49 protein-coding genes, 2 rRNA genes and 2 pseudogenes are annotated in these 56,982 nt (G+C 50.6%); 31 read left to right on the top strand and 22 right to left on the bottom strand.

The window, feature by feature from the left end; genetic code table 11:
- Positions 1-388 precede the first annotated feature (388 nt).
- The 14 genes from BLQ17_RS17335 to BLQ17_RS17265 all read left to right on the top strand — a co-directional run bounded on the left by BLQ17_RS17335 (position 389) and on the right by BLQ17_RS17265 (position 16,779).
- Complete coding sequence (locus tag BLQ17_RS17335) at positions 389-898, top strand: hypothetical protein (RefSeq protein WP_092225141.1); 510 nt, start codon at positions 389-391, stop codon at positions 896-898.
- Between the two features lie 554 nt (positions 899-1,452).
- Positions 1,453-2,661, top strand: a complete 1,209-nt coding sequence (locus BLQ17_RS17330; RefSeq protein ID WP_092225139.1) for an L-serine ammonia-lyase — start codon at positions 1,453-1,455, stop codon at positions 2,659-2,661.
- A 39-nt stretch (positions 2,662-2,700) separates the two neighbouring features.
- Positions 2,701-5,352, top strand: a complete 2,652-nt coding sequence (gene gcvT / locus BLQ17_RS17325; RefSeq protein WP_092225137.1) for a glycine cleavage system aminomethyltransferase GcvT — start codon at positions 2,701-2,703, stop codon at positions 5,350-5,352.
- A gap of 132 nt (positions 5,353-5,484) precedes the next feature.
- Entirely contained in the window at positions 5,485-6,093 is a 609-nt protein-coding gene (locus BLQ17_RS17320; RefSeq protein WP_092225135.1) for a class II aldolase/adducin family protein, read from the top strand.
- A gap of 216 nt (positions 6,094-6,309) precedes the next feature.
- Complete coding sequence (locus BLQ17_RS17315) at positions 6,310-6,513, top strand: hypothetical protein (RefSeq protein ID WP_092225133.1); 204 nt, start codon at positions 6,310-6,312, stop codon at positions 6,511-6,513.
- A 294-nt stretch (positions 6,514-6,807) separates the two neighbouring features.
- A complete protein-coding gene (locus tag BLQ17_RS17310) occupies positions 6,808-7,062 on the top strand; it encodes a hypothetical protein (RefSeq protein WP_092225131.1) in 255 nt (84 codons plus the stop codon).
- A gap of 316 nt (positions 7,063-7,378) precedes the next feature.
- A complete protein-coding gene (locus BLQ17_RS17300; protein WP_092225126.1) occupies positions 7,379-7,675 on the top strand; it encodes a hypothetical protein in 297 nt (98 codons plus the stop codon).
- A gap of 242 nt (positions 7,676-7,917) precedes the next feature.
- Positions 7,918-8,517, top strand: coding sequence for a flavodoxin family protein (locus BLQ17_RS17295; protein WP_092225124.1), 600 nt, complete (start codon positions 7,918-7,920; stop codon positions 8,515-8,517).
- Between the two features lie 37 nt (positions 8,518-8,554).
- Positions 8,555-9,274 (top strand): transglutaminase-like cysteine peptidase, encoded by a 720-nt coding sequence (locus tag BLQ17_RS17290; RefSeq protein ID WP_218121828.1) that lies wholly within the window; start codon positions 8,555-8,557, stop codon positions 9,272-9,274.
- A 246-nt stretch (positions 9,275-9,520) separates the two neighbouring features.
- Positions 9,521-12,592, top strand: coding sequence for an AsmA family protein (locus BLQ17_RS17285; protein WP_092225120.1), 3,072 nt, complete (start codon positions 9,521-9,523; stop codon positions 12,590-12,592).
- A 284-nt stretch (positions 12,593-12,876) separates the two neighbouring features.
- Positions 12,877-13,974, top strand: a complete 1,098-nt coding sequence (ychF, locus tag BLQ17_RS17280; protein ID WP_092225118.1) for a redox-regulated ATPase YchF — start codon at positions 12,877-12,879, stop codon at positions 13,972-13,974.
- Positions 13,975-14,073: 99 nt separating this feature from the next.
- Positions 14,074-15,546, top strand: coding sequence for an ATP-dependent DNA helicase (locus tag BLQ17_RS17275; RefSeq protein WP_092225116.1), 1,473 nt, complete (start codon positions 14,074-14,076; stop codon positions 15,544-15,546).
- A gap of 188 nt (positions 15,547-15,734) precedes the next feature.
- A complete protein-coding gene (locus tag BLQ17_RS17270) occupies positions 15,735-16,436 on the top strand; it encodes a flavodoxin family protein (RefSeq protein ID WP_092225114.1) in 702 nt (233 codons plus the stop codon).
- Positions 16,437-16,503: 67 nt separating this feature from the next.
- Positions 16,504-16,779 (top strand): hypothetical protein, encoded by a 276-nt coding sequence (locus BLQ17_RS17265; protein WP_092225113.1) that lies wholly within the window; start codon positions 16,504-16,506, stop codon positions 16,777-16,779.
- A 20-nt stretch (positions 16,780-16,799) separates the two neighbouring features.
- Here BLQ17_RS17265 and BLQ17_RS17260 read toward each other — a convergent pair whose 3' ends face one another.
- Positions 16,800-18,101 carry a peptidase U32 family protein gene (locus BLQ17_RS17260; protein ID WP_092225111.1) on the bottom strand — a complete coding sequence of 434 codons (1,302 nt, stop codon included), beginning with the start codon at positions 18,099-18,101 and terminating at the stop codon, positions 16,800-16,802.
- Positions 18,102-18,302: 201 nt separating this feature from the next.
- On the opposite strand from BLQ17_RS17260, the gene mnmA reads away from it, so the two are divergent.
- The 10 genes and pseudogenes from mnmA (at position 18,303) to BLQ17_RS17210 (ending at position 30,521) form a co-directional block, all read left to right on the top strand.
- Positions 18,303-19,328, top strand: coding sequence for a tRNA 2-thiouridine(34) synthase MnmA (gene mnmA, locus BLQ17_RS17255; RefSeq protein ID WP_092225109.1), 1,026 nt, complete (start codon positions 18,303-18,305; stop codon positions 19,326-19,328).
- Between the two features lie 17 nt (positions 19,329-19,345).
- Positions 19,346-20,653 carry a tRNA (N(6)-L-threonylcarbamoyladenosine(37)-C(2))-methylthiotransferase MtaB gene (gene mtaB, locus BLQ17_RS17250; RefSeq protein ID WP_092225107.1) on the top strand — a complete coding sequence of 436 codons (1,308 nt, stop codon included), beginning with the start codon at positions 19,346-19,348 and terminating at the stop codon, positions 20,651-20,653.
- A 4-nt stretch (positions 20,654-20,657) separates the two neighbouring features.
- On the top strand, positions 20,658-21,905 hold the full coding sequence (locus BLQ17_RS17245; protein ID WP_092225105.1) for a competence/damage-inducible protein A: 1,248 nt from the start codon (positions 20,658-20,660) through the stop codon (positions 21,903-21,905).
- Positions 21,906-22,037: 132 nt separating this feature from the next.
- Complete coding sequence (recA, locus tag BLQ17_RS17240; RefSeq protein WP_092225103.1) at positions 22,038-23,081, top strand: recombinase RecA; 1,044 nt, start codon at positions 22,038-22,040, stop codon at positions 23,079-23,081.
- 239 nt (positions 23,082-23,320) lie between these two features.
- On the top strand, positions 23,321-24,730 hold the full coding sequence (locus BLQ17_RS17235; protein ID WP_092225102.1) for an NAD(P)/FAD-dependent oxidoreductase: 1,410 nt from the start codon (positions 23,321-23,323) through the stop codon (positions 24,728-24,730).
- A 686-nt stretch (positions 24,731-25,416) separates the two neighbouring features.
- Entirely contained in the window at positions 25,417-26,439 is a 1,023-nt protein-coding gene (locus BLQ17_RS17230; RefSeq protein ID WP_092225100.1) for a molybdopterin-binding protein, read from the top strand.
- Between the two features lie 145 nt (positions 26,440-26,584).
- Positions 26,585-28,870, top strand: a pseudogene (locus tag BLQ17_RS23560) (molybdopterin-dependent oxidoreductase); the annotation flags it as partial.
- Positions 28,871-28,890: 20 nt separating this feature from the next.
- A complete protein-coding gene (locus tag BLQ17_RS17220) occupies positions 28,891-29,382 on the top strand; it encodes a histidine phosphatase family protein (protein WP_092225098.1) in 492 nt (163 codons plus the stop codon).
- A gap of 270 nt (positions 29,383-29,652) precedes the next feature.
- Entirely contained in the window at positions 29,653-29,811 is a 159-nt protein-coding gene (locus BLQ17_RS17215) for a rubredoxin (RefSeq protein ID WP_092225096.1), read from the top strand.
- A 113-nt stretch (positions 29,812-29,924) separates the two neighbouring features.
- Positions 29,925-30,521, top strand: coding sequence for a peroxiredoxin (locus BLQ17_RS17210; RefSeq protein ID WP_092225094.1), 597 nt, complete (start codon positions 29,925-29,927; stop codon positions 30,519-30,521).
- Between the two features lie 68 nt (positions 30,522-30,589).
- Here the strand turns inward: BLQ17_RS17210 and BLQ17_RS17205 are convergent.
- From BLQ17_RS17205 to BLQ17_RS17165, 9 genes and pseudogenes are all read right to left on the bottom strand, one after another.
- Positions 30,590-30,874, bottom strand: a pseudogene (locus BLQ17_RS17205) (ArsC family (seleno)protein); the annotation flags it as partial.
- 84 nt (positions 30,875-30,958) lie between these two features.
- Positions 30,959-31,465, bottom strand: coding sequence for a ferritin (locus BLQ17_RS17200; protein ID WP_092225090.1), 507 nt, complete (start codon positions 31,463-31,465; stop codon positions 30,959-30,961).
- A gap of 88 nt (positions 31,466-31,553) precedes the next feature.
- Positions 31,554-32,417, bottom strand: a complete 864-nt coding sequence (locus tag BLQ17_RS17195; protein WP_176761288.1) for a protoheme IX farnesyltransferase — start codon at positions 32,415-32,417, stop codon at positions 31,554-31,556.
- A gap of 95 nt (positions 32,418-32,512) precedes the next feature.
- Positions 32,513-33,103: a cytochrome c oxidase subunit II gene (coxB, locus tag BLQ17_RS17190; RefSeq protein ID WP_092225086.1), complete on the bottom strand. Its 591-nt coding sequence runs from the start codon at positions 33,101-33,103 to the stop codon at positions 32,513-32,515.
- A gap of 15 nt (positions 33,104-33,118) precedes the next feature.
- Positions 33,119-33,418 carry a cytochrome C oxidase subunit IV family protein gene (locus tag BLQ17_RS17185; protein ID WP_092225084.1) on the bottom strand — a complete coding sequence of 100 codons (300 nt, stop codon included), beginning with the start codon at positions 33,416-33,418 and terminating at the stop codon, positions 33,119-33,121.
- A gap of 59 nt (positions 33,419-33,477) precedes the next feature.
- Positions 33,478-34,077: a cytochrome c oxidase subunit 3 family protein gene (locus BLQ17_RS17180; protein WP_176761287.1), complete on the bottom strand. Its 600-nt coding sequence runs from the start codon at positions 34,075-34,077 to the stop codon at positions 33,478-33,480.
- Positions 34,074-35,717, bottom strand: a complete 1,644-nt coding sequence (locus BLQ17_RS17175) for a cytochrome c oxidase subunit I (RefSeq protein WP_092225081.1) — start codon at positions 35,715-35,717, stop codon at positions 34,074-34,076. The genes BLQ17_RS17180 and BLQ17_RS17175 overlap by 4 nt, the downstream gene beginning before the upstream one ends.
- Positions 35,718-35,778: 61 nt before the next feature.
- Complete coding sequence (locus BLQ17_RS17170; protein ID WP_092225079.1) at positions 35,779-36,633, bottom strand: SCO family protein; 855 nt, start codon at positions 36,631-36,633, stop codon at positions 35,779-35,781.
- 14 nt (positions 36,634-36,647) lie between these two features.
- The gene (locus BLQ17_RS17165) at positions 36,648-37,196 is read right to left on the bottom strand and encodes a DOMON domain-containing protein (RefSeq protein ID WP_092225077.1); all 549 of its coding nucleotides are present in this window, start codon (positions 37,194-37,196) and stop codon (positions 36,648-36,650) included.
- A gap of 341 nt (positions 37,197-37,537) precedes the next feature.
- On the opposite strand from BLQ17_RS17165, the gene BLQ17_RS17160 reads away from it, so the two are divergent.
- Together BLQ17_RS17160 and BLQ17_RS17155 are read left to right on the top strand one after the other, a co-directional pair.
- Positions 37,538-37,912 carry a desulfoferrodoxin gene (locus tag BLQ17_RS17160; protein WP_092225075.1) on the top strand — a complete coding sequence of 125 codons (375 nt, stop codon included), beginning with the start codon at positions 37,538-37,540 and terminating at the stop codon, positions 37,910-37,912.
- Positions 37,913-38,320: 408 nt separating this feature from the next.
- Positions 38,321-39,700, top strand: a complete 1,380-nt coding sequence (locus tag BLQ17_RS17155) for a class II fumarate hydratase (protein ID WP_092225073.1) — start codon at positions 38,321-38,323, stop codon at positions 39,698-39,700.
- On the opposite strand, the gene BLQ17_RS17150 is transcribed toward BLQ17_RS17155, so the two are convergent.
- A complete protein-coding gene (locus BLQ17_RS17150) occupies positions 39,701-40,402 on the bottom strand; it encodes a polyprenol monophosphomannose synthase (RefSeq protein WP_092225071.1) in 702 nt (233 codons plus the stop codon).
- 176 nt (positions 40,403-40,578) lie between these two features.
- The gene (locus BLQ17_RS17145; RefSeq protein WP_176761286.1) at positions 40,579-41,289 is read right to left on the bottom strand and encodes an N-acyl homoserine lactonase family protein; all 711 of its coding nucleotides are present in this window, start codon (positions 41,287-41,289) and stop codon (positions 40,579-40,581) included.
- Between the two features lie 354 nt (positions 41,290-41,643).
- Here BLQ17_RS17145 and BLQ17_RS17140 point away from each other — a divergent pair, with 354 nt between their 5' ends.
- From BLQ17_RS17140 to BLQ17_RS17125, 4 genes are all read left to right on the top strand, one after another.
- Positions 41,644-42,102, top strand: coding sequence for an Lrp/AsnC family transcriptional regulator (locus tag BLQ17_RS17140; protein WP_176761285.1), 459 nt, complete (start codon positions 41,644-41,646; stop codon positions 42,100-42,102).
- Between the two features lie 20 nt (positions 42,103-42,122).
- Positions 42,123-43,382 (top strand): diaminopimelate decarboxylase, encoded by a 1,260-nt coding sequence (lysA, locus tag BLQ17_RS17135; RefSeq protein WP_092225067.1) that lies wholly within the window; start codon positions 42,123-42,125, stop codon positions 43,380-43,382.
- A 162-nt stretch (positions 43,383-43,544) separates the two neighbouring features.
- Complete coding sequence (locus tag BLQ17_RS17130) at positions 43,545-44,984, top strand: exodeoxyribonuclease III (protein WP_092225065.1); 1,440 nt, start codon at positions 43,545-43,547, stop codon at positions 44,982-44,984.
- 94 nt (positions 44,985-45,078) lie between these two features.
- Positions 45,079-46,776, top strand: coding sequence for a bifunctional sulfate adenylyltransferase/adenylylsulfate kinase (locus BLQ17_RS17125; RefSeq protein ID WP_245695216.1), 1,698 nt, complete (start codon positions 45,079-45,081; stop codon positions 46,774-46,776).
- 20 nt (positions 46,777-46,796) lie between these two features.
- On the opposite strand, the gene mutY is transcribed toward BLQ17_RS17125, so the two are convergent.
- Genes mutY through BLQ17_RS17105 form a run of 4 tightly spaced genes read right to left on the bottom strand, consistent with a single transcriptional unit; the run spans position 46,797 to position 50,016 of the window.
- Positions 46,797-47,909: an A/G-specific adenine glycosylase gene (gene mutY, locus BLQ17_RS17120; protein WP_218121827.1), complete on the bottom strand. Its 1,113-nt coding sequence runs from the start codon at positions 47,907-47,909 to the stop codon at positions 46,797-46,799.
- Complete coding sequence (locus tag BLQ17_RS17115) at positions 47,906-48,238, bottom strand: AzlD domain-containing protein (protein WP_092225061.1); 333 nt, start codon at positions 48,236-48,238, stop codon at positions 47,906-47,908. The genes mutY and BLQ17_RS17115 overlap by 4 nt, the downstream gene beginning before the upstream one ends.
- On the bottom strand, positions 48,223-48,942 hold the full coding sequence (locus tag BLQ17_RS17110) for an AzlC family ABC transporter permease (RefSeq protein WP_092225059.1): 720 nt from the start codon (positions 48,940-48,942) through the stop codon (positions 48,223-48,225). Before BLQ17_RS17110 ends, BLQ17_RS17115 begins: the two co-directional genes overlap by 16 nt.
- Before the next feature lie 6 nt (positions 48,943-48,948).
- Entirely contained in the window at positions 48,949-50,016 is a 1,068-nt protein-coding gene (locus BLQ17_RS17105; protein WP_092225057.1) for an iron-containing alcohol dehydrogenase family protein, read from the bottom strand.
- 216 nt (positions 50,017-50,232) lie between these two features.
- Here BLQ17_RS17105 and BLQ17_RS17100 point away from each other — a divergent pair, with 216 nt between their 5' ends.
- Positions 50,233-51,543, top strand: coding sequence for a hypothetical protein (locus BLQ17_RS17100; protein WP_092225055.1), 1,311 nt, complete (start codon positions 50,233-50,235; stop codon positions 51,541-51,543).
- Between the two features lie 67 nt (positions 51,544-51,610).
- Here the strand turns inward: BLQ17_RS17100 and BLQ17_RS17095 are convergent, their stop codons facing one another.
- The 6 genes from BLQ17_RS17095 to BLQ17_RS17070 form a co-directional block, all read right to left on the bottom strand.
- On the bottom strand, positions 51,611-52,681 hold the full coding sequence (locus BLQ17_RS17095) for a GDP-L-fucose synthase family protein (protein WP_092225054.1): 1,071 nt from the start codon (positions 52,679-52,681) through the stop codon (positions 51,611-51,613).
- 9 nt (positions 52,682-52,690) lie between these two features.
- The gene (gene gmd / locus BLQ17_RS17090) at positions 52,691-53,812 is read right to left on the bottom strand and encodes a GDP-mannose 4,6-dehydratase (RefSeq protein WP_092225052.1); all 1,122 of its coding nucleotides are present in this window, start codon (positions 53,810-53,812) and stop codon (positions 52,691-52,693) included.
- An 81-nt stretch (positions 53,813-53,893) separates the two neighbouring features.
- Positions 53,894-55,240 carry a UDP-glucose dehydrogenase family protein gene (locus tag BLQ17_RS17085; RefSeq protein WP_092225051.1) on the bottom strand — a complete coding sequence of 449 codons (1,347 nt, stop codon included), beginning with the start codon at positions 55,238-55,240 and terminating at the stop codon, positions 53,894-53,896.
- Positions 55,241-55,367: 127 nt separating this feature from the next.
- A complete protein-coding gene (gene galU, locus BLQ17_RS17080) occupies positions 55,368-56,234 on the bottom strand; it encodes a UTP--glucose-1-phosphate uridylyltransferase GalU (protein ID WP_092225143.1) in 867 nt (288 codons plus the stop codon).
- Positions 56,235-56,672: 438 nt separating this feature from the next.
- Positions 56,673-56,789 (bottom strand): 5S ribosomal RNA (rrf, locus tag BLQ17_RS17075).
- A gap of 113 nt (positions 56,790-56,902) precedes the next feature.
- Positions 56,903-56,982: ribosomal RNA gene (locus tag BLQ17_RS17070) — 23S ribosomal RNA — on the bottom strand; the annotation flags it as partial.

Below are 56,982 nucleotides of genomic sequence, written 5' to 3'. Positions count from 1 at the left end.
TCACATTATTTCAATAGATTAAGTTCATACTTCATATTAAATGTTTACGAAAGATGATTTTGCTGAATGGCGCAATTTCAATGACTTATATTTACATCGGGAATAGCTGACACTGAAGTTTAGAGTTTCGTAAATCCGCCACCACCGTCATAGCGGTGGATTTACGAAACTCTAAACTTCAGTCACAAAAGCATAAGACATAAAATTACACATGTAATACCAGCACCCCAGACATAAAAAACCATATCATACCGCTATCATTGCTTTTTATTGATATACCTAACATTTTATGATATATCATCTGTGGCTCAAATTAAATGTAAAAACAATATCCTGAAAACAAGCCGACAATAATCCCATACAAACTTTTAACAACAAGGTATTTATTATGCTAGATGGCCAGAACAATCAAATCGACAACCTTAAAGCTGAAGACCACAACAGGCGTATCGTCCTCAAGACCATAGTTGGCTCATCCGCAGCCTTGGCTACATTTTGTGCTCTGCCGACCAGATGGACCACACCTGATGTCGACCATGTTATCCTGCCTGCCCATGCAGCGACAAGCGGAGAAGTAATCTTGATTGAACATACGCTTGATTCGTGCATCGTTGAACTCGCTACCACCACCGAAACTGAGAAGCACTTTTCAGTTACCACTGCGATTTCGCCTCCGGCAGCGGGAATCAATATCACAATTATTTTTGAAGCCAAGTCGCTCGGTCAGACTCACCCACCGCAAACTACTCATGTTGTTACCGATGCAGACGGCTCGATAAACGCCTCGATTATCGCTCCCTTGACAGTACAGGAGGCTTGGGTCACGGTTTCCATAGATGATACCGAGGAAACGACAAAATGCTTTTATTTCATCCAGGCCCCGGTCCCTATTCCTTGACAGCTGAAAATAATCTGTAGTTTTTATTCTTTTCCTGTATCCCGGTTTCTTCTTCTGCCGGGCTATAGGAAGTTAAAGAGGACCAACTGTTACAAAGAGTTGCCTTACACCCTGTCGTGCAAGATATAAAGACCGATATGGTGAAATAAAAAATTATTTTCCAAATCGGCGGGTTCAATTTAAGTTCACAGGCCCATATCACCCTGCGACCGTATCAAGACCAAATTTTTTCTCCCTTCCATTATCCATTCTTATCCGGATACGCAAAGAGTATTTCGACAATAACCGGCCCGGCAATGCACCCTACGACCAGCCTCTCTCGGCCCCGTTTTTTCCATTTTTTTTGATAAAGCTGCAATAACTTCAAAAACGACTAAAAACAGGCGGATTTTCCTCAATATGTTGAAACTTATTGCAGGAAAAGATCTTTTTGCGGTTTACTTTCATAAACAACGAGTAGAACAAACGCTGGAGTCAGGGGTAACGAAATAAGTGAATAGTTACACCTGCGACCTTATCGCATCTGATCAGTGGAAAAGAGGCAATACCCGTACATGGATACAATAAGAAAATTATATCGAGTGGGCACGGGGCCATCAAGCAGTCATACCATGGCGCCGTCCAGGGCGACCAGGATCTTTTTGGCCAGATGGCCGGACGGTTGTCATTACCGGATTACATTATTTGCAAGTCTCGCTGCAACGGGCAAAGGACACCTTACCGACAAGGCAATAGCAAAAGAGATGGGGGCACGCTCTTTTGAGATCTTATGGAAAGAAGAAGAAGTACTGCCCCTGCATCCAAACGGTATGCTCTTTGAGGCCGTCGATGACAAGGAAAGACTTCTTGGCAGCTGGGAAGTGTACAGTGTGGGAGGCGGGGCGTTGAGCGACAAGGACTCCAAGGATGACTCCAGCAGTATCTATCCCCTCACCACCATGGACACTATCCTTGATCACTGCCACCAAAGCGGTCAGTCATTCTGGTCCTACGTCGAATCCTGTGAAGGGGAGCAGCTGTATGATTTTCTCGAAGAGATCTGGCAAACCATGAAAACATCCCTTAAAAAAGGGATTGCTACCGAAGGCACTTTACCGGGCGGACTTGGCCTTGCGAGAAAAGCCAAATCGCTTTACAGCAAGACCAAGATGTTGAAAAAAGAATTCGGCCAGGATGGTTTTCTTGCCGCCTACGCATATGCGGTGGCGGAAGAAAACGCTACCGGCGGAACTATCGTCACCGCGCCGACCTGCGGTGCCTGCGGAGTCGTCCCGGCGGTCTTGTACTATCTGACCCAGACCATGCGGCTGTCTTCGTCCGATGTGGCAAGAGCGCTTGCCACCGCCGGACTTGTTGGAAACCTGGTCAAACACAACGGTTCCATCTCAGGTGCCGAGGTCGGCTGCCAGGGAGAGGTCGGAACCGCATGTGCCATGGCTGCCGCTGCGGCAACCCAGGTTATGGGAGGTTCAGTCCGGCAGATCGAATACGCGGCGGAAATGGGCCTTGAACATCACCTGGGGCTCACCTGCGATCCGGTGGACGGTCTTGTGCAGATTCCGTGCATTGAAAGAAACGCCCATGCCGCCACCCGGGCATTGAGTTGTTGTCACTTTGCCCTGCTGACCGACGGCAACCACAAAATCAGTTTTGACGATGTCACCAGAGTAATGAAGGAGACAGGACAGGCCATCCCATCGTTATACCGTGAAACTTCCGCTGCCGGCTTGGCAAAGGTATACAGGAAAGAGAAAAAGAGTTAACCGGAAGTAGACAACTTAAAGTGAGCAGGAGCAAAATCAATGGATTTACTGAAGACTTTCTTCAACGAAAAGCATCGCGGGCTAGGAGCTAAAATGGTCGATTTCGGCGGATGGGAGATGCCTGTCAATTACCCGGCGGGAGTATTGCAGGAACATCTCGCGACCCGAAGAAATGCTGGATTGTTTGACGTCTCCCACATGGGAAGGTTCGCCATTTCCGGCCCCGATGCACTGCCCTTTCTTCAATACGTTCTCACCAACAATGGTGCGGCACTCAACGTTGGCGAAAGTCAATACACGATCATCTCCGACAGTGACGGCCATGCTCTTGACGACGCGTATCTCTACAGGTTTGACGAAGACCGGTATATCCTGGTGGTGAATGCCTCCAACAGGGAAAAGGACTGGGATCATTTTCTTGAACAAAGCGGAAATTTTCCCGATCTGTCCCTTACCGACCGCACCTTCGAAAGCGCGATGCTCAGTTTGCAGGGCCCAAAAGCAAAAGAGATACTCTCGGACCTGATTACCTCCGGCCATCTTCCCATACCGGCGCGAAACAGTCTCAGCAGTGTTTGTCTCAAGGAAATACCGGTGAACCTTGCCAGAACAGGGTATACCGGTGAGCCTATCGGCTTTGAACTGTTTATCGAACAAACTGACGCGCTTGAGGTTTGGGACATGCTTCTGGCAAAAGGTGTCCAGCCTGTTGGTCTCGGAGCAAGGGACACCTTGCGGCTTGAGGCCTGCCTTCCCTTGTACGGCCACGAATTCGGAGTTGATGCCGAAAATCACCCAATTCCTATCTTCGCCTGCCCGCTGGCAAAATTTGCAGTCAGCTTTTCAAAAGAGAAAAAGGACTTCATCGGACGCGATTCCCTACTGGAACAGTTTTCTGCCTTCAAGAAAATTGTCGCTTTTGATTATTCTAAAAAATCAGCACTGCCACGAATCATCCTGCCCCTGGCGATCACGGACAAGGGTATCGCCAGGGCGGGAGATGAAGTTTACAAAAACAACAAACTTATCGGTCACGTCACCAGCGGGACCTCGGTACCCTACTGGAAAGTTACCGGGGAAGGCATCGCCTCGGGCTATAGTGAAGAAAACGACAGGAGATCAATCTGTCTGGTCCTGATCGACTCAGACACATCACGGGGCGAGGAACTTGAGATCAAGGTCAGGAAAAAATTTCTCAAAAGCGTCGTGGTCCCATATCATATGCGAACCGATGCGCCGCCCCACTCCCGTGCTGTTTTGTGGAACCAGCTGTCCCTGCCGGAAAAAAGCGACAACAAGGAACAGGAGACAATAAAAAAACTTACCTCGCTAATAGATAAAACCATTGCCAACACCAGATGGCGGCAACAGCAATGTATCAACCTTATCCCTTCTGAACAGTCAGTTTCCAGAATCGGGGCGATGCTGTCCATTGCTGATCCTGCCGGGAGGTACGCCGAGCATAAAAAAGTAAAAGCTTTTTTCGACAAGGAAGTTTTCTATTACCAGGGCACCGGTTTTATTCGGGAGGTAGAGAATCTACTGGCCGATGAGCTCAGCAAATACCTGCATTGCCGCAACGTCGAGACCCGCCTGATTTCCGGCCAGATGGCCAACACAGCCGTTTTCAGCGCGCTAGTGGATTATCTCAACAGAGCCGATCGAAAAAGTGAACAGAGAAGGATACGCAAGATCATCAACAACCATATCCTCAACGGCGGCCACCTGAGCGCACAACCCATGGGCGCCTTAAGAGACTTTGTCGCCAGGGATCCCCGGACAGACCGCCCCGCGGTTGTCAATTTTCCCGTATTAAAGAATAATCCCTACAAAATCGATATTGCTGCCTTAAAAGATATTATCGAAATCCACAGGCCGGAACTCATCATTTTCGGGAAAAGCATGACCATCTATCCCGAACCGGTGGCTCAGGTTCGCGAGATGGTCGACGCTCTGGAGATACCCTGCGTTATCATGTACGATATGGCCCACGTTCTCGGGTTGGCAGGCCCACACTTCCAACAGCCCTTTCAAGAGGGGGCGGATCTCGTTACCGGCTCTACCCACAAAACCTTTTTCGGTACCCAGCGAGGTATTGTCGCCGGCAACTTCGAGGAGCACGATCCTCAATACGCTTTCTGGGAGACTATTGAAAGACGAACTTTTCCGGGCAGCGTCAGCAATCATCACCTTGGCACCATGCTCGGCCTTCTGGCCGCCGCCTATGAGATGAACCATTTCAAGGATGAATATCAGCAACAGGTTCTCAGCAACGCCAAAGCCTTTGCCAGGGCCCTTAGCGATGCGGGTTTCAGCGTGGCCGGAGACCCGGAAGACTCATTTACCCACACCCACCAGGTTATCGTGCATGTCGGCTACACCAAAGGTCCCGAAATCGCAACCCGCCTTGAGAAAAACAACATCATCGTCAACTATCAGGCAACTCCTGAGGAAGAAGGTTTTACCGCGTCAGGCGCCTTGCGTATAGGTGTAAGCGAAATGACCCGGTTCGGCATGAAAGAAACCGATTTCCAGGAACTCGCCCAGCTTTTTGTAGACGTTATACGCCATAACAATACCGTGAAGACAGAAGTTGCACAGTTCAGGCAGAAATTTCTTGAAATGCAATTCTGCTTCAAAAACGATGAACTGGATGGATTGACAGAGCAATTGTCACAGCTTATGGGATAATATTTCTGGCGCGTGAATCCGGGCGATGCAGTACGCTCCCCTGCATCGCCCGAACAATCGCCCCCGTACCGTTGACCGCTCTCTACCCGACTCCATGGCCCAACGCCGCCATTTTCAACAAAACGCACACCCATGACAACAGAACAGTACCAAGGAGTAAAATTTACCTATCGCTCCCGGAAAAAAACCTATCAGTACGATACCAGGCTTAACCGACTCAACTACTGGGCATACCTCTTCGCCGAACTCGGCCTTGCTCCCGCTCATACGGGCGGCACATACGGAAACTCTTCATACCGAACCGGTGAAACCAGCTTCATCATCACACGCTCCGGCATGACTCCTTCAGCCACGCTCGACGTAAACGCGTACAGCCATATAGTAGGCTATGCTGAAGAATCCGGAACTTTTCTTACAGAAGGGGTTGCAACACCTTCCTCCGAGAGTTTTCTACACCAGTATCTCTATCAATCGCTGCCACGGGTCAATGCAATCCTGCACGGCCACTGTTTTCTGCTCAACATGAGGGCTGAGCAACTCGGCATTCCGGTTACCCGGAATTTTTTTGACTACGGCACCAGAGAACTCGCCCGGTCCGGTCTGGAACTAGCGCTTGAGGGGTACAGTTTTTTTCTGCTCAAAGATCACGGATTCGTGGCTCTTGGCACAGATATCGACTCCGCAGGAAAATTAACGCTGCACTATTACGGTCAACTTGTGGCACTGCTCCGGTCAGCCTGAAACAGGACATCGCCCGGTTGTCAGGAAAAAAAATATTCACCTTGATTTTCTTTTTTTATTTTTTCACCAACATGCAACACTTTGAAACTGCATATTATTTTGACACATTATAGGTAAATATACCTATAATACCTTGTTATTCTCCTCAATTTACTCTTTCAATTGTCTCCCGTAGTATGAGTGGTGTGTAAAAATACTTCATCTGAGGAGAACGCCATGTCAGATAACCCGTTGTTGTCAGAAATCAGCACCGCCGTCCCCAACCACTCCCAGAGCTGCGCCATAAGCACAAGTGGAGGAACCAGGATTAAAACGCCGGATCACAACTACGTCATAATAACCCGGAACAGGAACAACTCCTGGGTCGATGATCTCGACACTTTTCATAAACTAAACCAGCTTCACCGGGTTTTCAACTGAACCATCAAGCGGCCGGGATACCAAAGACCTCCCTCCCTTCCCTGACCTATTGCCAAGGGTCAAGGACAATCCCGGTACAGATTGGTTGCAGTAGTACCGAAAAAGCTGCAGCCACAACGAAACGGCGGCCGGATACAATCCGGCGCTGTTTCAGATGACACACCCCGATACACGTTGCATCAAGGCAACAGCCGTATAGACATTTTTTTTTACCGCATTTTATGGTAAGATCCGGTTCTGGTAAGCAATTTCTGCACCGTAAAATAGTCCAATCCTCCCTTAAAAAAATACGCCATGGCCCTCGAACAACTCTATCTGCATGTGTCTGCTTTTGTGGTGAGAAACCAGTTTGTTTTTCTTCTTCTGCTGCTGACGGTCGCCGTATTTATCTGGAAAAAGCCGTCATTGATGCTGAAATTGACGGTGGTTACTGTTGTCTTGGCCGCAGGCCTCTATTCAATATCCCTGCTGACCGACTCCGTCAATCTTCAGCCTGGCCACCGGTATGAAAGCACCACCAAATCCCTTGGGGATATCCCACAGGATTAACCGGTTTCTCCACCGGCAAAGGCTGTCTTGAAAAAAGCAGCTGGTGCCCGCGACAGGACCATAGCCGTTGTCGCCCTCCCAGTTGCCGCTGTCAACCGCCGCCTTCTTCCTGCAAACCGTTCAGGCCCCTGATCCGGACCGGCTCCAACCGGATTTATTAACGCTTGTTGGCTTACCCGTGAAAATTCCTGGCAATTCTTTTTGACCTGCAGCTCCATCAAGATTTATAATACAAGCAGCAGAACAAGAGATTTTGTTGCGCTGGGGAGATCACCCGAAGTGAAACAGTTCTATAAACCCAGAACGGAGAATCCATATGCAATCACAAACCTATCGCGATATTATCGACGAAAAAATAGAGGAATGGCAGAAGGGTCTTAAAAAAATCGAAGAGATTGCCGTCAGAGCTCCCTCAACCGACCGGACAGACCTGATTGCCCAGAAAGATAAGCTCAAGGCCGCCATAGAAGCCGCCACGGCCCAGCTCCGCGAACTGGACGAACAGGAAACAGTACAAAACACCATTGAAACAAAAGATAAGATCCTGAAAATATTCAGCGCCATCGATAGAGATTTATCCAAATATGACGACAGCACCCCGTTTATGCTCTGAGCGGTCACAGGTGAGTTGTCGTAGAACTTCACTAAAAGAAGCGGTCTGCTGATACTTTTGATCGCTTTATCAGTTGACGTTCCCATTTTTTCGCTTATGGGCGGCAAGAAATAACCGCAACGCACAAGTGCGCGATTTCTTGCCAAACTGGCCATTGACACCAAACAAAAAAATGTCATAATGTTTTTGTTCAGACCAGTCGATTTTCAGGCGCTTTTACACAACTATTACAGAGGAGAGATATGGTCCGCATTTCGGCTATTTACGGAAGTCCTCGACGTGACGGAAACAGCGCCGGCCTGCTCAGGCAAGCGGTGGCCGGAGCCCGGGAAAACGGCGCAGAGGTGGAAGAAATCATTCTGCGCGACTACAAGATCTCACCCTGTCTTGAAATATACAACTGCATCCAGACCGGCAAATGCGCAATCAAGGACGATTTCCCTAAAATTGAGAAAAAACTGGAAGCCAGTTCAGGGATAATGCTGGCCTCACCCATATTTTTCTACAGCGTCAGTGCCCATACCAAAATTTTCATGGATCGGTGCCAGTCTCTATGGGTAAGAAAATACTGGATCAACAAGAAATCCCTGGGCCAGGAGCCACATAGTCGCAAGGGACTGTTTATCTCGGTCGGAGCTACCGAAGGGAAAAAACTATTCGACGGGGCTATTCTCACGACAAAATACTTTTTTGACGTCCTGGATGCTGAGTTGTGGAGAACAGTTCTTTGCCGCGGCGTCGATCGCAAGGGAGAGATTGAGCACAGACAGGATTATCTGCAGCAGGCGTATGAGGCGGGAAAAGATCTAGCGCAAACTCTCAGCCAAAAGGAATGCAGGTAATTTCTGCCAGCAGCAGCTATCAAGATGACGCCAACAAATGGTGAAGTTATTGCGTAGTTTCCATAAGACAAGAAGATACACCGTTGCGACCGTATTTTTCATGCTGGTTTTTCCTTTATTGTTCAACGGCTGCGGCAAAAAACCAGTTGACCATCCTCTGCCTCCGGTTATTGAGCCCAAACCAGCTGTAAAGAAAAGCAGTGATGACAACACCCCAGCGGCCCGTATCAACCGCTGGCTTGCGCTGATGAAGAACAAATACACTGTTTCGGTGCGGGAAAAGCTGGAACTGGTCAACCTGTTCTTCAATCAACTCGAATTCATCGATGACATATATCTCTGGGGCACAGAGGATTACTGGGCGACACCCCAGGAGATGCTGATCAATAATGGCGGCGACTGCGAAGACTTCGCCATAGCAAAATATTTTACCCTCAGCAGGATGAACGTTCCCCAGGAGAAAATGCGTCTTGCCTATGTAAAATCCCTGCGGCAACAACAACCGCATATGGTGCTGAATTATTTTTCGGCAACAGATGGTGACCCGCTGGTTTTGGATAATGTCGAACGTGAAATTTTATCTGCTTCACAGCGTCCTGACCTGATTCCTGTCTACAGCTTCAACAACCGCGGACTCTGGATAGGAGAGAACCCAACCCCAAAAACCTCACCCCATGGTTTGAGCCGCTGGCAACAGCTCCAGGACCGTTTTTACCAAAACACAGTAACCCATCTCCGGGACGAACTGGTGGATTAAGATCTTTCCCACATCTGGTGTGCATCAGCCTGGATCCTGGCAAAACAGGAAAACCGCTTTTTACGTATCAGTGACATGGTTATTTTCAGGTAAATTTTGCACCAAACCGCATTCCTTGCCCTTTTCTTTTGCTGCACCAGACAAATCTTATAGATTATTACCACTTTTTTATCCGCAGCAGTGGGTGCCGACAGTGAAAGGTTGCCTGTGATGCTGTGATCTTACGCCAAAAGGAGGCACATATTCATGAAAAAAAATACCTCGTCCGGTAAGAGAAAATTCCTGTTGTTAGTGGTTACCGGTGTGCTGCTGTTGGCTGCATGTCTGGTGTTTTTCCTGCCCAGCATCATCTCCTCTCCATGGGGGGTCAAAACGGTTCAACAATCTCTTAGCGACAGATTACCCGGCCTGATAAAATTTGACAGACTCTCCCTCGGATGGACGATGCCGGTACACATAGAAGGATTTGTCTATGAAGACCAGGCGGCGAAACTGGCTGTCACCGCAGCCGATATCCAGACGTCAAAGGGACTCCTTGGGTTTCTCAGTGATCATCAGGACCTTGGAGAGATAACAATCGATTCTCCGGTGGTAACTGCAAGCCGGACCGCAGGACCTGAAAAAAACGCGACCACACAGGCTGGTGGCGACAAAACCGGGGAGCAGGGCACGACTACCCCGCCAGACCCGGTCCAGCCCCGGCAAGCTTCAGCTAAAAGCGGGAAAACCCAATTTAGTCTGCCCGCTATTACCGCCACCATTGTGGTGAAAGACGGCGCGGCAGTAATGGTATCGGATAAAGGGAATAAGACCCCCCTCCTGCAACGGCTCAACCTCACGTCAACTGTTTCCGGTCCGCAAAACTTTCTCAGTTTTTCAGCTGACTGCTATGATGGTGACAACAGCGGGAGCTTCAGGGGCGACGGACAAATATTATTTCCCGGTTCAACCGCCGCTGCAGCGGACGCTTCCCATTCCATGGCTTCCGTTGTCATAGATAATTTTCAGATTGCAAAAATACTTGACCTGGTGTCGCAGATAAACTCTTTTCCCCAGGGGAGCGGGCTTCTTAACGCCGATTTTATCCTGACGGGTCAAGACATAGACATAGCCCAGGTCAAGGGTAATTTTTCCGTTGACCAGCTCAATTTCCACGGTGGAGCTATCGCCCCTGACACTCCCTCTCTGGGCACCATAACCCTTGATGTCGACGCGGAAAAAAAAGGTGCCAGCTATGGTCTTAACCGCGTTTTACTGAAATCCTCGCTTGGGCAAGCTGTAATCAAGGGATCATTCGGTACGGCGACCGACTCCCAGATCGAAGCCGCTCTCTCCCTCGATCTGGCCCAGATTTTCCGGCAATTCCCGGCCACCCTGAAACTCAGACCGGGGGTAATAATCGACACCGGCAAAATCGACACTACCGCCCATGTGACGAGTTCAGGACCGGCAACCATGTTCGATCTCAAAACAACCCTCCAGCATCTCAAAGGCGTTGCCGACAACAGGGCCGTTTCCTGGAACGAGCCGATAACCGTTGTTGCCAAGGGCATAAAGGATCAGACCGGAATAGGGTTGGACCTATTCAGTATAGACTCCCCTTTCCTGCAGGGTAAAGGTCACGGCAATAACGATGGGATGGAACTGCAGCTGGCAGGCGATATCGGTAAAGGCCTGACCCGGATCGCCAGGTTCATAGATCTCGGCGGATACAGTGGTTACGGCAGCGTAAACGTAGCAATGAAGCTCACTGCAAAGGAAAAGGAGCTTCGAACCATAACCGGAGATCTCGCCATCGCTGACTTCACTTTAAAGCGGGGCGACACCATTCTGATACCCGCTGAAGAATTTGGTGCTTCCGTCAAGGCAGATATCCGGTTGGACCACTCCATGAGGTTCAGGAGTGCAGACAACCTTGCACTTGATATGACCAGCTGGCTTGGGAAGACAACTGTCACGGCCGACCGTATCGAAAGTGGCTCCGAACAGAAAATAGACAGTATCACCGGTTTGCAGCTCCAAGCCGGCCTGTCGCCATTTCATCTGACCAAACTACTGCACACCTTTAACAAATTGCCGGAAAACATGAAATTGGTCGGTGATAAAGCGATTGGTGTGAAACTGAGCGTTGCTGAGATGGGAAATCAAAAAGTTGTCGGCGCTGGACTCATAGACGGGATCAAGCTCGCAACGGCTGACGGTCAACCGGTCGATCAGCGACTGAGCCTCAAGCTTGACCTGGACCAGGCCGGCGACAGCGGTAACCTCACCGTCAACAGCTTTGAAATATCCTCACTCCCCGCAACCGTAAGCGGCAGCGGCACCTTCAAAGAAGGCAAAGGCGCTCAAGCGGTGGGGGGTGAAGGTATCCTGTCGCTTGACTGGAACCAGATAAGCCGGTTGATGCAAAATTTATACAATATCGACCTTACCATAAAGGACATATCCACCGAGCCGTTTGTCGTACGAACCAGTTCGCCAAACGGCAAGTGGAACGATGCGATCGCCAACACTGAAATCGCAACCTCTTTTGGAGTGGAATCGGCTGACGGCTACGGAGTCAGCATAAAACAGCTCACGGCTCCTGTACAGTTGAAAAATTCTCTTGCAACATTCGATATCCAGGGCGATCTCAACCGCGGCAGGCTCACCCTCACCCCATCGATAGACTTCACCCACAGTCCGCCACTGCTCAGTTTTCCGGAAAACAGCCAGATAGTTTCCGGTGCCGGCCTGACCGCGGCAATGTCCAACGATCTGCTGGCAAAAATTCACCCGCTGTTTAAGGGGGCGGCGATCTCCAGCGGCACCGTTGATCTGAATCTTTCCTATTTCCACTGGCCCTTGGACCATCCCGCGGGAAAAGATGCCGATTTTAAGGGAAACCTTTTCTTCCACGACACCAAGCTGCAGGCCGGAGGCATTTTACTGCCTCTGCTGGATGCGATGAAGGCCAGAGAACAACAGATCACTCTTGGCGAACAGGCGATCGAGTTTAAGGGGAAAGAGCAGCGAATCCACTGCTCGCCGCTTGAGATTAAGCTGGATGAACATACAATCCGTCTTTCCGGCTCGGTCGGATTTGACAAGAGCCTGGATTACCAGGCTCTTATTCCTGTTACCAGAAAGATGGTGGGGGGTGACCTGTATAAGTATCTCGAAGGATCTTTTATCACCGTCCCGATCAGCGGCACGGTCACCAAACCTTCCATCAACAAAAACTTTATCGACACAGCTCTCAAGGATTTGATTTTACAGGCTGGCAAAAAGCGGATATCAGACCAGGCCGGCTCAATTTTACAAAAACTTTTCGAGTAACAGTGAGTCGCTTACCCGGTTTTTGCGCCGATATTTTTTTACCGATCGGCGCAAAAACCGGTAACTGCTAGATGAACTGCGCCAACCGGCTGACAATTCTGCATCTGCTGGAAATTGAGACTATATGTCAACAATTGCTTGATATTTATTTTCAATCACGTATATTGTCGAACCTTTTATTTTGTATAAACCAGTACCGGCGTAAAAGACTGTTTTGTCTTTTACGCCAATTTCATATGTAGTGCGTGTTCGCGACGATACACAATGTTAGCAGGAGCCAGCCAATGAAAATCGGTATAGTCGGGTTGCCAAATGTCGGCAAATCCACCCTTTTTAACGCCTTGACCAAGGGGGGCGCCGAAGCCGCCAACTACCCCTTCTGCACAATAGAACCCAATGTCGGCATCGTCGCGGTGCCCGACGACAGGCTCGGGGCTCTTGCCGATATCAGCGGGTCGAAGAAAATCATTCCCACCACCATTGAATTCGTCGATATAGCCGGTCTGGTTGCGGGAGCTTCCCGCGGAGAAGGTCTTGGTAACCTGTTTCTCAGCCATATCCGGTCGGTGGACGCCATAGCGCACGTGGTAAGGTGCTTTGCCGACGACAACATTACCCACGTTCACGGTGGACTGGACCCCGTATCCGATGCCCGGACAATCAACCTGGAACTTATCCTCGCCGACCTGGAGCTGGTGGAGAAAAAACTTGAAACCGAAGGCCGAAAAGCCAAAAGCGGCGACAAACAGGCCAAGGTCAGATTAAGCGGTCTGCAGAAGCTGCAGCAGAGCCTGGAACAGGAACAACCCGCCCGGCACTGCAAGCTAACCCCGGAAGAGAAAACACTGCTCAGGCGTGACTGCCAGTTTCTTACCGACAAAAAAGTCATCTATGTCGCAAACGTCGACGAGGCCGACCTACCGGACGGCGATGACAACAGTTACGTCAGCAGTCTCAGGAGTTACGCCCTGAGCCAGGGGGATCAGCTGGTCTGCGTCTCAGCCAGGGTTGAAGCCGAGCTGGCCGAGCTTGACGAGGACGAATCGGCGATATTCCTCCAGGAGCTGGGCATCGAGCAATCAGGGTTTAAAAGACTGATCAATGCCGCCTACAGCCTTCTTGACCTGATCTCTTTCCTCACGACCGGGAAAATAGAGACCCGAGCGTGGACCATTCGACGCGGAACCCTGGCCCCCCAGGCCGCGGCAGTCATCCATACCGATTTTGAAAAGCATTTCATCCGTGCCGAGGTGGTTCCCTTCGATGACCTGATTTCGGCCGGATCGTGGAATGGGGCGAGACAACAGGGAAAACTGCGCACCGAAGGGAAAAACTATGTGCTTGGTGACGGAGAAGTCACCCACTTCTTGACCAGCGCCTGAGGTGGCAGAACAAAATCCACATCCTCGCTTGACATCCAGTCCTGAATAGGAAAATATAAGGTTTCTTGCAATAAGTTCCACTTGATTCCGGGAAACCTTATGGACCCTTTCACCCTCATAGCGGTGGCGACTGCGGCCGGCTTTGTTTTCAATAAGATGAGCGGCTCCTCTGTCAGGGAAGAACGCCGTGAATTCACGTACAGCAGAGACCTTGTCGCCCGCCTCAAACCCGATAACCGGTCCGAATTCGATCTGGCGGCAATCGATGTCCTGAAAGAGTACCGCCTGGTGAAGAAACTGGTTGACAATCAGTTTCCTCTCGTTTTTATCACCGGCGGGGCCGGCACCGGAAAGAGTACCTTTGTCAGATGGGCAATGAAGGAATTTGCAGGGTCGGTGCTGCTTGGGGCTCCAACAGCCAACGCCGCGATAACAGCAGGTGGCAAAACCCTCCACTCCCTCTTTCAGCTTCCCACCGGATGGATAGTGAAATCCCATATAAAAAAGGCGCCCCAGAAAAGAGAGTTCAGGGAAGCCAAACTTCTCATCATCGATGAAGTATCGATGGTCACAGCCAACCTGCTGGACGGCATAAGTGCTTTTTTGCGGGTTAACCGTGGAGTCAACGCCCCATTCGGAGGTCTTCCGGTGATCATGGTCGGCGATATGTTCCAGCTCCCGCCGGTCGTCACAAAAGATATTGTCCCCCTCTATAAAAAGATTTACGGAAGCCCCAAATTCTATAACGCCAGATGTTTGCAGCAGGCCACCTATTATGGTGTGGAACTCACCAGGACCTACCGTCAGTCGGACCAGGAGTTTGTCGATATCCTGACCAGGCTGCGGGAAGGTGTAGATCTGAAAAACAGCGTGGCTCATCTCAACAGCCGCTGCACCATTACCGACAGAGTTGGCCCCGGAACCGTCTGGCTTTCTCCCCGCAACAGGGAGGTTGATTTTCGCAACAGTGAGGAGATGACAAGGCTTTCCGGTACAGCGAGATCCTACCGCGGCCTGTTGAGCGGACAATTTTCCGGAGACAGGCTGCCGGCGCCGACGGACCTGACAGTGAAGGTCGGCGCCCAGATAATGTTTACCCGCAACGATGTCAACAAAAGGTGGATCAACGGCTCTATCGGCGTTGTCAGAAGGCTTCTCAACGACAAGATCTTCATCGAGCTTGCCGAGACCGGGAAGATCGTCGATGTCGGCAGAGTCAAGTGGACCGATTACCACTATTTCTATAACAAAAAAAGCAACCGGATAGACAGAACCCGCACAGGGTCGTACCAGCAATTCCCACTGGTTCCGGCCTGGGCGTCAACCATCCATAAAAGCCAGGGAAAAACCATAGAGAACGTGCACCTTGACCTTGGAGCCGGATCGTTTGAAACCGGTCAGACCTATGTCGCACTCAGCAGGTGCCGTTCACTGTCGGGGCTCACCCTTTCCAGGCCGCTGACCGTCGCCGATATCATCGTCGACTACGAATCGAAACAATTTTACGACGGATTGCGTCAGATAATAAAGAAACTCCCCCCGAAAAAAATGATGCAGACCCTCGCCGGGTAACTGTTTTTTTTACTTGAAGACCAGCTTTTATACCCATTTACCTGCAACCAGTGGTTGGCCATGTCCCGGGTGCAGAAAACCGGTATGCACAGCACCGCCCCTGCAAAGTTTCTTTTGAATTTTACCGGCGCTTACCGTAAGATTTAACAACAAATTGTTTTGTTGCGTACCGACTACAAGGAGAGAAAATGAAGATATTAGGCATATCAGGCAGCCCGCGTCCAAAAGAGCAATCCGCTGTTTACAGGCTGGTTGAGACGGTTCTTGAAAACACCGGGATGGAGTACGAGCTGATCTCTCTTCGCAACAAATCGATCTCCGGCTGCATTGCCTGCCTGGGATGCGTAAAAGACAACGTATGCAAAGTCGAAGATGATTTCACGCCCATCAGGGAGAAAATAGTCAAGGCGGACGCTTATGTGGTCGGTGCGCCAAACTATTATTCGACGATAAACGCCGCCTCCCATGCTTTTTTCGAACGATGGTTCCAGTTCCGCCATCAGGCGGGCAACCATCTCTGGGGCAAGCTCGCTGTAACGGTTGGCGCGGGAGGTACAAGCGGAAGGATTCCGGCCGACTGCCTGGAAACCTTTCTTCTCTATAATTTTATAGAGACAGTAGCCAAAGTCCATGGCCAGGGAGCCGCTTCATGCTACAGCTGCGGCTATGGCGAATCCTGTCAGGTGGGCATACCAAACATGCTTCACGGACCGGGAGTGAAAATTACCGAGGATATGATTCCGGACGTAAAAAAACAGCCGGACGTCATGGCGGCTGCGGTAAATGCCGGCAGACTGCTTGCTTCAAGACTCCAGTCTGACCATGACAGATTGGCAGTTACCGACACCATGCAGGCCAAGATGATGTCAATGTTCGAATCGGCTGTCTGATTTTACATTACCAAAAGGTTTGCCGGTTCCTGGCAGCCGACCCGGATCGCCGGCATAAGAGGGAGACATGCTCGCCGAAAAATGGAACACCCTTATTGTCGTTGCTTTTGCCATCGCAGCCCTGATCAATGCCCTGCTGGCCAGCTGCTTCTCGTTTTACTACCGGAAAATTCCTTCGGGGCGACTTTCTCACGGCCAGCTGCGGATCAAGCAGGGCAACGCCACCTTCGAACACAGGACAAACGTATTTGCAACAGCCCTGGTTTTGAGCCTTTTTAATTTTCGCATTTATCTGGGCGCAGCGCTTATATGGCTGGTGCTGAATTTTTTGCTGCTGCGGTGAGAAAATCTTCCCCTACTTTGTTATGCGTCAATCTTTGTTCTTCTGAAGATCCCATTAACCGCAGCCGTCTCAACCGACGAGTCGAGCTCAAGCCACACTCTGTTTCCGGGATTTGCCTTTTCCACCGTCTCGTCCTGTTCATCTGTCATGGAAAGAATTTTCACCCTCTGATCGGCCATGCCCCGGTCCATATATTCAACCGTTTCCCCGGGAAAGACCGTATTCCGCATCTCCACCAGAAGCCTCGGACCACTGTTTTCCCGGACCACCGCTACCGGTTCGCTGGCCTGGCCCATTCGCGAGGAAGAGTAGATCATCTCTGAACTACCGGGCCGGTCGATGATAAAATTCTCACTGGTTCCCCTGGTGCCCAGACGATGGATTTCGGCAACGAATTCCTGCGGCATCACGATTTTTTCCGGATTTTGCCATGCTGTGGCCGGAAGAGTTGCGAGATAATCCAGCGCCCTTCGGTATACCCGGACCACCCCACCGACATAAAAGATTGACTTCATCCTCCCTTCTATCTTCAGCGAATCGACTCCGGAAGCGACCAGCAGCGGGAGTTTTTCAAGCAAACAGAGGTCCTTGGAATTAAATATATATGTTCCCCGTTCGTCCTCATCGACCGGGAAATACTCCCCTGGCCTCTTCTCCTCCATCAGGGCATAGCTGAAGCGGCATGGATGGGCGCAACTGCCCTGGTTGGCATCCCTTCCGGTCAGGTAGTTTGACAACATGCACCTGCCAGAATAGGAAATACACAGCGCCCCGTGGACGAATATTTCCAGCTCCCCTTCAACATGGTTTCTGATCGCTGCAATTTCCTCAAGGTTCAACTCTCTTGCAAGGTTCAACCGCGAAGCCCCCTGGCCAAGCCAGAACTCTGCTGACAGTTTATTGGTGACATTTGCCTGGGTAGACAGATGCACGGAAAGAGCGGGAACAACTTTTTTTACCGTCTCGAGGATTCCCGGGTCGGACAGTATAAGTCCGTCCACCCCTGTTTTTTCCAGCTGAACCAGATACTGAGGCAAATCCGCCAGATCCCGGTTGTGGGCGAATATATTTACCGTTACATACACCTTCACCCCATGCTCGTGGGCAAAAACGACACCCTGACGCATAGCTTCGAGGCTGAAATTGCCCGCCTTGGCACGAAGGCTGTATTTTTTGCCCCCAAGGTAGACAGCGTCAGCACCGTAGTGAACCGCGGTTACCAGTTTCTCATAATTACCGGCCGGCGCCAGAAGCTCGGGTAACTGCAGAGGTTTTCCCCGGGATATTATTCCGGGCGCAATGTCGCTTTTATTTTTATCCATGGTGAGGTAAGGTATTCTTCTGTTTTTTTTCCGACAATCTTTGCAACTGTGTCTTATGTTTATTTTTTAAAGAGTGGACCAAGGGTAGTGAAAAACAGTCTTGTCCCTTATATGCGCATACCGATATGTATGCATGAAAATCACGATTTTCAAGTCGTAATACGCCGCACACTTTTTACTCGATAATACAGGCAAAACAAAATGAAAGTTGGCATTGCTATGAGCGGAGGGGTCGATTCCACCGCCTGTGCACTTCTGTTGCGCGAAAAATATGAAGTCGAAGGATTTTTCATGAGGCTGGCGCAACCCGCTTATGACGACCAGAAAAAAGGAGTCGAAGAGCTTGCGTCAGCCTTGGGCATCAACCTCCATATCATCGATCTGCATCACCAATTTTCGCAAAAAGTTCTTGACTACTTTACCGCCACCTACTTCCGGGGACACACCCCCAACCCATGCGTAATCTGCAACAGGGAAATAAAATTCGGGCTTTTTCTTGAGACCATACTTGATCACGGCATGGACCGGATGGCCACCGGTCACTACGCCCGCATTGAGTGCAACGAAAACAGGTGCCGACTTTTTGCCGGCGACGATTGCGAAAAGGACCAATCGTACTTTCTGTCACGGCTTGACCAGAGACAATTGAACAGCATTCTTTTCCCCTTGGGGTCGATGACCAAGGAATCGATCTATCGCTATGTGGAACAGCAGGGCTTCCACGGGTTCAGGGGAAAAGAGAGCCAGGACGTCTGCTTTCTTGAAAACAACCGCATAACCGATTTTCTCGAAAGCCGTAATCCTGCCCAGACCGGCAGCGGCCCCATCGTCACCGGTTCCGGGGAAGAACTCGGCGTGCACCGCGGGCTGCACTGCTACACCATAGGCCAGCGAAGGGGGCTGGGCATTTCCAGCGACAGCCCGCTCTACGTCATACGGCTTGACACCGCCACCAACAGTGTCGTAGTAGGGAAAAACGACGAGCTGTTTAAAACATCGGTTACGGTAAAAGAGGTGCACTGGCTGGCCGGGTCCGCACCTTCTGCCAACAAGAAGTACAAGGTGCGAATCCGCTACTCCCACCGCGGCTCTTTGGCTCAACTGAGCCTGCTTGACAACAACCGGGCACGTTTTGTATTTGACCAGCAACAGCGGGCCGTAACCCCTGGCCAATTTGCCGTTGTCTACGACGGCAGTGAACTGCTGGGCTCGGGCATCATCGAATAAAAACAGAGTATATCTGCATGAAAAAAGTTCTTATCACCACCCTCGGCTGCAAGGTCAACCAGTTTGAATCGGCATCGTTTCAAACTGGATTTGAAGAAAGGGGTTTTACGGTCGTCCGTTCCGGCAGCGATGCAGACCTCGTTGTGATCAACACCTGTGCGGTCACCGCGAGCGCAGGAGCCCAATCCAGGCAGTCGATCCGGCAGGCCCTGAGAAAAAACCCAGACGCCGACATCATTATAACAGGGTGCTACGCGGAAATCGGGGCTCGGGAACTGGAAAACGAAAAAGAGCTTTTGGGGCGGCGTTACACAATCATCGGCAACAGTGAAAAAGACAGGCTGGTCAACAGCGCCTTTACCCGGTCAAACATCGAGCCGCCAGCCCCGGGGGCAATCCTGCAGGCAAAAGATATCTGCCGTCTGCCGGTAAGACGATTCGGCGACCGCAGTCGTGCCTATCTGAGAGTCCAGGATGGATGCGACAGCTTTTGCACCTACTGCATCGTACCGTTCACCCGCGGTCCCAGCAGAAGCCTGCCGCTTGCAGAAGTAATCGAACAGGCGAAAATTTTTCATGAACAGGGTCATAAGGAGATTGTCCTGACAGGCATCCATCTGGGCTATTATGGACACGATCTCGAACCGAAACAGGACATAACCTCCCTGCTCGACCTTCTGACCAGGGCAACCCCGGAGGTTTACTACCGAATAAGTTCCCTTGAGCCGATAGAGATCTCGCGGCAACTGCTGCAGCTCATGGCCGAAAGGTCCAATATCCAGCCGCACCTGCATATTCCGCTGCAGAGCGGCGATGATTCCATTTTAAAAAAAATGAACCGACGGTATACCACGGACCAGTTTGGCGATATTATCAACCTGTGCGGCGAGTATCTTCCGGACATGGCCATCGGCATAGACATACTCGCCGGATTTCCGGGGGAAACCGAAGAACATTTCAACAACGGTGTACGATTTCTGCAATCTCTTGATTTCACCTATCTGCACGTTTTCCCCTACTCCATCCGGCCAGGAACAGAAGCTGCACGGATGAAGGGCCAAATCTCCCAGAAAGAAAAAGAGGTCCGCGTGGCCCAGCTGCGGTTGCTCAGCGACCGGAAGAAAAAGCTGTTCTACCAGAACCAGCTGGGCACCATCAGGACGGTGCTGGTTGAAGGCAAAAAGGACCGCCAGGGAATGCTCAAGGGGATTACCGACAATTACGTGGCCGTACGGTTCAAGGGTCCGGACAGCCTTCTCAACACCCTGACCAAAGTACGGCTGGATACATTACAAAACGACCATGTCAGCGCAACCCAGGTTTAACAGCATGAAAATTGAAATTATTGCAATTGGCGACGAACTCACCTCGGGAAGAATCCAGAACACGACAAGCAGTTTTGCCGCAAGGCACCTCTACGATGCCGGATATGACATTTACGCCATGAACACCATCGGCGACACCCCGGCGGTGATCGGCGATGCGCTCAAACAGGCTCTGACCCGTGCCGACGCGATAGTGGTGACCGGCGGCCTGGGAACCACTGACGACGACCTGACCAACGAGGCGGTGTCCAAGGCTTTGAACCGCCCGACCATGCCCAACCTTGAAATTCTCGCAAATATCCGCACCCACCTCGACGAGATTACCACCAGCCCGGTATCAAGCCTTGAAAAGCTTGCCTGGCTCCCCTCCGGTGCCGAAGCGCTCAATCCTCAGTCGCGCATGGCCGGATACCAGCTGATCCACGATGACAAGCCGATCTTTTTCCTGCCGGGAATCCCCAGCCAGATGCAGCGGCTTCTCATCGAAGAGGTGCTGCCCAAACTCTCCACCTGGCACGAACACCATCAGTTGACAACCTACCACCGCATCTTCAGAATTTTCAATCTGCCGGAGACAGAGGTGAACCGCAGGATAGCGACCCTGGACCTTAACCATGACGTGCACATAGGCTACTATCCGGTGTTCCCCGAAGTCCACCTGAGCCTTACCGTGCGCAACCAGAAGAACAACAATGCCAAGCGTCTGTTCAAGTCTTCCTGCAAGGCCATCAACACCGTCCTGGGCGACTCCATCTACGGTTGCGACCGGGAAAGCATGGAGAAAATCGTCGGCAAACTGCTCAAAAAAAGCAAACTGCAGCTGGCAGTTGCCGAATCGTGTACCGGAGGGCTTATCTGCAGAAGGATAACCAACACTCCGGGAAGCTCAGACTATCTCCTGGGCGGAGTCGTCTCGTATGCCAACTCAATGAAATCGGAATTTCTCGGGGTAGACCGGGAGCTGATAGAGGGAAAAGGCGCCGTCAGCCGTGAGGTTGCCGAGGAAATGGCCGTAGGTATACGAACCAAAAGCGGTGCCGACATAGGCCTTGCCGTAACCGGTATTGCCGGCCCAGGTGGAGGCACCAAGCTAAAGCCGGTCGGCACGGTCTATATCGCCATTGCCACCAGAGAGGAGAACTGGGTCACCAAGTTTCATTTTGATGGCGACCGCGGGCAGATCAGGGAAATTTCCGCCCAGAGCGGACTTGACCTCGTCCGCAAATATCTGCTGCAGCGAGCCATCAGCTGAAGGCGATCGCTGGTGCCAAAATTTTGACGAGATCCCCGTAGCCGGTTTTAAGTTTTTTAATTATTTTCAAAAGTATGGTACATAGTATCCATTCCTATTTCTTTGACATTCATATCTTCATCGGAGACAATTATGGCCGGAAGTGCTAATAAACGAGATAAAAACAGCAGTGTAGACAACGCAATCAGCCAGATCCAGAGGCAGTTCGGCAAAGGTTCGATCATGCGGCTGGGGACCCGGGAGACGGAAAATATTCCGGTGATACCCACCGGAGCGCTGAGCCTTGATATCGCCCTGGGAGTTGGCGGACTGCCCAAAGGACGCATCACCGAGGTGTACGGACCGGAATCCTCGGGAAAAACCACCCTGGCTCTCCACGTCGTGGCCGAAGCTCAAAAAGCCGGCGGAACAGCAGCATTTATCGATGCCGAGCACGCCCTCGACACCGGCTACGCTGAAAGACTTGGCGTGGATGTCGATAATCTCCTGGTGTCCCAGCCCGACTTCGGTGAGCAGGCCCTGGAGATAGCCGAAATCCTGATTCGTTCCGGAGGAGTCGACGTCATCGTCATCGACTCGGTAGCGGCCCTTGTCCCCCGTGCGGAGATAGACGGAAATGTCGGCGACTCCCACGTAGGTCTTCAGGCCAGGCTGATGTCCCAGGCAATGCGTAAATTTACCGGGGTCCTCAACAGGTCGAACACTATCCTCATATTTATCAACCAGATAAGAATGAAGATCGGCGTAATGTTCGGCAACCCTGAGACGACAACGGGGGGGAACGCGCTCAAGTTCTACTCCTCCCTCCGTCTTGATATCAGGCGGATAGGCCAGATCAAAGACGGCCAGGAAGTCATTGGCAACCGGACCAGGGTTAAAGTGGTCAAAAACAAGGTAGCTCCACCGTTCAAGGAAGCTGAGTTCGATATCGTCTACGGCGAGGGGGTATCAAAAATCGGGGACCTGCTCGACCTGGCGGTTAATCTGGAAATTGTCGACAAGAGCGGGGCCTGGTACTCCTACCAGGACGAACGAATCGGCCAGGGCCGCGAAAACGCGAAACGATTTCTCAAAGACCAGCCTGAAATGTGTACCGACATCGAAAACAAGGTCCGCATGGCGTACGGGTTAAGCGTCGCCAAACAAGCTCCGGAAGAACCAAACCCGGCCAACTAGCAGCAACCTCTTTGATAGTGCAACCGGCTCCGGATTCTCCAGCCTGGCAACAATCCGGAGCCTGGTTTTATCGCCTGCCGAGCAAACTCCGCTCCTATTTTTCTCGTTTATTATTATCTTGACCTCCGTGGCCGTGGTTGTTACCCCTTTGCTATCGGTATGTTTTATCCGGTAGTGCAAGAAACGGATGAGCGCAGCCGAGAATAAACAGGAACCAGCCACACCACGGGAGAGATGTGATGACAAAAAGCCGAAAGAAACAACAGCCGTCTTCTCAATTTGACGTGATTATTGTCGGAGGCGGGCCGGCAGGTCTTTTTGCGGCCTATTACCTTGCACAACATTCATCTCTTAAAGTTCTCCTTATTGAAAAAGGTCTCCCGCCCCTCAAACGCAAATGTCCCATCAAGGATATCGGCTGCATCAAGTGTAAACCCTGCAATATCCTGTGCGGCATAGGCGGTGCCGGCCTGTTTTCCGACGGCAAGCTCAACTTCATCCACAAACTGGGCAAAACCGACCTGACCCAGTTTCTCGATACATCTTCCGCTATTGCCCTGATTGACGAGACAGAATCGATCTTCAACCGCTTCAATATGGACGGCAAGGTATTCCCGACCGACATGGCCCGGGCCCGGGACATTCGCAAGGAAGCACGAAAACAGGGGATCGACCTGCTGATCATCAAACAGAAACACCTGGGAAGCGACAACCTCCCCGAGTACATCGCCAAGATGGCCGATTATGTGGCGGAGCGAGGTGTGGTTTTTCATCATAGTGAAGAAGTATTGACAATCACGGCCGAAAACGGCTCCGTTACCGGGGTGACAACCAACAAAAGAGACTATTATGCGCCAAACGTGATTCTCGCTCCCGGCCGGGCGGGGGCGGAATGGGTTGCCAAGACGGTTAAAAACCACGGCATAAATGTATCCCAGCGGGGCATAGAGGTCGGAGTACGGGTTGAGGTCCACAACGAGATCATGCAGGACCTCTGTTCGACCATATATGACCCTACCTTCTTTGTGCGCACATCGAAATACGATGACCAGACCAGGACATTCTGCACCAACTACGGCGGGTTTGTGGCGCTTGAAAACTACCAGGATTTTGTCTGCGTGAACGGTCACGCCTACATGGACCAGAAATCTGACAATACCAATTTCGCCTTTCTCTCCAAAGTTGTTCTCACCGACCCTGTTGAAGACAACCAGGCATATGGCGAGTCCATCGGCAAGATCGCCACCCTTATCGGCGGGGGGAAACCGATACTCCAACGCTACGGCGATCTGCGCAGGGGCCGGCGCTCCACCTGGAACCGGGTTAAAAACAGCTATATTGAACCGACCCTGAAGAATGTAACCTGCGGCGATATCGCCATGGCGCTGCCGGAAAGAATTCTCACCAATCTGGTGGATGGTCTTGAACAGCTCAACCAGGTCATCCCCGGAGTCTCCAACGACGAGACACTTCTGTATGCGCCTGAGATCAAGTTTTTTGCTACCCAAGTGGCCACTGACAACAACCTGGAAACCAAGGTCAGGGGGCTCTTTGTCGCGGGCGACGGTCCCGGGGTCGCAGGGAATATAGTTTCCGCAACCGCAACGGCACTTATTCCCTGCAAAGAGATTTCAAGAAGAAACAGGTAGGACAAAAAGACCCGTATGGCTTTTACTGTGGGTCATTTTGTAAACACCGGCCGCTGCTGCTTCGTTTTACATGTACTCTTTACCCCTCTGCCCATTTTCCTTTACCGCAGTGTCTTTTCTGTTATCCGATGCCTGAGTCAAAATGATACAGCACTGTTCCTGCCGTCATATCCTATCTCACTGTTTTTACGTACATTAAAAACCGGCATGATTATTGCAATGTTATTTTATGCAAATACACCCCTCCAACAATGGTTTTCAGAAAACCCATCAGCATAAAATTTTAATGGTTTCACTGAAACGACACCTTTAAAACAAAGAAAATCCACATTTTCAGCTGGCAGAAAATATCATTATTAAAGTTATCTTAAATATCATCCTAACTCCTCTATAGCGCTTAATTCATTTTTGTTTTTTACAAGTCTATCTTCAAATTCGCCCCCACCACTTCCAGAAAAATATTTTAAATGCGCTATTTTAGTTAGTTACAAGCACCAAACCCATCACAATCCGACCCTGTGTCGGTAATGGTTATAATTTGTCATTTTTTATAAATGATTTGTTGTAACGAAATTTATTGAGTTTAATCCTGCGCATATCAAATTTATTTACCACCGAAACACTTTTAAATTTAGTTTATTTTTTCACTAGACATAGATCTGTTTCCAAATAGCAACCTGACAACAATGAAAACCATTCCAGTCGAAAATGCTGCAGGGACGATTCTCTGTCACGATGTAACCAAGATCGTTCCGGGAGAATTTAAAGGACCGGCGTTCAAACGCGGACACAAGGTGACTCCGGAGGATATCCCTGTTCTCCTCGATATCGGCAAAGCAAATCTCTACGTCTATGACCAGCAGGATGGCTACGTTCATGAAGACGAGGCCGCCCTGTCAATAGCCCGCAGCACCGCCGGACAGCACATTGAAATCACCGGTCCAGAAGAAGGGAAAGCAACCCTCAGAGCCTCAACGGACGGACTCCTCTATATAAACCCGGCCGCCTTAAATAGTCTGAATACTTTTCAGGACGTAACCATGGCGACACTGCACAGTTACCGCTATGTAAAAAAAAATGAAGCCGTCGGTGCAACCAGGGTAATTCCTCTTGCGGTACCCTCAGGACTCCTCGACAACGTCGACCGGCTGTGCAGCACCGCATTTCCGGTAGTTGAGGTAAAGCCACTGAGAAAAGCCGCGGTCGGAATTGTGACCACCGGCAGCGAGGTCTATTCGGGACGAATCAAAGACCGTTTCGGCCCGATATTAAAGAAAAAATTCAATGATCTCGGCTCTGAGATAATAGAGCAGATTTTTGTATCTGACGAAGTTGATTTCACTGCTCGCGCAATAACCACCCTTATTGAATGCAAGGCCGACCTGATTGCCGTAACCGGAGGTATGAGCGTAGACCCCGACGACCAGACCCCCAACGCCATAAAACAAACCGGCGCTGAAATCGTCAGCTATGGGGCACCGACCTATCCGGGAGCCATATTTCTTTTGGCCTATCTGAACGATGTCCCCATCGTCGGCCTGCCCGGCTGTGTTATGTACCACAAAGCGAGCATCTTCGACTTGACGATCCCGAGGATTCTAGCCGGAGAAAAACTCCAGCGCAAAGATATCGTGGCCTTTGGATACGGAGGTTTTTGCAAAGGTTGTGATCACTGTAGGTTTCCTACGTGCGATTTCGGCACGATCTAGTCTGAACACAGGATAAAGAGATCCAGGCACGGCCGGCTGCTGCTTGTCCGCCTGTCATTTTTTTTCGGGAATGTACCCGAAAATGCTTTTACCAGAACCATCGCTAGATGGATAACGGAGGACGCGTATGATTTAAAAAGAGCTTATTGTTAACGGTATTTCAAGGCAACTTGTGGTCGAGGCAGACACTACCCTGGCCCAGGTGCTGAGATCAAACCTCATGCTCACCGGCACCAAGATCGGCTGTAACGAAGGACAGTGCGGAGCATGCAGCGTACTGATCGACGGCAAAGTGGTTCGCTCCTGTGCCATGAAAATGAGGCGTATCAAGGACGGAGCCACGATAACCACCATTGAAGGGATAGGCACGCCGGAAGACCTCCACCCGCTGCAGGTTGCATGGATAGTGCACGGCGGCGCCCAGTGCGGATTCTGCACCCCGGGATTTATCGTATCGGCAAAAGGACTTCTCGACAGCAACCCGAGTCCCAGCAGAGAGGACGTGCGCAACTGGTTCAGTAGGCACAGAAATGCCTGCCGTTGCACTGGCTACAAGCAGCTGGTCGATGCCACTCTGGACGCGGCCAAAGTCCTCCGTGGCGAAATGAGTATTGAGCAACTGCAGTTCATGATCCCCGAAGACGGGAGAATATGGGGCACCAAATATCCACGGCCGAGCGCTTTGGCCAAAGTCACCGGCACCTGTGATTACGGTGCGGACCTTGGTCTGCAACTCCCTGAAGACACGCTTCAACTCGCCCTGGTACAGGCAGAAGTGTCCCACGCCCATATCAAATCAATCGATACCGCAGAAGCCGGCCTCATGCCAGGAGTATACAAGATACTCGCCCACAAGGACATCAAGGGGAAAAACCGTATTACCGGCCTTATAACGTTTCCCACCAACAAGGGAGACGGGTGGGATCGCCCCATTCTATGCGATGAGAAGGTGTTCCAATTCGGCGACGCCATCGAGATTCATCCCGGCCCCCCTAACGTCTATTTTAAACAGCGGGTGGCAAAAGGCGAAGAGACCGAACCACTATTTGCAGCCGCCGGGTAGGTAGTCGAAAACGATTTCTATGTAGGCCGCCAACCCCATATGCCGATAGAGCCCGACGTCGGATTCGCCTATATCAACGATGAAGGCAAGCTGGTTATCCATTCCAAATCGATCGGCCTTCATCTGCATATGTTTATGATAGCTCCGGGTCTTGGGGTTGTCCCTGAAAACATGATCATGGTCCAGAATCCTGCCAGTGGAATCTTTGGTTATAAATTCAGTCCGACCATGGAAGCCCTGATCGGTGCCGCGGCCCTGGCCACAGGACGCCCCGTATATCTCGGCTACGATTATTTCCAGCAGCAGACCTATACCGGCACACGATCACCGTTCTTCATGAACGTCCGTCTCGCCGCTGACAAAAACGGAAAAATACTCGGCCTTGAATCGGACTGGTCGGTGGATCACGGCCCCTACTCTGAATTTGGCGATCTCCTGACCCTGCGCGGCGCTCAGTTTATCGGCGCAGGCTACGATATAGCCAACATCCGCGGCATTGGCAGGACTGTCTGCACCAACCATGCGTGGGGATCGGCATTTCGCGGGTACGGCTCGCCGCAATCCGAGTTTGCCTCTGAGGTGCTTATCGACCAGCTGGCGGAAAAAGCAGGTATCGATCCACTGGAATTTCGCTACCTGAACGTCTACCGCGAGGGCGCCACCACTCCAACAGGACAACGCCCTGAGGCCTGGAGCCTTCCGGAACTCCTCGACACTTTACGGCCCAGGTATAACCAGGCTGTGGAAGCAGCCGCCCTGAAATCCACCGCAGATGTCAAAAGAGGTGTCGGCATTTCCCTTGGTGTCTACGGCAGTGGGCTTGACGGTCCGGACAGTGCCGAGGCGGATGCGGAACTCAACAGCGATAACACGGTAACCGTCTACACCACCTGGCATGAGCACGGCCAGGGCGCCGACATGGGTACACTTGGGGTGGCCCACGAAGCCCTCAGACCGCTCGGCCTCGCCCCGGAACAGATACTCATCGTGCTCAACGACACCTCCCGCTGCCCCAACGGCGGGCCTGCCGGCGGAAGCCGTTCACAGGTGGTGATCGGCCGAGCCATCAAGGCCGCCTGTGAGTTATTGCTTGAAGGTATGGCAAATAATGGCGGCTATCACACCTTTGACGAGATGGTTAAAAATAACATCCCGACCAAATACAGTGGAAAATGGACGGCACCGGCAGATGAGTGTGACGAAAACGGCCAGGGGAACCCGTTCGCCTGTTACATGTACGGGGTGTTCATGGCGGAAGTTGCCGTGGAGACAGCGACCGGCAAGGCCACGGTTGAGAAAATGACTCTTGTGGCCGACGTGGGTAGGATTGGTAAGATCCCTCCCTCGGATGGCACGTGCCGTTCGGGGGAAACCTGGTGGGAAAGACCATGGACCAGAAAAAACTTCGTCCCGCCACTGTGGGCGGGGGGGAAGGAGCGTGGAGAGCTGCACAATTCTCGCCGAAAATAACAAAAAAACCTGTCGAAGTCATAGACGATTTCAAGGAAATCTGTCTCGGAGACTGGGAAGGTCTGACAACCCGGGAAGTCAACAATCGATACCCCGGCTGCTATGAGGCACGGGGCAAGAACCTTGATACCTATCGTCCTCCTGGCGGCGAGAGTTTTATCGATTTGCAGCAGAGGGTTTGGCCGGTTTTTTCAGACATCGCCGAGTCCGGTTCCCGGCTTGCGGTTATCGTTGCCCATGCCGGAGTCAACCGGGTAATCCTCTGCAGAATCCTTGGCATAAATGTAAAAAAACTCTTTATCGTCAGCCAGCCGTACGCATGCGTCAACATTATTGATTGCAACAATGGTACATACAGCCTCAGAGCCACGCTGGTTCAACCGTCAGACCCTTTCGTTAAAAATATGTGAAAACTGAAAAAATATGTCCCCTGCCCCGCGTCAACAATCGCACACCACATTCACCGTAGAAAGCGTCATACCGGCTATTTCCGAGGAGACGCAACGATAGTTAGTCAGGTTATTACTCTTTTCAGATCAACAGAAAGAAGGAGGCAATTAAGATTCATTGCCCATTATTCGGAAAATTCACCATTTTTTTATTGACTCTTCAATTCCGTTTGCTATAATTGCTCTCAAATAGGAATAATTATCATTAAATTTTTATAACGGAGGTTAACAATGGAAAAGTGGGAATGTGTATGCGGTTACATTTATGATCCGGCCGTAGGCGATGAAGATAACGGTGTTGCGGCAGGAACTGCCTGGGAAGATCTCCCCGATGACTGGGTCTGTCCACTGTGCGGCGCTGACAAAGACGCCTTCACCAAGATAGATTAATTTTTCGATAAGCTGTCCCCTGTCTGTGACGGTGGGTCAGCTTATTTTTTAGCCTACGCGTTAGGCATGCCTAACTATATAACAAGAAGCAAACATTTCACAGGAGATATACAATGAGCCTTATCGTTACCCGGCCAGCCCCAGAGTTCAGTGCCACAGCCGTCATGCCCGACAACAGTTTCAAGGATGATTTCAGTCTTTCCGATTATCGGGGAAAATATGTGCTGCTTTTTTTCTATCCGCTTGATTTTACATTTGTCTGTCCTTCGGAAATCCTTGCATTCAACAAGGCAGTGGATGAGTTCAAAGAAAACAACTGTGAACTGATTGGAATTTCGATTGATTCCGCATTTTCACATCTTGCCTGGAAGAAAACCCCCGTCAACGAAGGGGGAATCGGCAATATCCAGTACCCGCTGGTCGCAGACCTCGACAAGTCGATCTCAAAGGATTACGGGGTGCTGCTTGATGCAGGAATCGCCTTGCGAGGGCTTTTCCTCATCGACAGGGAGGGAATTGTCCGTCATCAGGTAGTCAATGACCTGCCCCTTGGCCGCAATGTCAACGAAGCGCTGCGTATTCTTCATGCGCTGCAGTTTACTGAACAACATGGTGAAGTCTGCCCCGCCAACTGGCAGAAAGGCGAGGAAGCCATGAAACCTACCGCGGAGGGAGTGGCACAGTACCTCACCAAAAACGCGGCGGAATAGATCAACAGCTGAATGTGCAGGCCACCATCATCGTGCATAACGACTGCCAGTCGTTATGCACGATGAACTCACCCCAGATTTTCATACATGGCGGTGTTGAAACCTATATAGAAGACATTTCCAATCCGTAGGGCAGGCGCCCTGAGGTTGCCCGTTCTGCCGGTAATTTTCTGCAGCAGCTGGTCTTTGTCGCTGTCAGCCGGATCAAATTCCAATATCTTCTGGCCGCTGGCAACGTATATTTTTTCGGCTCCGGCAACTGTTTCCCACACCTTTTCGCCGGTCAACACATGTTTTTTGGCATCAATCTCGTCACCAACCAGGATCATTTTCTGTTCAAAAACCGTCCAGGCTTTTTTGCATGAAACTCACCCCTTGCGCATATACGCCCAATCTATTTTCATCATCTCCTCCCGGATTAAAGTGTTGGCTCTACGTTAAGCAACCGGCGGGGTAAACACCCTCTTGCCAAGTTCCAGGTCCATGGCGAACATGCCGGCCGAATCGTTACCGATCATTTTCAGCCGGTCACACACCTCACCGACGCTGTCCTCTTCCTCTACCTGTTCGTGGACAAACCATTGCAGGAATATATTGGCGGCGTGATCTTTCTGGGCTATAGCCACCTCCATGAGGTCATTGATCAATCCGGTAACTTTTGCCTCATGGGCGACGACATCTCCTATAACATCCAGGGGCGATTCCCATTTGGTTTCCGGCTTGTCTATACTTTTCAGTTCGATGGATCCGCCTCTTTCAAGGATGTAGTCATATATTTTCATTGCATGAAACTGCTCTTCCTCAGCCTGCACCCGCATCCAGTTGGCAAATCCGGGAAGGCTCCTCTGGCTGAACCATGCGGACATGGCCAGATAAAGATATGAAGAGAACATCTCTGCATTGACTTGTTCGTTAAGCACTACGTTCATTTTTTCACTGATCATTATTTTTCTCCTGTATGTTTACGTGATGGTACCATCGATTTCAGTCTATAATAATACTTTCTTACAGTTACGCCACCGGCCCGTTCCACTAACTTGTTGTCAACCGTGCACCCAGTACGATTATCATGTGAAAAAGAAGCGAAAGATTAAGACCGGTGAAGAGGTTACGGTAATTGCTGGCAAAAAAACGACCGGCAAGAACTGTATAAAAACACCCCAGCAGCGCCACACCGTTGAACACAATTGCGTAACGGAAAAGATCATCGAACCGGATCGGCAGCGACAAAAACATCATCATCACCGTAACCAGGGCCCCTATCCAGGTGAAAAACAGTCGCTCAAGACGTTTTTCTCTGAGCTGTTTTACAAGGCTCGGTTGTGCAGAATTTTTATAATCGTTCTTATGGTAAAGCGTTATCAGCCAAAAATGCGGAACCTGCCACAGGAAAAACAGGAAAAACAACAGCCAGTGGGGATACGAAAAAAGTTCCCCACCACTTCCAAGCCAGCCTATACAGGGAGGAAGAGCCCCGCAGACAGCTCCAGGGATCAGCGCATAAGGGGTTGACTGTTTCAAGGGGGTATAGACCCCGTTGTAGAGCACAATCGCGAAGCAGCCGATCATCGTGACCAACCACGAACCCGACGACCCCAGATAGATCAACATACCCCCTGCAACAAGCAGCAGCAGCGCCTGGACAAACGCCTGGCAGACCCTGATCCGGCCGTTTACCAGAGGTCTTGATGCAGTTCTCTTCATGGTGCTGTCGATTTTACGTTCCTGGATACTGTTAAGACTCGCCCCGCCCATTGCCAGCAACACCACCCCGCCGCCCAGGGTGAGGGTTTCAACCGAAATGGCGGATGCGGCCAGCACCGAACCGAACAGCGCAGAAAACCCTACAAAAAGACAAAGTGGGAGCTTTACAAGCCGCAGTTGGTCATCAATCACAGCAGTTGTTCCCCATGCAAAAATTCACGGTTGCAGTCCATGCCGATACGCTTTACCGGATTGGTTTCAAGCGGCGGAATTGGCCTCTGGGCTGTCTATGGTTCTTCCACCCAACCATCGAATTCCTCCTGGGGAACGATTCGCAATGTGGCGACCATGGCCGAATGGCTCACTCCGCAATATTCGGTACACTCGATATCATATTCGCCAAGTTCGTCGGCGCGAAACCAGGCATAAGTGTCCATCCCCCGGACGGCATCAACCTTGATCCGGAATGCGGGCAAATAAAAAGAATGGAGCACGTCGAGGGAGGTGACGTTGAGCCTCACCGCCCTACCCAGGGGAACGACCAGCTCATTTTCCGTCTCCTTGTCGTTGTCATAGACAAAGATCCACGAATACTTCTGGGCGAGTACCTCAACCTCCATCGCATCATCCGGGACAGTTCGCAGCCCGACATAGGACTTCCAACCGATATAAAACATGGACAGCGCAATCAGGGTCGGGATGACGGTCCAGACTATCTCCAGGCCGTAATTATCCCTTATGTCGGAGGATACCGGATGGATACTCCGCCTGTACCTGATCACAAAATAGACCATCACGACAGTAATTCCGGTGAGCAGAAAGAGAGAAAAGCCGATTATATACCAAAAAGCCTGATCCACGCCTTGAACTGCGGTCATAAATTTCTCCGACTGTTATCTGAATGCCACATCCCAAAAAGTAAAGCCGATCAAGGTAACAAGAACAATCACCGTCCCGATAAAGGAGAGCTTGATGATCGTTTCTTCGTATTTCAAATGCATAAAAAAAAGCAGCACCAGGGTTACTTTGGTGCAGGCGATCAGGAGCGCAACCGGTATGTTGAAAAATCCCATGTGAATGTATGATACACCGACCGTAACTCCCGTCAGCAGCAGCAGCCCGGCAAGTACCGCAGCCAGCTGTCGGTACCCCAGGATATGGTGTGAAGACCTCTCACTATTGAATCTATCCATTACCCCTTCCCTCCCTGACCTGAATGGTTCATAAAAACAGGATCGCCAACAGTTCTCATCTACAGCACCAGGTAAAAGAGCGGAAACACAAATATCCAGATCAAATCGACAAGATGCCAGTAGAGCCCTGAATTGTCGAGCATGGTGAATCTTTGTGCAGTTACCCTACCCGTCAGCAACAGCACAAGACTCAGGCAAAGCAGCACTATCCCGACAATAACGTGGAGACCATGAAGCCCTGTTATCAGGTAGTAAAGCCCGAAAAATATATTTTCCCCAGGCTCTCCGTTCACCAGCCTTTCCGAGTTCGGATAGATGCCGTGGTCAATTTTAGCCCCCCACTCGAAATATTTGTTAACCAGAAAACCAAATCCGCACAATATGGAAAAAAGCAGCAGCGCCGCACACTTCTTCTTTTCGCCTCTCTGGACGGCGGTTACCGAGGAAGCCACGGTAAAACTGGATACCAGCAGAATTACCGTATTGAGCGTACCGATTATTCGATCCAGCTCCTTGCCTCCTTCGGAGAAAAATTGCGGATAACGGTGCAGATAAACGGCATACAGGACAAAAAGACCGCCGAAGAGGATAATTTCCGAATAGAGAAATATCCACATACCTATCTTGATTCCGGTGGTGTCGATCTCCCTGTTCATCATCTGTCTCCCGTCCTGGCACCGGCACCAGGCTGATTGCCAATCCCGGAAAAATCATAAGGAAACTCCATTATATCCGGTTGTTTGACAAAATTGTGAACCGGCGGCGGCGAGGGTACTTTCCATTCCAGGGTGGTTGCCCCCCAGGGATCGGCCGGAGCAGCCACCCCCTGCCTGAAGCTCATCAACAGATTTGCAAACATGATAACGATGCCAGCGCACAACAGATACCCGCCGAACCCTGCGAGGAAATTACCAGTTTCGTACTGGGGGAGGTAATCATAATAGCGCCGCGGCATTCCCTGAATCCCGAGAATGAACATCGGAACATAGTGAAACAGGAACCCGACTGCAGTCAGGCAGGCGCCGACATAAGCGGGCCGGAACCGATACATCACCCCAAACATCTTCGGCCACCAGTAATGCAGGGCGGCAAAAAATGCAAAGCCGGTTCCGCCGAACATGACAAAATGAAAGTGGGCAACGACAAAATAGGTGTCATGCACATGGATGTTGGTGCCCACCGAGCCCAGTACCAGTCCCGTCAGTCCGCCGACACTGAACAGATAGATAAACATCAGCGAGAGCAACAGCGCCGGCGTCATTTCTATCGCCCCTTTATACATTGTGGCTACCCAGGAAAAGACTTTGACCGCCGAAGGGATCGCCACCAGAAATGTCAGCAGAGAGAACACAAAAACTGACACATCGCTCATCCCGCTGGTATACATATGATGCGCCCAGACCAGTGAACCGGCGATCGCGATGCCCATCGACGACCAGACAATAGCCTTATAGCCGAAGATCGATTTTCTTGAAAAAACGGGAATGATTTCCGAAATAACCCCCATTCCCGGCAGAATCATAATGTACACTGCGGGGTGGGAATACATCCAGAACAGGTGCTGGTAAAGGATCGGGTCGCCCCCTCTTGCCGGGTCAAAGAGTCCGATAGACAACAGCCTCTCCATAACGACCAGCACGAAAGTTATCGATATTACCGGCGTTGCGAGAATCTGTACCCAGGCGGTGGCGTATAAGGACCAGGTAAAAAGGGGGATCTGCATCAACCCCATGCTCTTATCCCTCATCCGGTGAAAGGTGGTGACAAAGTTTAATCCGGTGAGCAGTGACGACATCCCAAGAATAAAAGCCGCCATCACGGTCAGCGATACGTTGGTATCCACCTCGATACTAAACGGCACGTAAAACGTCCACCCGGTGTCTGGAAAACCTTTTCCCACAAACAGTGAAATTATTGCAAACAGGCCTCCAAACATGAACAGGTACCAGCTGAACAGGTTGAGCCTTGGGAAAAAAACATCATCGGTCCCCAGCTGAATAGGAAGGAAGAAATTACCAAAGATTGCAGGAATTCCGGGAATAACAAAAAGAAAAATCATGATAACGCCATGGAGAGTGAAAAAGGAATTGTACAATTCCGGTCCCATGATCGTTCGCCCCTGGCTCATAAGCTCGGTTCTGATCAACAGCCCGAGTATCATCGCTACATTGAACCAGAAAAATATCGCAGCCAGATACATCAACCCGAGCCGCTTGTGGTCATGGGTCAGCAGCCACGATTTTATTCCGGTCATTCCGGGAGGAGACGAGATTTCATAAAAAGAGTGTGTTTCAGACATAATCACCCCTGTGGAGTAGTAAAAGCTCCCTGGCGACAATGGAGCTTTTTGCTTCACCTTTTCAACGTTTTTTGCGCTTGAAAGAGAAAAGAACGAATACAATCGCCACGACAAAAAGCAAGAGTACGATAATCTTTACCAGTTGGAAAACCGAGTTGTTTTCACCCGGATCGTAGTTAAAGCAAAACTTCAGCAACCGCTTGACCGAGCTTGACGGGGTGCCGGCCCTGGCATCCCTGATCCCTATATCTATATCCCCGGCGAGAAAAGTACCGTACACATATCTTATGATCCTGCCGTTTTCACCTATTATGGCCAGGGCCGACGGATGAACAAAAGTACCGTCCCCCTGTTTTTTAAAAGAAAAGCCGATCCCGTCAGTTACAGTTTTTATCGACTCCTGCGTCCCGGTTAAAAATTTCCATTCCGAGGCGGGAAACTGTTTTTCAAGGAGTTTGACATAGTTTCTTTTTGCCCTGGCCGCGGTCTCCGGAGTTTCCTGGTCATTGAAACTCAAAGCTATCACCCGATAATCCGCACCGGCTTTTGTTTTCAGATTGTTCAGGGCTGCCGCAAGATTGGCAAGATTGGTGCTGCAACTGTTGGGACAGTAGAAATAGATGGGAAGCAGAATTGTCGGTCGGTCGATGAAGTCGCCAAGTCTCAATACCGTTCCGTTTTCGTCGCGAAACTTCACGTCAAGCGGCAGAAACCTCCCGGTCTTCTCCTCCACCCATCGGTTGTCGATATTCTGTCCCTGATCCTGACCAGAATCATGGTGATGATGCTCAGCATGGTTGTCGTGGCCCGGGTCATCCTTTGCCAGACATGACCGGGGTAAAGAGATGCTCGCTGGTGCCCAGAAGGCCAGCAGCAACATGATGACAAAAAGAGTTTGGCCAGGAGTTCTCTTCATGGATCACCCTGAAATTACATTTTTTCAGCAGCACCAGTCGCTAGGTTGACTTTATACTCAACCCGATACTTATGTTTGGTCCGGAAACTGTCACGACCAGCGCCATAAGCCAGCAGCACTATGGTATCGCCATTCACGTCTATGGAGCTGTCATAGGCGTCTGCTGATTTGAGATTTATAACGAATTCAATGACAGTGGTGCCGTTTTCTTCCGTGCCGCCTACCAGGACCGCATCGTCTTGACCACCCAGTTTCCTGTCCGGTTGGTGACCGTTGGTCTCAACCCCGAACTCATCGGTTATTTTCACTTCCCCTTTTTTTACATAACCGAGGATAAAATTGGCATCCTTCATCTCTTTACTCGGGTTAAACCCTATTCCTACCCACCCTTCGGTCTTACCACTTATTTTCACCTGCAGCTTGTCGCCATCCACATTCCACGCAAAATTAATTTTCTCATCGCCCAGCTGATGCGTATACTCATTTGCCGATACAGCCACCACCGACAGCGTCAACCATAGATACGCGGACAATACGGCGGCAATTTTTTTCCTGACAATCATAATCTCTCCTTAAAAGCTTGGATTTTGGCCTTTTCACCCTACAGGTGGACAATATTTGCATCTCGGTACAACTACGAGATATAATAACACATTGTAACTGCTATAACAGTATCACACTATCTATCTCTTGGAAAGATTCAGATGCAAATGAAATTTATTTTTAGTTGCAAATAATAATTTTTCGCACTACTATTAACCGGCGGTTGCAGCTATGCCTACCGATGGTGACCAATCAGAGCAACCGGCCGTTGTCCGAAATTACTTGGCCAATCGGCGGGCAGCACATGTTCGTTGCTGACCGCATGAGTTCTAAACATTAAATAAAACCTGGAGGAATTAGAATGGCGCAGAAACTTGCAATCTACAAATGCGATATATGTGGAAACGTAATTGAAGTATTGAGCGCCGGCGGCGCGGAAATGATGTGTTGCGGTCAGAACATGACCATGCAGGTGGAAAACACCACTGACGCTGCCGTCGAAAAGCATGTTCCTGTTGTTGAAAAAGTTGAAGGTGGCTATCAGGTCACCGTTGGTTCCGTTGCCCATCCCATGACTGAAGCGCACTGGATTGAGTGGATCGACCTTATTGTTGGAGATGCTATCTACCGCCAGTTTCTCAGCCCAAGTGACAAACCCGAAGCTTTCTTTCCTATTGAAGCCGAGGGAGTAACGGTCCGCGCTTACTGCAACCTGCACGGGCTCTGGAAGAAATAACCGGAATCTTCGTTGGCCGGCACACCGCCGGCCAACTCTTTCCCCTCTTCTTTCTTTGCTGTACTGCCCTCCCCCCTCTTTCGGTAAAGCGCTTGGCGGATTTTGCCATCTACTATATGAAACCGCCCCTGTTGTAAGTATCACTCAACAGAACTCACGCTGGAAGGAGAACAACTCATCCGGAGAATTTTCCCCGTTCATGGTGATATTATCGCCGATCGTTTTTCCTTGTTAAGCGATAAAGAGCTTGAAACGCAGGGCAAACTTCTTAAAAAACTTTCCATGGGAAAATAACCTGCAAACGTCAGGTCAACTCTTTTACAAATCGTTATGCAGGGGGTTATACTAACAGCAGGACAACAAATCTAAACTTGCTCTTTCTCTACCTGCAAAAAAGGAGGGTGCAACATGGGTGGTGCTTATAGAACAGAACTGGACAGTATGGGAAAAATCGGCGTACCGGTCGACGCGCTCTACGGTGCACAAACACAGCGTGCAGTGGAAAACTTTACAATCTCCAAAGAACCGCTGCCGTGGATTTTCATAGAATCCCTGTTGTACATCAAGATGGGAGCCGCTGTCGCCAACAAGGCCATTGGGCTGATCTCGCCGAAAAATGGTGACCTCATATGCCAGGCAGTAACCGGACTTCTCAGGGACCAACCTATCGCCCAGTTTCCTGTTCCTATCCTCCAGACAGGATCCGGAACCAGCACCAACATGAACGTCAACGAAGTGATAACCGGCGCTGTTCGCAACGCTCAGGTCGAGCTGTCACCAAACGATCATGTTAATCTTGGACAGAGCAGCAACGACGTCATTCCTACCGCCATCCACCTCTCCGGATGCAGACTGATAACCGGCGAAATTCTCCCTTCCCTTGCCAACCTCGCGCAACAGATCAGGCAATTAGGCAAAAAACACCGCCATACGGTAAAGACGGGAAGGACGCACCTCATGGATGCCCTGCCGATAAGGCTTGAGGATGAGGTTGAAGCGTGGGCCCTGCAACTCGATGAATGCCAGGAACGATTCAAGGATTTATTGAAGAGACTTTCTGAGGTGCCCCTGGGAGGAACCGCAGTGGGCAGCGGCGTGAATTGTCATCCCCAGTTTACCGAAATTGCCCTCAAGGAGATCAACGCCAGGACCGGCCAGAACCTTCGCCGTGCAAGCTCAAGTTTTAAGGGGCAATCAAGCGGTGACACCTTCGTTGAATTCTCAGGTCATCTCAAAACATGCGCGGTGGTTCTGAGCAAGATTGCCAACGATCTGCGCCTGATGAACTCCGGACCACTGTCGGGACTTGCTGAAATACAGCTTCCGGCCCTCCAGCCTGGTTCATCGATAATGCCTGCGAAAATCAACCCGGTTATTCCAGAGGCGGTGCTCATGGCCGCCGCTCAAGTGATCGGCAACGATACTGCCGTAAGCGTTGCAGGCCTTGGGGGCAACTTCCAGCTCAACACCATGTTGCCGCTTATCGCCGCGAAACTGGTGGAATCTGCAACGCTTATTGCCACAAGCGCCGCCGTTCTCGGCACCAAAGCCATTGCCGACATCAAAGTCAACAGTGAAGTTTTCGACCACGCCCTGAAATACAATCCCTTCCTGGTAACTTCACTCACCCCGATAATCGGATATCTGAAAGCCGCAGAAATAGCCAAGATCGCCCGGGAGGAAAAAAGACCTGTTTTTGATGTGGCACTTGAGCAGACCGATCTCGATTACGACAGGCTCGCCGAGCTTCTTGACCCTGCCAGGCTGGCCGGCGATGAAGCACCTTGACTATCGGCCCGGATAGTGTCTTGCAAACAACGACACCAGCTGGCGCAGGTAGGCAAACACCACACTGCAGCTCATTTTTGAGCTGCCGCAGTTACGATCGCAAAATACTATCGGTATCTCAACCACTCTTATTGTTTTGCGGTATTGCGCAAGGAGCGCCAGGGCTATTTTAAAACCGGGCACCGTACCAGGGAGCGAAACAAGCAGGTCACGCTCGATGGCAAAAAAACCGGAGAGCGGGTCTTTCACGTCGCAGAACATTCTCGCGGGGATGGTCGCCAGCCTCGATTTGATCTTTCTGCCCACAGGCCAGTCCGGCATAGCCGACCCGGCTGTATAACGGCTTCCAAGAGACATATTGCTGGTACCGGCCACAAGAGGCTGTAAAAGTCGCGGAATATCCTCCGGAGGATGACTCAGATCGGCATCCATCACCACGACCAGATCAGCAGTGGCATGACGAGCCCCGGCCATGACAGCACCGGCAAGACCAACATTGAACTTCTGGGCCAACAGCCGGACAGGCGCCCTCTTTTGCCATGCCAGCACCTTTTGCTGCGTTTCATCTTCAGAAGCCGAGTCGACAAAAAGAATATCAAAAGCAAAAGGGTTGCCGCGCTGCACCTCAACCAGTCTCTCGAGCAGGTTGTCAATATTTTCTTCTTCGTTGAGAGTTGGAATGATAACTGTCGCTATTGCCACGTTGGCCCCTCTTCAAAAAAAATCACCGTGATGGTTGTAAATCGCTCCATGCTGTTGCCATATCTTTCTGACACACCGGCAAGATCCGTTTCATTGTCGTCCCGGGTAACGCAGTTCCCACCGGACCACGCAGGTCAATGATATCTTTTCCCGGGTGTCACATTCTTTTTTACATTTTATCCGCTGATTTTTTTCAGCAACAGATCGTGCATCGGCAGAATAGTCATCCCCAGCTGCCTGATCCTCTGGATCGACTCCCATGCAGCCACCGCATCCAAGTGAACCCCTGGACAGACGGCGGGTCCGTTTTCAGGAAAGTTTTTTCTATTGCAGCAGAATCCCGTTATGACAACATTTCCCTCCCCGGTCTTTACTATCACCGAAAGTCCCCCCATGGTGTGTCCCGGACTGTGGAGGACCTTTACCCCGGAGACTATCTGTTGACCATCCGTCACGTAGGTAAATTCCAAACCTTCAATAAAATAGTCGTCGTAACGATGATCGATCGGGTGCGGATTCTTGCAAAATTTCACTTCCGCTTCGTGGACATAGAATACCGCTTTGTTGAACAGCCCGTTGTTGCCGCAGTGGTCATCATGAAGATGGGTATTGATGACGATGTCCACGTCGTCGGGTACAAGCCCCTCTTGTTGTAATCCCTCCCTCAGGGTGACAGGCTCCATGCCGGTCTCTTCCTTGAACCCCGGCGGGGTAATGAGTTCATTTTCATCAAGACCGGTATCAACCATTATCGTGTGATCTTTTCCCTGCAGCAGAAATGCCCAGATCGGCAGCCAGATTCTTTTCCCGTACCCCTGCTGGTACGTCATGATTCCCTGATCCGGATTGCGTACTCCGGTAAGTATCGGTGTGATGGAATAGCTCACTTTTCCCCCGTGCATATCGGCATCGCCCTCGGCCGTCCAGGCTATCGATGCTTTTAATACTTCAGCTTGTGCAAAAGATTTAATGGCCGCAAACAGATGTACAGCTGCTAGTGCCAGTATCCACTATTCTATCATAACTTGCCAGGACTGATAAAAATCTTACGACCGATTTTCCCGTAAATTTTGAGAAATCGGAAGGTTTGATGATACCTGTCCGGCTTTGGTTGACCTACTGTTTAGAACCTGCCACACAGATCTTGTTTTTATTCTCCAGCACGATCAATTACCAGAACATTATTCTTGACTTATCTATTTTTCATCAATATATTCGGAACACAACCAATGAGGTAGAGAATGATAGACAATATTAGCTTGCAAATTTTAAAAATATTACAGGAAAAGGCCCGTATTCCAAATGTAGAGGTTTCCAGAAGAGTTGGCCTTGCACCATCCGCTGTTCTCGAAAGAATTCGGAAAATGGAAAAGCAGGGCATCATCGACGGATACGAGGTACGTCTCAATCCCGAGCGTTTCGATCGGGCCCAGGTTGCGTTCGTCCATGTTTCCACAGAGGCCGGATATTCGGAGCAGGTCGGTGCGAAATTGTCGGATATCCAGGAGATACAGGAAGTTCACTTCGTCTCGGGTTCAGACTGCTTCCTGATCAAAGTGCGAAGCGAAGATACAGCATCTCTTGGACAGCTGTTGCAGCAGCGCATCATGAACATCGCCGGCGTGACAACCACGAAAACCGAGACTGTTCTCAGCACATTCAAGGAAACCAGCCGTATTCCATTACCACAATCAGACTAAACAGTGAAGGACTAGCGATTATGCCAATTTCCCCATCATACCAGCAACGACTTTTCCCGACAGTCGAAACAATTGCCGAACACTTCGGCACCCCTTTCCATATTTATGACGAAAAAGGAATACGGGAGACCGGAAAGAGGCTGCTTGACGCCTTTTCCGGGGTGAAAAAATTTCGGGAATTCTACGCCGTAAAGGCTCTGCCCAATCCGGCCATACTGAAAATAATGAAAGACCTGGGATTCGGGTTTGATTGCAGTTCAATCGCCGAGCTGGTCCTGAGCCGCATGATCGGAGCCACCCCTGAAGACATCATGTTCACCTCGAACAACACCAGTAGACAGGATTTCAAGGCAGCAGCGGACCAGGGAGGCTGCATCCTCAACCTTGACGACATAACTCTCCTGGACAAGATGGAAGAAATTCCCGAACTCCTCTGTTTCCGCTATAATCCCGGCAAGCGAAGAACCGGAAACGAAATTATCGGCAATCCGGTCGAGTCAAAGTACGGTGTCAGCCATGACCAGGTCATAACTGCGTATCGGCGTGCGAAAGAAATGGGGGTGAAAAAATTCGGTATCCACACCATGCTCGCCTCCAATGAGCTCAACTACAAGTACATGGTACAGACCGCCGAAATGCTTCTGGAGCTTATTGCGGAAATTTCCACCGACCTGGGCATCGTTTTCGATTTTATCAACATAGGAGGAGGGTTGGGAATTCCGTATCAACCAGGGGCTGAAGGTCTTGACCTTGAAGCCATGGGCAGGGAGACTACCGTGCTGTTTGACCAATTTGAGAAAAAGCACGGGTATCAGCCCGCTCTGTACATGGAAAGCGGCCGTTTCATGACCGGTCCCCACGGGGTGCTGGTGACCAAGGCAATCAACCGCAAGGATATCTACCGTACCTACATCGGAGTCGATGCGTCGATGAGTTCGCTCATGCGCCCGGCGATCTACGGGGCGTACCACCATATAAACGTCGTCGGCAAAGATGATTCCGCCAACCAGGAAACGGTCGACGTGGTGGGTTCGCTTTGTGAAAACAATGATAAATTTGCTATTCAACGGCTGTTGCCGGCTATTGAAAACGGGGATATTCTCGTGATTTCAGATACCGGAGCACACGGTATTGCCATGGGATTCAACTACAACGGCAACCTTCGTCCCAAGGAGTTGCTGCTGACCCAAAGCGGCAAAGTCGAGCTGATCAGGCGTGCGGAGACGGTACAGGATTATTTTGCGACCTTAAATTTTGATCCCGATAAACTGAGCCTCTGATTTTTTCCCGCCGTAAGACTGGGGGCAAACTGCAGAAAAAAAGTGTGAGGTCAACTGTTCCTCACACTTTTTTGCTGTCACTATGGATGCAGAGACCCGGTGAGTGCGCAGCCGCAGAAAACGGTACCAAGAAGTTTTTTCAAAAGACCAACAGCTATTTCCATGACAGTTGACATAGACCACTTCCTCGCCGTAGTTGACAAAGCGGTAAAAGACGCAGATGTTCCGGTAGTCGATCTTATTGCCGTACAGACCAGGGATCCGTTCAAGGTTCTCGTTGCCACCATCCTCTCTTCACGGACCAAGGACGAAGTCACCGCCAAGGCTTCCAAACGGCTCTTCAACAAGGCCACGACCCCTTCAGCCCTTGCTCAGCTGTCCGAGGAAACCATCGCCGGGTTGATCTATCCGGTTGGTTTTTACAAAACCAAGGCCCGTCACTTAAAAAAACTTCCCAACTGCCTGGAGCAGTTCAGCGCCGTGGTTCCCGACACCATCGATGAACTGGTGCAGCTCCCCGGAGTCGGCAGAAAAACGGCCAACCTGGTGGTCAGCGTGGCGTTTGGCAAACCTGCGATCTGTGTCGACACCCATGTTCACAGGATCATGAACATATGGAAGTATGTTGCAACGAAGACACCTCTGCAGACCGAGATGACCCTGAGGAAGATCCTGCCCGAGAGGCACTGGATCAAAGTAAACTCCCTGCTGGTTGCCTTTGGCCAGTCGATCTGTCGTCCGGTTGGACCAAAATGTGATATCTGTCCCCTTTGCAGGATCTGTCCGCAACAAGGCGTAGTACCCCGAAAGATTGGTGGTAAGAAAAAAAACAGAGGGGAATTGAGATTTATCTCCTGGAACGTCAACGGAATACGGGCAGTCGAAAAGAAAGGGTTTGCGGATATAATTGCCGAGCTTAACGCCGATATCATAGGAATACAGGAAACTAAGGCCCAACCGGATCAGTTGTCCGAGACCATAACCAATATTGACGGATATACCTCGTTCTGGCACAGCGCCGAGAGAAAAGGATATTCCGGTGTAGGGTTCTACACCAGGCTCACTCCGCTCAATGTCGAATACGGACTTGGCGATGTGGAATTTGATTGCGAGGGACGTGTCATAACCCTGGAGTTTGAAAAATTTTTCATAACCAATATCTACTTTCCAAACGCCGGCAGCGAACTACAGCGGCTTGATTACAAGTTGCGGTTTGACCGAAGCCTTCTTGAGTTCGCAAAGAAAAAGGAGCTTATCAAACCGATAATCCTTTGCGGCGATTTTAATGTCGCCCACAAAGAAATAGACCTAAAAAACCCCAAAAACAATGAGAAAAATGCCGGATTCACCCCCGAAGAAAGGCAATGGATGAACACCTTTGTCGAAGCCGGCTTTATCGATACCTTTCGCATGTTCGACCAGAGACCGGAACAATATACCTGGTGGAGCTACCGCTTCAGTGCCAGGAAAAGAAATATCGGGTGGCGCATCGATTATTTCTGTGTGAGCGAAAACGGCAGAAAAGGAATCAGGGATGCCTTGATAAAACAAGACGTCATGGGCTCCGACCATTGCCCCGTAGAACTCGTTTATTATCCATGACATGTTGTTTTTACTTTGATTTTTTTAAAACCTTGCTATACCTTGACACAATTGTCCGATTCTGTTGTTGAGCTGTCACCAGGGAGTAAAAATAGTGCAAAACGATCATTCTGAAAGCCTTCTGGTTCATTTTCGCCGCATTGAAGCGTTACGAGCGGAGGCTCTGGAATTAGTCTCCATCAACCTGTCATCCCGTCAGCTATGCGATCTTGAGCTGCTGCTCAACCGAGGATTTTATCCCCTGAGCGGATATATGAACCAGGACGAGTACCTGAGCGTTCTTGAGACCATGCATCTTCCCGATGGGACGGTCTGGCCGATGCCCATTTATCTTGACATCCCTGACTCCCTGGCCACATCCCTGAAACAGGGACAGAGGGTCGCTCTGAACGACCAGGAAGGATTTCTGCTGGCAATTCTGACCATTGAACAGATATGGAAGCCGCAAAAGAAACTTGAAGCCTCCTCGGTTTACGGCACCGAAGACAGTTCCGGGCATCCGGGTATCAGACATCTCTTTGACCGTGTCGGCTCAAGCTGCCTCGGCGGGAGCCTCGAAGGTGTCAGCCTACCGATCCACTACGACTTCCGCCACCTTCGCCTCAGCCCCTCGGAGACTGTCCGGATCTTCACCATGAACGGCTGGCGCAGGGTTCTCGGATTCCACACCGACGATTATCTGCACTGCGCCCATCGTGAAATGGTGATCAATGCCGCCCGTGAAGCAAGCGCCGCTATTTTTCTGCAGCCGGTGGCTGACCTGACCGATCCGGGGGCACTCAATTACTATACCCAGATCCGTTGCTATCAGGCTTTTACCGGCAAGTTTCCGCCGAACATGATCCAACTCGGCCTGACCCCTTTTGCCAGCCGCAAAGCGGGCCCCAAAGAAGCCTTGTGGCAGGCTATCATGCGAAAAAACTTCGGATGCAGCCATTTTATGGTGGCCGAGGACCACGCCGACCCGCTGACCGGCAGCTCACAGGAAAAACGATTCTACCCGTACGGCCAGGCCCAGGAACTTGTAGCCAGTTTTTCTCATAAAACAGGCATAGAAATGGTCCCCCAGCGAAACATGGGTTACGACCGCAAGCAGAACAGATATATCGTTCTTGAGGAAAATCCCTCAGAGGACGTAGCGAATATTAGTTCGCGTGAATTACAGCGCAAACTTATCGAGGGGGAGGATATACCAACCTGGTTTTCCTATCCGGAAATAGTCGACGAGCTGCAGTGCTCTTTTCCTCCCCGATCGAAACAGGGCTTCACTATCTTTTTGACCGGATACTCCGGGTCGGGAAAATCGACAATCGCCAAGGTCCTGCTCGTCAAGTTCATGGAGATGTGCGACCGCCCGGTAACTCTTCTCGATGGTGATATCGTACGAAAAAACCTCTCGTCGGAACTGTCCTTTTCCCGGGAACACCGCAACCTCAATATCACCAGGATCGGTTTTGTCGCAAGCGAAATTACCAAAAACGGCGGCATTGCCCTCTGTGCGCCAATAGCGCCCTATGAGGAGTCCAGACAGGCCAACAGGGAACTTATCAGCAGTTACGGCGGCTATATCGAGGTGTATGTGGCAACCCCGCTGGAAGTATGTGAAATGCGGGATAGAAAAGGATTATACGCCAAGGCGAGAGCGGGCAAGGTCAAGGGAGTCACCGGGATAACCGATCCCTACATCCCGCCGTCAAACCCCGAGCTGACAATCGACACTTCCGATATAACGCCGATGGAAGCGGTGCAGGAGATCATGCTCTATCTTGAAGAACAGGGGTATATTGTCTGAAACGGCGGCAGCCGCCCAACTCACGCAGCGGTTATAATTTCGGTCCACCGGTTTTCCAGCTGCTCAAGGATCTTTCGCGGTCCTGCCGGAAAACTGTAGTGCTCCAGCTGGTCAGGTGCTACCCAGCTGGAGTTTACAGCCGATCGTAATACAGGGACATGGTCCTGCCGTGTAAGGCTGCAGAAATAACAATCGAGCACGACCCTGTTGCTGGTGTACTGGTGCCTGACCGACGCAACCGGGTCATGAACCGTAACCGCCAACCCTGTTTCATCAAAGATACTTCGTCTGAGCAGTTTTCTTACTTTTTCTTCATCCACTTTTTGCCGCCTCCCCTGCAGATCGGTCCCGGGAAACTCCCACAAATGAGGCCAGACACCGCCTACGCCGCGCTGCTGGATAAATATTCTTTCATCATGGTGAATAAGCCCGACAACCCTGTGGATTTCTTTTGCCTGCACTCCGGGGCTCTTGACCGGGCGCAACTGTACCAGACCATTGTTGCAGGCCCTGCACTCCTTATGTAAGGGGCAATCACTGCATCGCGGGATTTTCGGGGTACATACCAGCCCCCCAAGGTCCATCAGCGCCTGGTTGAACTGCCTTGCTCTCCCTCTGGGCAGCAGTTCTTCCGCCAAGGAACTTATCCTGTTTCTCGCCTTGGAGGTTTTTATCGGCTCGGCAATGTCAAACAGTCTTGAAAAAACCCGGCAGACATTGGCATCCACCGCCGCAATATCTTCATTACCGGCAATGGAGGCGATGGCGGCAGCGGTATAGGGTCCGATTCCCGGCAGTCCGATCAGCGCGGCGGATGAGCAGGGAACGACACCGCCATGTTCCCGGATCATTATTTTGGCCGCCCTGTGAAGATTCCTGGCCCGGCTGTAATATCCGAGCCCTTCCCACATCTTGAGGATCTCCTGCTCCGGAGCCTGTGCCACGCTTACAAGGTCCGGAAATCTTTCGATCCATTCGAGAAAGTACCTGATCCCCCTTTCCATCTGGGTCTGCTGCAGCATAATCTCCGACACCCAGACATGATAAGGGTCATAGGTGCTCCGCCATGGAAGATCCCTTTTGACCCGGAAAAACCATGACAACAGCTCGGTAACGATTGCTTCCCGGTTCACGTACTCCACCCGAGGTACCGGCCAAGCGCAACGACACCCATGCCGACAACTACCGTTGCCGATAGCGACTTGAAGCGATAGGCTACGGGAAACGCGATAAGTGCAGCGACAAAAAACAGATTGTCAAAGCTGAGGTCCAGCCTCTGTTCCCGAACGATCAGCGACGGCAACAGCATGGCTGAGAGTACTGCGGGAGGGATCAACCTGAGCCATGCACCTGCAATCGGATTCAGCTTCCTGCCGCTCAAAAAAAGGGTCGGAAGCAGCCGCGGAATGTAGGTAACCAGGGCCATTCCAAGAATAGTCCAGAAAATTACTTCTTGATCCATTGCTCCACCCCCAGCCCTGCAGTTGCCGCAATAACCGTCGCTATTATGATATGAAACTGTTGAAAACCGGCGAGGAAAAGAACGGTGGCAATACCTCCGCCAAGAATTGCGGTTACAATCTTGATAATGGAATCGCATTGTCCGACCAGCAGACCGATAAACATCGCTGCCAGCGCATAATCGAGACCAAGCGGTTTCACATCCCCAATCAGCTCTGCAGCAAAAAGGCCAAGGATCGTTCCAGCCACCCAAGACGCCTGGGCGGCAACGTTGAGCGCCAACGCTTCTGGTCGGCACTGGTTGAGGATTGACACCCTGGTGGAATGTAGTGCAAATGTTTCGTCGGTGAGCTCAAAAGCAAAAAAGGACAGATATTTTTTCTTCCAGGCCGACATGTGAGGGGCCAGCGAAGCCGCCATCAGCAGGTGCCTGAGATTCACCACGAAAGTGGTCACTATGACCGCCGCCGGCCCCGTGCCGCTGGCAAAAAGACCGACAGCAATGAACTGGGCCGAGCCGGCAAAAACAATAAGAGACATCAGCAGCGCATTGGCTTCCGATATTCCGCTTTTGCCGGCAAGCACCCCGTAGGCAAAACCTATCGGCACATAGCCCAGCACAATCGGCAGCGCCCTTTTCATACCGGTTGCTATCTGCTGACATATGGCTGGGTCCGCAGCATCAACCGCATTCGTTCTTCTCATCTACAGCTACATCCTCAGGTATAGTTCAAGACATTTTTCCCGGGTCATTATGTGCCGCCAGTCGGGCCCGAGGCAGTTTTCCCACAACGGCGTCAGGTTCAATGCGGTGGTCACCATCAACTGCAGCTTCTCCTGGGACAGGGGCGCAGCCACCTTCTTCGGCAATACTATCTGGTGGCGGTCCATCATCTTCCTGAATTCCAGGACTCCCTCGGGATAGATTTCATCAAGCGCGTCAAAAGCCATGCAGCAGCCAATTCCGTGATGGGTACCGAGGACATAAGATAAACCATATGACAGCGCATGGCATGCGCCGACCTGGGAATATGCAATGGACATTCCTCCAAAATAGGAAGCCATCATCAGCTTATCGTCTGCATCGGGATGATCTTCCAGAAAGATCTGGCGACACATATCTATCGACTTTTCACCATAGGCCTTGCTGAACTCGTTGATAAATGTTCCCTTAAGAGACTCCACGTCATGAATGTAACAGTCCATCCCGGTGTAGAACCACTGGTCTTTCGGAACTCCCTTGAGCAGCTCGGGATCAAGAATAACCTGATCATACAGCGTATAATCGGAGTTGATACCCAGTTTTTTTTCAGGACCAGTGAGAATCGCCGTCCTCGATATTTCCGCTCCTGTCCCGGCCAGGGTGGGAATGCCGACATGATAGACGGCAGGATTCTTGATAAGATCCCATCCCTGGTAATCAGCTGAAGAGCCTGGGTTGGTCAGCATCAGTGAAACAACTTTGGCGATATCCAGTGTCGATCCGCCGCCTATGCCCACGATCCCGTCCGGCAGAATCGTGTTGTGTTGTTTCACCTTGTCGACCAGCAGGTCGGTATATTCGGTTTTCGGTTCATCATCGACATTTACATAAAGCACCATATCGCCATCTTCAACCGGCAATCTCTTTTCAAGCTCGCTGCCTGCAAACACGTCATCGAGAACAAACACCACAAAACCATCGGAATTGGTCCGCCTTTCCTCAAGGACATCTCCCAGTTGAGCGAACGATCCCCTGCCAAACATTACTTTGGGCACCAGGCTGAAATTTTTATACATAGAATCACCTTATGATTGTAAAAATATTTTGCGGTCTGCTACAGCATGCAACCATCGTTGTGGGTAACAAATATAATAACAAAACTCAAGGGGAGTTTTGTCGCTAGACAGCAGGACATCTCTTTACTGTCGCACCTTCTGCCTGATTATATTATGTTGTACTGATAATGCCCATTGTTTTAAACTCTTCATCTACCATTTCAGCCGGTGCAAATCATGTCAGTAATCAGCGAAGACAGCGTTTTTACCTCACTGAAGCAACAGGGCCCCCTGGCGGTGGAGGATAGCGTAAACCTGTGCAGTCCCTTCAGTGCGAGAACTAGGACCTGGGTAAAATGTCTCTGTTACAACAGGATCAACGCCACCAAATACCGGGCTCTGCGCAGCCAGATCTTTGAATTCCTCGGGATAGAAAGCTTCTCCCAGATACCTGAACTGCTCAATGCCCCAGAGATGCAGGCCGAACGAAGCCGCCGTGCCTTCGGCCTGCTCGGCAACATGTTCGGGCTCCACGGGACGGCAAGAGAAGTCGAGGCCAGGGTACAACAATATGCACGGACGGCCGACGCCGTCGCCAACTCGCTGAAGGTAAAAATCTTAAAACCGTACGCTTCCTACATTGCGACCACCAACGAGATAGAGGTGGCCAACGATCCGGTAACCCTGCTGCTCATCATGTTCAACGACCGCTATCATAAGAAGGCACGATTTGAAGCGAGACGGAAGCTGGTCCTGATGACCCTTGCCGGCAGCATCGACCAGCGGGAAAGGGAGACCCAGATAGAAGAAAAATTTTCCGCTTTTCTCCACTTTCTCAACGATTACGTATGGAGTAAATCGCAAAAAATTGGCGAACACGACATTATCTATCTGAAATCAACCCACAACCCGGAAGATTACAGCTGCCAAACCGTCACGGTAATCGACAGCAATGCCGCCGCAAAGGTGACCATTGCACCGGGAACCAAGCTGACGCTGCTGAAACGGAGAAGGTTCCGCATCGGCAACAAGGATATTCCCATATATGTCTCGATCAGGAAAAAACCGCCGGAAGCAAAGGTGCTGAAGTTGTTGCGGAAAAATGAAAAAAATCCTGCTGTCGCCGTAGACGACGAACTTGGCCTGATGGCGGTTCTTGATTCGGTCGCCGATATCAAGACCTTTCAATACCATATGACCAGAAGCGCATCCAAGGCGGACAGCTTTATGGTTCTGGAGGATATTACCGATACCCTGTCGGGGCCGTCACCGTATCAGTCAAGCGCGATCGGTTCGAGTACCAAGACCGAGATGATAAAATTCTTTGCCAGGCTGGGCGGCATGCGCGTTGAGTTTATTATCCACACCAACCGGTCCTGGCTCAACTATATGTACCAGAAAGACGTTGCCCATGACGAATACGAGGTCAAGCGCCTGTTCGATACCGGCGTTATGGAACTCCTTTTTCCCGCCGATATCTATCACCTCGATCACCATCTGATCAGAAACGACATGATAAGACGCTTCCGGGCGCGTATCGAAGAATAACACGGCAAAAAGTGGTCCATCGCTCCACCCGGCGCTCATTTTCCGGGTGGACCTCCCACGTCGTTGATTATCTGCTGTCTGTCCCTGACAGATACGCCTCATAGGCGTTTTCAAGACCTTCTTTCAGGCTGTATGCCGGTTTCCAGCCAAGCTGGCTCAACCTGGTGATGTCGAGTAGTTTTCTCGGGGTACCGTCCGGTTGATCACTATTAAACCTGGTAATTCCTTTATACCCTACAAGCTCGGCAATAATCTGAGCGATCTGCGAAATCGGGATATCTTTTCCTGCCCCCACGTTGACAAAGGAGGGATTTGCGCCGACAAACAACGACTGGTCAAGCGACATTACATGAACGCAGGCTCCGGCCATATCATCGACATGCAGAAATTCACGCCTTGGCGTACCACTACCCCACAAAACCACCTCACACCTTTTATCGTCGGAAAGTTTTTTTAAATCCTGCCGGTAGCCGATCGCCCGGCTAATATCTTCAGGAATCTTGCCGTAGCGAGCCTGGTCCGCCTCTATCGCCGCGACGTTACCATCCATTGCCAGCTTTGCCAGGTGATACTTTCGCACCATCGCCGGAATCACGTGGCTGTTCTCAAGATGATAATTGTCACCCGGCCCATAGAGGTTGGTAGGCATTACCGAACGATAGCAAGTGCCATACTGCCTGTTATACGACTCACACATCTTGATCCCTGCAATTTTCGCTATTGCGTAGGGCTCATTGGTCGGCTCCAGAGTCCCGGTGAGAAGATGGCTCTCCTTCATGGGCTGAGGGGAATATTTCGGATAAATACACGAGCTGCCGAGAAAAAGAAGCTTTTCCACCCCGCATTTGAAAGCCTGATGAATGACATTGGACTGTATCATCAGGTTGGTGTAGATAAATTCGGCTGGATAGCGGTTATTGGCATGAATCCCGCCGACCCTGGCGGCAGCCAGAATAACCCGGTCTATTTTTTCGCCCTTGAAAAAATCCTTTACCCTGCCCTGATCAACAAGATCGAGCTCGTCATGACTGCGGGTGATTATATTGCGACATCCCTGTCGGCGCAGTTGCCTGACAACCGCTGCCCCGACCATTCCCCGATGGCCCGCCACAAAAATTCTTTCATCTGGTCCAATCATCGGCCGACTCTACTCGTGATGGTTTAAAATCGTGAATCCTTCCTTGCGGCACAGTTCGTCCTTTCTGGCCTCGTCCAGATCGTACCGCATCATCTCGGCTACCAGCTCGCTAAAAGATGTTGCCGGCGTCCAGCCCAGCTTTTCCCTGGCCTTGCTCGCATCCCCGAGTAAAGACTCCACTTCGGTGGGGCGAAAATAGCGGGGATCAATTTTCACTATGGTACGTCCGGGCATCATGGTTGCGTCATTGGCGCCTTCGACTGTTTTTTCCACTATCCCCACCTCGTCGACACCGGCCCCCTGCCACCGGATGGTTACACCCAGTTCAGCTGCCGCCGCATTGACAAAATCGCGAACCGAATGTTGCTCTCCGGTGGCGATGACAAAATCCTCTGGGCGATCCTGCTGCAGCATCAGCCACTGCATCTGCACGTAATCGCGGGCATGGCCCCAGTCCCTCTTGGCGTCGAGATTGCCGAGATAAAGACAATCCTGCAGACCAAGAAAAATCCTGGCCATGGCCCTGGTTATTTTCCTGGTGACGAAGGTTTCTCCGCGCAGCGGCGACTCGTGATTGAACAGGATACCGTTGCACGCATAAATATTGTACGCTTCCCGGTAATTGACGACGATCCAGTATGCGTACATCTTGGCGACGGCATATGGCGATCGCGGATAAAATGGCGTCTTTTCAGTTTGCGGTACCTCCTGTACCTTGCCGAACAGTTCCGAAGTGGAGGCCTGGTAAAATTTTGTTTTTTCGGTCAGGCCGAGAATCCTTACCGCTTCGAGCAATCGCAGCGTTCCCAGTGCATCAGAGTTCGCGGTGTATTCCGGTTCCTCGAAAGATACAGCGACGTGCGACTGAGCCGCCAGGTTATAAATTTCATCGGGCTTTATTTTACCAATAATATGGATAAGGCTCGAAGAGTCGGTCAGGTCGCCGTGATGAAGGATGAAGTTCCGATCCTCCATGTGAGGATCCTGATACAAGTGATCTATACGATCCGTATTAAAAAGGGACGCCCTTCGCTTGATGCCGTGAACCTCATACCCTTTATCCAAAAGAAACTCGGCGAGGTAAGCCCCGTCCTGACCTGTAATTCCTGTAATTAACGCTTTTTTCTTCATCTTGTCTTCAGAGCTGATATATTTTTGCGGTAAGCTTTTTATGGTACAAGTTGCTCCGGTACCGATCGAGTTAACTTACCTTTACTGTTTTTTTATTATCGACCGTCCCCGTCCGATACCGTAATAACTCAAGCCATGAGCCTCCACCCTCTTTGGATCGTAGAGGTTGCGGCCATCAAAAATAACCTTGTCCTTGAGTTCTTCAAGCATCTTTTCAAAATCGGGCACCCTGAACGATTTCCATTCGGTTACGATTATCAACCCGTCGGCATTGTGCAGCGCGGCTTCCTTGGTACCCATGAGAACCATATCGTCACGGATTCCATAGATTCGCTGAGCTTCTTCCATCGCTTCGGGATCGTAAGCTTGGACCTTGGCTCCTTCTTGCCAGAGCGCCTCAAGCAGCACCCGCGACGAAGCTTGCCGCATATCATCGGTATTGGGCTTGAACGCCAGCCCCCAGACGGCAAAAGTCTTCCCGGCAAGGCTTTTACCGTTATAAAAAGACTTCACATGGTGAAACAGGACTTCTTTTTGACTATGATTCACCTCTTCGACGGCTTTTAAAATCTTAGCGTCATAGCCAATCTCTCTTGCCGATCTCTCAAGCGCCTGAACATCTTTTGGAAAACACGATCCGCCGTATCCGCATCCCGGATAAATGAAATGGTAGCCGATACGGGAATCGGAACCGATGCCTTTTCTTACCTCCTCTATATCGACGCCCAGCCGCTCGGCAAGATTTGCCATTTCATTCATAAACGATATCTTGGTTGCGAGCATGCAGTTCGCTGCATATTTGGTAAATTCGGCGCTGCGCACGTCCATAATCATCACCTTGTCACGATTACGGCTAAAAGGCTCATAGAGTTCGCGCATCAAGAATTCGGCGTCCTCACTGTCTGTTCCAATTATAATTCTCTCAGGGCGCATGCAGTCCTCAAGAGCGGAGCCTTCCTTAAGGAATTCCGGATTTGAAACCACATCATATGAAATATCCAGACCCCGCATCGACAAGATGTCACTAATATGGCTCCTAACCCTGTCCGCAGTACCAACGGGAACGGTGGACTTGTTGATAATAATCTTCGGACTGTCCATGATGGAAGCGATCTTCCCCGCAACCGATAAAACATAGCTCAAATCGGCACTCCCGTCTTCGTCAGGCGGAGTTCCCACGGCAATAAACTGCAGTTCGCCATGGTCGACCCCTGTCTGGGCATCTGTGGTGAACTGGAGCCGTTCTTTCTTGAAATTATCAACCACAAGATCGGTGAGACCAGGCTCGAAGATTGGTATAATCCCGTTTTTTAAATCATCGATTTTTTTCTGATCCACATCCACACAACATACATTATGGCCGACATCGGCAAGAACGGCAGCCTGCACCAGACCCACATACCCGATACCAAAAACTGTTACATTCATATATTCCCCGGACGATACACGTATTAGTTCCTCACAGCCGATTTGTCATCAGCCAACCTGGTCTCAACTGCTAGTTCCTGTTAGCCTGCAGCCTCAAGAACAGAGGGACGGCCCTACCATTGAAAATTCAGGATATGATCTTTTTGAGATATTCTGTCAGCTTATCTTTTATTTCAGGATGTTCTAGAGAAAATGCGATGTTGGCCATCTGAAACCCAACCTTGTCGCCACAGTCAAAGCGCGTCCCCTTGAATTTATACCCGAATATAGGTTGTTCCTTGAGCAGCTCGACCATGGAGTCGGTCACCTGTATTTCATTGCCGGCGCCCTGTTCCTGCCTGCCGAGCAGATCGAAAATTCGCGGCGTAAATATGTATCTGCCTATCGCAGCAAGATTTGAAGGCGCGTTTTCCGGGGCGGGTTTTTCCACCATTGACCGGATACGCACCGTACCGTTATACGCTTCTTCCGCATCCAGTATTCCGTATTTATTGGTATCCTCCATCGGCACCTCGATAGTGGCGACCATTGACGCCCGAAGCCTGTCGAACTCCATCATCATCTGGTACAGAACCGGCACCTCGCTCTGGATAAGATCATCGGCGAGCAGCACCGCAAACGGTTCATCTCCCACAATATCCCTTGCACACCATATGGCATGTCCCAATCCGAGCGGCTCGCTCTGCCTGGTATAAATGATGGTCCCCGATTTAGGAACCAGCGATTCGATAGTTTTGAGAAGATCAATTTTCCCCCGGTTACGAAGGGTATCTTCAAGTTCGTATTGACAGTCGAAATGATTTTCAAGAGCGGTCTTGCCGCTGCCGGTGACAAATATGATCTGTTCTATTCCAGATGCCAGTGCTTCTTCCACTGCATATTGAATGATTGGCTTATCGACCACAGGAAGCATCTCCTTGGGCATAGCCTTAGTCGCCGGCAAAAACCTGGTGCCCAGTCCTGCAACCGGAAAAACGGCCTTCTTTATCTTCACGTTTTCCTCTTTATATGAACTTTTTGAAAATCGGTGCATCAATGTGGAATAGTTGTTTTTCATCTCTGCCATGAAATGAAAACGTTGACTCTTCACAGCTCCTGATTTTCAAGGAGCTTGCACCGAAAACCATGTGGTATTATTTCTGGTTTACCGCAGACCTTTCATGACACTGCAGCATATCCAACCTTTTTTACTTATTCGCAACCATAATCGTTGTTCGCATTTATTGCCACAATGGTAAAATCTCGTATTATAACATATAGCAATTATATTTTTCTATTTGATTTAGCAGGAAAAACATCTTTGAGCAAACAACCAGGTTGATCGACCGGCGCAAGTTGCTTATCAGGCGTGATCACGTAAGAGGAGTTTTTTTCAACATGCCCAAACAAAAAAGCCCCGTAATGCATTTGCATTACGGGGCTTTATATATAAAACCGGCGGCGACCTACTCTCCCACACAGTCGCCCGTGCAGTACCATCGGCGCAGAAGAGCTTAACTTCCGTGTTCGGAATGGGAACGGGTGGAGCCTCTTCGCTATGACCGCCGGAAAAATCTGTTTGTTTCCTTTAGCAGGGAAGGGGGGTGGGATTGCGACCCGCCTTCCTATAGTAACTCAGATAATCGAATAGTAGAGCAATCAGTAGAGTATTAATCAAAAAATATGGATAAGCCGCACGGCTTATTAGTATCGGTAAGCTCCACGTGTTGCCACGCTTCCACACCCGACCTATCAACGTTGTG

The organism is Desulforhopalus singaporensis (assembly GCF_900104445.1).
In the GTDB taxonomy this organism is placed as follows: domain Bacteria; phylum Desulfobacterota; class Desulfobulbia; order Desulfobulbales; family Desulfocapsaceae; genus Desulforhopalus_A; species Desulforhopalus_A singaporensis.
The sequence above is the reverse complement of the archived record's forward strand: the minus strand, read 5'-3'. Positions and strand labels throughout refer to the sequence as shown.

Excerpts from the sequence above, each read along its gene's own strand:
- BLQ17_RS17335 (WP_092225141.1), top strand. The coding sequence starts at position 389 with ATGCTAGATGGCCAGAACAATCAAATCGACAACCTTAAAGCTGAAGAC.
- BLQ17_RS17330 (WP_092225139.1), top strand. The coding sequence starts at position 1,453 with ATGGATACAATAAGAAAATTATATCGAGTGGGCACGGGGCCATCAAGC.
- gcvT (WP_092225137.1), top strand. The coding sequence starts at position 2,701 with ATGGATTTACTGAAGACTTTCTTCAACGAAAAGCATCGCGGGCTAGGA.
- BLQ17_RS17320 (WP_092225135.1), top strand. The coding sequence starts at position 5,485 with ATGACAACAGAACAGTACCAAGGAGTAAAATTTACCTATCGCTCCCGG.
- BLQ17_RS17315 (WP_092225133.1), top strand. The coding sequence starts at position 6,310 with ATGTCAGATAACCCGTTGTTGTCAGAAATCAGCACCGCCGTCCCCAAC.
- BLQ17_RS17310 (WP_092225131.1), top strand. The coding sequence starts at position 6,808 with ATGGCCCTCGAACAACTCTATCTGCATGTGTCTGCTTTTGTGGTGAGA.
- BLQ17_RS17300 (WP_092225126.1), top strand. The coding sequence starts at position 7,379 with ATGCAATCACAAACCTATCGCGATATTATCGACGAAAAAATAGAGGAA.
- BLQ17_RS17295 (WP_092225124.1), top strand. The coding sequence starts at position 7,918 with ATGGTCCGCATTTCGGCTATTTACGGAAGTCCTCGACGTGACGGAAAC.
- BLQ17_RS17290 (WP_218121828.1), top strand. The coding sequence starts at position 8,555 with ATGGTGAAGTTATTGCGTAGTTTCCATAAGACAAGAAGATACACCGTT.
- BLQ17_RS17285 (WP_092225120.1), top strand. The coding sequence starts at position 9,521 with ATGAAAAAAAATACCTCGTCCGGTAAGAGAAAATTCCTGTTGTTAGTG.
- ychF (WP_092225118.1), top strand. The coding sequence starts at position 12,877 with ATGAAAATCGGTATAGTCGGGTTGCCAAATGTCGGCAAATCCACCCTT.
- BLQ17_RS17275 (WP_092225116.1), top strand. The coding sequence starts at position 14,074 with ATGGACCCTTTCACCCTCATAGCGGTGGCGACTGCGGCCGGCTTTGTT.
- BLQ17_RS17270 (WP_092225114.1), top strand. The coding sequence starts at position 15,735 with ATGAAGATATTAGGCATATCAGGCAGCCCGCGTCCAAAAGAGCAATCC.
- BLQ17_RS17265 (WP_092225113.1), top strand. The coding sequence starts at position 16,504 with ATGCTCGCCGAAAAATGGAACACCCTTATTGTCGTTGCTTTTGCCATC.
- BLQ17_RS17260 (WP_092225111.1), bottom strand. The coding sequence starts at position 18,101 with ATGGATAAAAATAAAAGCGACATTGCGCCCGGAATAATATCCCGGGGA.
- mnmA (WP_092225109.1), top strand. The coding sequence starts at position 18,303 with ATGAAAGTTGGCATTGCTATGAGCGGAGGGGTCGATTCCACCGCCTGT.
- mtaB (WP_092225107.1), top strand. The coding sequence starts at position 19,346 with ATGAAAAAAGTTCTTATCACCACCCTCGGCTGCAAGGTCAACCAGTTT.
- BLQ17_RS17245 (WP_092225105.1), top strand. The coding sequence starts at position 20,658 with ATGAAAATTGAAATTATTGCAATTGGCGACGAACTCACCTCGGGAAGA.
- recA (WP_092225103.1), top strand. The coding sequence starts at position 22,038 with ATGGCCGGAAGTGCTAATAAACGAGATAAAAACAGCAGTGTAGACAAC.
- BLQ17_RS17235 (WP_092225102.1), top strand. The coding sequence starts at position 23,321 with ATGACAAAAAGCCGAAAGAAACAACAGCCGTCTTCTCAATTTGACGTG.
- BLQ17_RS17230 (WP_092225100.1), top strand. The coding sequence starts at position 25,417 with ATGAAAACCATTCCAGTCGAAAATGCTGCAGGGACGATTCTCTGTCAC.
- BLQ17_RS17220 (WP_092225098.1), top strand. The coding sequence starts at position 28,891 with ATGGACCAGAAAAAACTTCGTCCCGCCACTGTGGGCGGGGGGGAAGGA.
- BLQ17_RS17215 (WP_092225096.1), top strand. The coding sequence starts at position 29,653 with ATGGAAAAGTGGGAATGTGTATGCGGTTACATTTATGATCCGGCCGTA.
- BLQ17_RS17210 (WP_092225094.1), top strand. The coding sequence starts at position 29,925 with ATGAGCCTTATCGTTACCCGGCCAGCCCCAGAGTTCAGTGCCACAGCC.
- BLQ17_RS17200 (WP_092225090.1), bottom strand. The coding sequence starts at position 31,465 with ATGATCAGTGAAAAAATGAACGTAGTGCTTAACGAACAAGTCAATGCA.
- coxB (WP_092225086.1), bottom strand. The coding sequence starts at position 33,103 with ATGACCGCAGTTCAAGGCGTGGATCAGGCTTTTTGGTATATAATCGGC.
- BLQ17_RS17185 (WP_092225084.1), bottom strand. The coding sequence starts at position 33,418 with ATGGATAGATTCAATAGTGAGAGGTCTTCACACCATATCCTGGGGTAC.
- BLQ17_RS17180 (WP_176761287.1), bottom strand. The coding sequence starts at position 34,077 with ATGATGAACAGGGAGATCGACACCACCGGAATCAAGATAGGTATGTGG.
- BLQ17_RS17175 (WP_092225081.1), bottom strand. The coding sequence starts at position 35,717 with ATGTCTGAAACACACTCTTTTTATGAAATCTCGTCTCCTCCCGGAATG.
- BLQ17_RS17170 (WP_092225079.1), bottom strand. The coding sequence starts at position 36,633 with ATGAAGAGAACTCCTGGCCAAACTCTTTTTGTCATCATGTTGCTGCTG.
- BLQ17_RS17165 (WP_092225077.1), bottom strand. The coding sequence starts at position 37,196 with ATGATTGTCAGGAAAAAAATTGCCGCCGTATTGTCCGCGTATCTATGG.
- BLQ17_RS17160 (WP_092225075.1), top strand. The coding sequence starts at position 37,538 with ATGGCGCAGAAACTTGCAATCTACAAATGCGATATATGTGGAAACGTA.
- BLQ17_RS17155 (WP_092225073.1), top strand. The coding sequence starts at position 38,321 with ATGGGTGGTGCTTATAGAACAGAACTGGACAGTATGGGAAAAATCGGC.
- BLQ17_RS17140 (WP_176761285.1), top strand. The coding sequence starts at position 41,644 with ATGATAGACAATATTAGCTTGCAAATTTTAAAAATATTACAGGAAAAG.
- lysA (WP_092225067.1), top strand. The coding sequence starts at position 42,123 with ATGCCAATTTCCCCATCATACCAGCAACGACTTTTCCCGACAGTCGAA.
- BLQ17_RS17130 (WP_092225065.1), top strand. The coding sequence starts at position 43,545 with ATGACAGTTGACATAGACCACTTCCTCGCCGTAGTTGACAAAGCGGTA.
- BLQ17_RS17115 (WP_092225061.1), bottom strand. The coding sequence starts at position 48,238 with ATGGATCAAGAAGTAATTTTCTGGACTATTCTTGGAATGGCCCTGGTT.
- BLQ17_RS17110 (WP_092225059.1), bottom strand. The coding sequence starts at position 48,942 with ATGAGAAGAACGAATGCGGTTGATGCTGCGGACCCAGCCATATGTCAG.
- BLQ17_RS17105 (WP_092225057.1), bottom strand. The coding sequence starts at position 50,016 with ATGTATAAAAATTTCAGCCTGGTGCCCAAAGTAATGTTTGGCAGGGGA.
- BLQ17_RS17100 (WP_092225055.1), top strand. The coding sequence starts at position 50,233 with ATGTCAGTAATCAGCGAAGACAGCGTTTTTACCTCACTGAAGCAACAG.
- BLQ17_RS17095 (WP_092225054.1), bottom strand. The coding sequence starts at position 52,681 with ATGATTGGACCAGATGAAAGAATTTTTGTGGCGGGCCATCGGGGAATG.
- gmd (WP_092225052.1), bottom strand. The coding sequence starts at position 53,812 with ATGAAGAAAAAAGCGTTAATTACAGGAATTACAGGTCAGGACGGGGCT.
- BLQ17_RS17085 (WP_092225051.1), bottom strand. The coding sequence starts at position 55,240 with ATGAATGTAACAGTTTTTGGTATCGGGTATGTGGGTCTGGTGCAGGCT.